Here is a 47,181-nt window from a genome sequence, read left to right on the forward strand (position 1 = left end):
CCGCCAAAACACCAGCAGAACCGGCATCAAAGAGGGGGGTTTTTCGCTTCCCCGCGAACCGGGGCAACTCGAAAAACAATACACACCTTTTCCCGGACACGCAACTTGGCCGGTTCCAGCCACTGCCTGAGGCCGCAAGTCGTGAGGATCCGCGGCGAAATCTAAGGATGCAGCAGGACAACGGCAAACCTTGACACCGGCCCTCGCCGATGTCCCGTGTCAGGATTGGGCCCAGGCGGCTGGGTAAGCCAAGGGGCGGTTGGGTAAACAGTCCCCGGAACGCAAAAATCCCCGATGAACCGAAGTCCACCGGGGATTTTTGAAAACGTGCGCGAGGGGGGATTTGAACCCCCACGCCCTTTCGGACACTGGCACCTGAAGCCAGCGCGTCTGCCGTTCCGCCACTCGCGCGTTTTCACTTGTTCACTGTTTCCCTTTCGGGTTTCAGTGGAACAGCGAGATCAAGCATATAGGACACTTTGCCAAAATGTCTAAACGACCCGCCTTGCCCTTCAAACACCACGCCAATCGACCCCTCGCCCCGGCGGTCGGCGGCGCGAAATCACACTGTTTACGCCTATCGGACACCCGGTTTGCGAAGATCATGCCGCGGTATGAAATGCATTGCCGAACTGCCTACTAATAAGGTTTTTCCAAGCCACGCCCAGTAGTATCGACTCTGTGGCGCGTTGCCCGCAGGCCGGACAACCACCGTGGCGTGCTTGTTTCACAGCAAGAACACGGGTGGCTCAAGAGCCTGGAGCAACAGCCTCAGGCCATGTGAGGGTGAACCGGTGCCATACTTGGGCACTGCGACTACGGAGAGGAGAACCGATGGGATTGTTTGACAACGTTGAGAAGGGCATTGAAAAGGCAGTTCGCGGTGCTTTTTCCCGTGGATCCAAGGTCTTGCAGCCAGTGGAAATGGCCAGCGCATTGCGGCGTGAGCTCGATGACAAGGCAATGACACTGGACGCCGGACGTACTCTCGCCCCCAACGTTTTCAACATCCAGCTGGGTGATTCAGACTTTGAACGTGCGCGCGCCTGGGGCGTGACCCTCGCCGAAGAATTGTGCGACGTGGTCATCAACCACTCCAGAAGCCAGGGCTATGTCCTGCAGGGACCGGTCCGCGTGGCCTTTAACCACCAGCCTGAGCTCCGATCTGGCCACTTCGAAATTGCCTCGGCCACGGAGAGAGAATCCGGCCAGGCGCCGGCAGGCCTCCCCGGGCAGCCACCCTCAAGGCCGCCGGCGGCTCCGGCCCATGCGCCCGCCCCCGTGTACAAACGCCAGGCCCCCGCCGCCAATCCGGCGCCGGCAGGCCAGCCTGTGCTGGACATTGACGGTCAAAGGTATTCGCTAAACGCCAGCTCCATCACCCTGGGCCGTTCATCCGAAGCGGACATCCTCATCGATGACACAGGCGTCTCTCGGAAACATCTGGAGATTCGCACGCGGGAGGGCGTCAGCACCGCCGTCGACCTTGGATCCACCAACGGCAGTTACGTCAATGGCCACCGCATACGCGGCAGCGCCGGACTGTCCGATGGAAACACCATCACCATGGGCCGCACCACCATCACGTTCCGCATCCTGCCGGCACGAAATGGCGGGCACACATGAACGATCTGAGCCTGACTGTCACCATCCTGCGCTTCGGATTTCTGATCTTGATGTGGGTCATGGTCTTCAGTGTGGTTGCCGCCATGCGCCGAGACCTGGTGATTGGCCGCAAGGCAAAGGTTGGGGCCCCCACGGCGCGCCAGGCCCGCAAACACCCTGAACTGGTGGAGGAAGCCCCGCCGGCCAAGGTACAGGCCCGCGAGCTTGTGGTCACCGAGGGCCCGTTGGCCGGAACCACGCTGGAATTGTCCGGCACCCCGATCCTTTTGGGCCGCGCACAGGAAGCCACCCTGGTCCTGGAGGACGACTACGCGTCCGGACGCCATGCCCGCCTGTTCCCGCAGGGGACCCGCTGGTTCATTGAAGACCTCGGCTCAACCAACGGCACATTCCTTGGTGGCACGCAATTGACCCGCGCCCTGCCCGTGGAGCTTGGGGTTCCGGTTCGGATCGGCAAAACGGTCATCGAATTGAGGCCGTAACCATGGCCGGAAACCCCCTGATTCTGCGCTATGCAGCCAGGTCGCATGTGGGCCTGGTCAGGGCCAAGAATGACGATTCGGCCTACGTTGGACGGTACCTGGCCGTTGTGGCGGATGGCATGGGCGGCCATGCCGGCGGCGACGTGGCCAGCGCCTCCACCGTGCTCGACCTGATCCACCTCGATCACGGCAACTACGGGAACGACGCCGGCACCCACCTCGCCGATGAAATCCAGACTGCGAATTCGCTGCTGTCCGAGCTGGTGCATGTCAACCCCAAGCTGGCGGGAATGGGCACCACCGTCACTGCCCTGCTCCTTGCGGGGGATCGCCTGGCCTACGCGCACATCGGCGACTCCCGTGCGTACCGGCTCAAGGACGGTGCCTTTGAGCAGATGAGCACGGACCACACCTTTGTGCAGCGGATGATCGATGAGGGCCGCATGACGGAGGCGGAGGCCGAGGTCCACCCGCACAAGAATGTGCTGATGCGCGTCCTGGGCGATGTGGATGCCTCCCCCGAGCTGGACCTTAAATACTTTGACGCCGAGCCTGGCGAACGCTGGCTGCTGTGCTCCGACGGGCTCAACTTCGTGCGTCACGAAGTCATTGAACAAGTCATTCGCACCACCAAGAACCTCGCGTCCGCTGCGGAAACCCTGATTGACCTCACCCTGGCTGCCGGCTCGCCGGACAATGTCACCGTGGTGGTCTTCGACGTTGCCGAATCCAGCCCGGACGACACCACCACTGCGGCGCTTGAGACAGTCGCTGCACTGCCCGTAGGTCCACTCAGCGTAGGCGGGGGTGAGGATGACGACTCCGCCGTCGAAGGTGAAGCCGGGGATTCCGACGGCGACGCCGGCTCTGAGGAGTCGGAAGGGGACGACGGCGACGCCCGGGCCGGTGCCCTCAAACACGGCGGTGAGCTGGATGTCCACATCAGCGAGGCGGCCGTCCGCCATGATTTGTCGCTGCGCCCCCATGAGTTGGTGGGCGCAGCGCTGACGGCCAATGCCGACGGCAAGATCCCGAAGCTGGCGCGCATTCCCGTCACCCAGCGCGCCGCGACCGTGCTGACCCACAAGCCCGAGGACACCGTGGGAACGGCCGCGGACGAGAATGAAGAATCCCTGCCACGGGTCCGTTACCGCTCCCTGGTGCTGGCAGTTGTTGGTTCACTTGCTGTCATAGCACTTGTTGCGGGCGGCTGGATTGCGTATTCGTGGACCCAAACCCAATATTTTGTGGGGGTGTCCCACGACAAGGTGGCCATATATCAGGGCGTTTCCCAAAACCTGGGACCAATTCCCCTCTCCCACCTCCAGCGGGAAACCACAGTGAAAGTTTCCTCGCTGCCGGAATACTCGCAGCAGCTGGTGGCCCGGACCATGCCCGCGCCTTCGCTTGACGCAGCCGAACAGATCATCAGTGACCTGCAGCTGGGCACGGGTTCCAGCACGCCGCCGTGCAACCTGGCGCCGTCCACTGCATCCCCAACCGCATCCGGCGGGCATACGCCGTTTTCCACTGTGGCACCGACCGCCAAGCCAACCGCCAAGCCAACGCCTTCCGCGTCGACAAAACCCGCATCGCCAGGGACCACCCATCCCTCCGGGGCAGCTACACATGCTGCATCGCCGACACCGACCCCAACAGCCACGTGCACCCCGGGAGGTGGACATTGAGCCAGCTCGCAACTGTTCCCAAGCCGCGCCGCAACATTGAACTGCTGCTTTTGGTCCTGGCACTCATTGTCGGCATTACGGCCAACGCCCTGGTCAACCTGAACCTTGGCAAGACGTTTGACAACGATTTCTACACCCAGTGTGTTGTGTTGACGGTGCTTTCCCTGGCCGTGCACATCTCCTTGCGCCTTCGGGCCAAATATGCCGATCCGGTCATATTGCCGGTGGTGGTTGCCTTGAACGGCATAGGTCTGGCAGTCATCCACCGGCTTGACATCACCTCCGGCGACACGGCCGGGCAGCGCCAATGGCTGTGGACGGGCTTGGCCGTTGCGGCAGCAGTGGCGGTGATCTGGGTGGTCAAGGACCACCGCATCCTGCGCCGCTACACGTACATTTCCCTGGCCCTTTCCGTCATCTTGCTGCTCATGCCCCTGGTGCCGGGCCTTTCAGCCGGCGATGTCAACGGTGCCACCGTCTGGATCAAACTGGGGCCGTTCACCTTTCAACCGGGTGAAATCGCCAAGATCACCCTTGCCATATTCTTTGCCGGGTACCTGTCTTCGAACCGAGACCTGATCCTGCTGGCCGGGCGGAAGATCGGCCCGCTGCAACTGCCGCGTGTCAAGGACCTGGCGCCCATGATCGTGGCCTGGCTTGCCAGCGTGGGCGTGCTGGTATTCCAGCATGACCTCGGCACCTCGGTGCTGTTTTTTGGCCTGTTCATGGTCATGATCTATGTGGCCACCAGCCGCATCAGCTGGATCTTCATCGGTCTGGTGCTGATCGCCGTCGGCGGCTTTGCGGCGTACCAGATCTTCCCGCATGTGGCGCGGCGGATCGACGTTTGGGTCCACGCCTTCGACCCCCAATACATTGGTGCCGCCGGCGGCAGCTACCAGGTGGTCCAGGGCCTGTTCGGCATGGCCAACGGTGGCCTGATTGGGACAGGCTTTGGTCAGGGTTCACCCCAGACCGTGCCGCTGGCCAACAGCGACATGATCATCGCCAGCATCGGCGAGGAACTGGGCCTGGTGGGGTTGTTCGCCGTCGTTTGCCTCTATGCGCTGTTGGTCGCCAGGGGGTTCCGCGCAGCCCTGGGCACCCGCGATGCGTTCGGAAAGCTGCTTGCCGTGGGCCTCGCCTTCGCCGTGGCGCTGCAATGCTTCGTGATCATTGGCGGGGTCACCCGGCTCATCCCCTTAACCGGTTTGACCACCCCCTTCCTGGCGGCGGGAGGGTCCTCGCTGCTGGCAAACTGGATCATTGTGGCCCTGATCCTGAAAATTTCAGATGCCGCCCGGAGACCCATCAACGTTTCCGCCGATTCCCCGCAGACCCCCCACCAGGAGGTGCAAACACCGTGAACCAAGCAATCCGCAATTCCTGGATCGTGGCCATCGCCTTGTTTGTGCTGCTTTTTGGCTCCATTTCCTATGTCCAGTTCTTTGCCGCCGATTCACTCAACAGCAATCCGAGCAACAACCGCCAATTGCTGGCGACCTTCTGCAACAACCGCGGCCCCATCCTGGTGGGAGGGCATCCCATTGCCGAATCCGTTGCCACGAATTCTGATTGCAAGTACCAGCGCAAATACAACGACCCCTACCTTTATGCCGGGCTCACCGGTTTCTTCAGCCTGAGCAACGGCCAGTACGGCATAGAGGCAGCCATGAAGGAACAGTTGGCCGGCACCAGCACCGACGCATTGTTTGAACGGATCTCCCAGGCGTTTACGGGCGCCACGCCGCAAGGCCGTTCCGTGGAACTGACCATCGACGCGAACCTCCAAAAGCTGGCGTACAGCATGATCCCGGACGGCGTCCCCGGATCGATTGTGGTCATGAATCCCAAGACCGGGGCGATCCTGGCCATGGTCTCCAAGCCGTCATACGACACCAACCTCATGGCCAGCCATGACAAGGAAACCGTGGCGAAGGCCTACGACAACCTGGTCGGCCAGCCCAACACCAACTTGTTTGGTTCCCCTGCCTTCAAGCAGCTGTACGCACCCGGCTCCGTGTTCAAGCTGATTGACACGGCGGCCGCCCTGGAGTCCGGCAAGTACAACAAGGACAGCGTGCTGCCCAACCCGGCGGAACTGGCGTTCCCGGGCATCAACTACACGCTGCCGAACTACCGGTACGGCCAATGCGACTCACAAAGCAAGGCGACGTTCACCTTTGCGCTGGAAAATTCGTGCAACACCCCGTTTGCCAGCATTGCCCTCAACCTGGGCCAGGACGCCATCACCAAGGAGGCGGAGAAGTTCGGCTTCAATGACTCCTCGGTGAAGATCCCCATCGGGGTGGAGACCAGCCGCTTCCCGGGCAGCAGCGGGACGCTGGACCAACCCGGCCTGGCCCAAAGTGCCATCGGCCAGCGTGACGTACAGGCGACCCCACTTGAAATTGCCATGATGACGGCGGCCATTGCCAACGGCGGCAAGCAGATGCAGCCCAACCTTGTCCAGACTGTCCGCACCCCCGACCTGCAGACGGTGCAGAGCTTGACTCCCCAGGTCCTGCGCCAGTCCACCACCCCCGAAGTTGCCAAGCAAATCACCGACTGGATGGTCAGTGTGGTGGACAACGGCATCGCTTCCGGGGCTGCCGTGCCGGGTGTGAAGGTGGCGGGGAAGACGGGAACCGCGGAGGTTGCCAACAATTTGAACAACGCATGGTTCACCGGTTTCGCACCGGCCGACGATCCGCAGGTGGTGGTCACCATAGTGATGCCCAATGTGGACGTCGTCACCGGAGCACAATTAACAAGTCCAAACGCAAGCAAACTCTTCAAGGCGGTGTTGAAAAAGTGAGGCCTACATCAGGAATCACCTTAGGCGGCAGATTCCAACTCACCTCACGCATTGCCATCGGCGGCATGGGAGAAGTCTGGAAGGCCCAGGACCTGGTCCTGGGCCGAATAGTGGCCATTAAGATCCTCAAAGACGAATACACTGGGGACCCGGGTTTCCGGGCCCGCTTCCGTGCGGAGGCCAAGCACACGGCACTGCTAAACCACGTGGGCATCGCCAACGTCTTTGACTACGGCGAAGAGGACGGTTCCGCCTACCTCGTCATGGAACTTGTTCCCGGCGAGCCCCTGTCCGCGCTGATCGAACGCGAACATGTGCTCTCCGCCGACTGGACACTGTCAATGATCGCCCAAACAGCCCGGGCCCTGGCCGTGGCTCACGCCCAGGGCCTGGTGCACCGTGACGTGAAGCCAGGCAACCTGCTCATCACCCCGGAAAACCGCGTAAAGATCACGGACTTCGGCATTGCGCGCCTTGCCGACCAGGTGCCGCTGACGCAGACGGGCCAGGTCATGGGCACCGCCCAGTACCTGGCGCCGGAACAGGCCACCGGGCAGGTGGCTACGGGGTCCAGCGACATATATTCCCTGGGCGTTATAGGTTATGAGTGCATCACCGGCCACCGCCCCTTCTCGGGCGAATCCCAGATTGCCATTGCCCTGGCCCAGGTCAATGACGCCCCGCCGCCACTGCCGGACACGCTTCCCACCCCGGTGCGCGCCCTGCTGATGTCCATGCTGGCCAAGGACCCGGGCAACCGCCCCGCGAATGCCTTGAAGCTGGCCGAAGCTGCGGAGGCCATCCGCACCGGGGACATCAAGGCGGCCCACGCCGCGGTCCCCGGCATGCTGCTCTTCGAGTCCACCACCGGGCCCATCACGGCCCCAGTGGACATCGATGGCACAGCGGCGACCACTGTCGTTGCGAATGTTGCCGAGCCAAGCACGACGGCGCTGCCCACCGTGGTTGCCGACGTCGCCCCTGCCGCGGCACAGCCTACCCGGGCCGAGATGCTCGGTGCCGAACGCCCCTGGGACGAGCAGGACCCCTTACTGGCGGGCTTTGACTCGGAGGAAGCTCCGCCGGAGCCGGCCAAGCGCGGCCGCAGCCCGTGGACCTGGCCCGCCGTCGCCTTGATTGCACTTCTCCTCTTTGCCGTCATTGCGCTGCTGCTGCAAAGTTGGGGGGTGTTTGGTTCCAACCCGGCCCCCGGGCCCACGGCAACCACGTCGGCGCCGACATCGGCCACTGCCACGGAAACCACCCCGTCGGCAACGCCGAGCGAATCCGCCACGCCCAGCGAGACCCCGTCAGCCACACCCACGGCGGTGACGGTGTTCGCGGACCAGTACCTTGGACAGCCATACGACGCGGTGCGCAGCGCCCTGGAAAAAATGGGCTTGAAAGTGACCCGGGCCCCGGACGCGTTCAGCCAGAAGGTTGCCGCCGGGGACGTCACCGACCTGACCCCCACTGGTCCGCTGGCACCCGGCAGCGTGGTGACGGTGACCGTCTCGAAGGGCCAGGACCTGATCACGGTGCCGTCCTCTGCAGGCGTCAGCGCCAATGCCTATGACAAGGCCCTGACCGACGCCGGACTCCAGCCCGCGCGGGTTGACGAGGCCTCCAGCTCGGTCACCCCGGGCGACGTGATCCGGACGAACCCGGTGGCGGGCACCCAAGTGGCCAGGGGCTCGATCGTGACCTACTACGTATCCACCGGACCCGCCCCGTCCGCCACCGCAACGCCCACCCCGTAAACCTTCCGCCCGCACCCCGCAGCATCACCCACCATCCACCGAACAGAAAGGACCAAGGCACCATGAGTGTTCCCCGCGTCCTGAATGGACGGTACGAAATGGGCGTGCTGCTGGGCCGCGGCGGCATGGCGGACGTCTACATGGCCAAGGACACCCTGCTGGGCCGGACCGTGGCCATCAAGCTGCTCCGTGGCGACGTGGCCCGGGACGCCCAGCTCCAGGCCCGGTTCCGCAGGGAAGCCCAGGCGGTGGCGGGGCTGAACCACCCGTCAATCGTTGCCGTGTATGACACCGGCGAGCATGTCAGCGACGACCCCCTTCGCGACGGCGCCACGCTTCCCTACATCGTCATGGAATTCGTGGACGGCAAGACGCTGCGTGAGTTGGTCCGCGAGGACGCCATCAGCATCAACCAGGCCATTGATTTCACCCAGGGGGTGCTGGCCGCCCTCGAGTACAGCCACCGCGCCGGCATAGTCCACAGGGACATCAAGCCGGCCAACGTGATGGTCACGGCGGATGAGCAGGGCACACTGCACGACGTCAAGGTCATGGACTTTGGCATTGCCCGCACCATTTCCGATTCGGCCGCAACCATGACCCAGACACAAACTGTCATGGGCACGGCACAGTACCTTTCCCCGGAGCAGGCGCGCGGGGAAACGGTGGATGCCCGCAGCGACCTCTATTCAGCCGCCTGCCTGTTCTACGAAATGCTGGCTGGCCGGCCGCCGTTCACCGGCGATTCGCCCGTTTCCGTGGCGTACCAGCACGTCCGCGAGGTGCCTCCGGCGCCGAGTTCCTTCAATCCCGAGATTTCCCCGGCCCTGGACAGCGTGCTGCTGCGGGCCCTGCAAAAGGACCGGCAGCACCGCTTTCAGGATGCCGCATCCTTTCGCCGTGCGCTAAGGGCCGCCCGCACCGGAGTCCTGTTGGCCCCCGCCGCTGCAACGTCCGCCAACACCGACCCCCTGGCCACGGTGGCGGCAGTGCCCGCGCCCGCCGCCGTCGAGCCCGTGTTGGCGCCGGACCCGGCCCCGGTAATGGACGACGGCGGCCCGGCCACCCGTGCCATGGCGAAGGTTTTGGCCGGGGGTCCGCTGACCACCTACGACGGCGGAGTCCCCGAGGAACCCCTGGGTCCGGACCGTGCCACCAAGCGCCGGCGCCGGGCCTGGACCACCATCTTGTTTGTCTTTCTGGCGATCATCCTGGCCGGGGGCGCCCTGGTGGGGTGGAACCTGCTCAACGCCAAGCCGCCTGCGCCCGTCCAGGTAAGCGTGCCACAGGTGGCTGGTTTCAGCGAGGAGGACGCCATGGCCAAGCTCAGCGCCCTGGGCCTGGAACCGCGCCACGCGGAGGAATATTCCAGCACGGTCCAGGCCCAGCTGGTTATCCGCACGGACCCTCCCGCGAATGCCCTGGTCAACGAACACTCCACGGTTGACGTGGTGGTGTCGAAGGGGCCGTCCGAGGTCACGATGCCCAAGGATGTTGCAGGCAAGACCGAGGCGGAGGTCAGGAGTGAACTGCAGGCGCTGGGCCTGGGATTCAAGCCAAACCAGTTTGTCGACAGCGGCCAGATCCAGTCCACGTTGGTGGTGGGAACCGATCCTGATCCGGGCAAGACCGTGCCGGTGGGGACCGAGGTCACCCTGAAAATTTCCAGCGGCAATGTTGCCATGCCGTCACTCTTTGACCTGACCAAGGATCCTGCCAAGGTCAGGGAGGTTGTCACCGCCGCGCTGGCGAAGGTGTCGCCGTTCCTTCAGGTGAGGTTCGAGGAGGCCGAGAACGCCGCCGTGACCCCCGGCATGGTGACCCGTCAGTCCGAGGCTGCCGGCACCGAAGTCCCGCAACGGACCACGGTGGTTGTCACGCTGGCCAAGGCCCCGCCAAGCCCGCCGGCCACACCGTCGCCCACCCCCACACCGAAGCCCACGGCCACCGCCACGGCCACGGACCAGCCGACGGCACCACCCAACGGTTAGTTATTGATGAGCGGGCTCAGTGTGGCAGCCTTCGCCGCAGCGCCCTTCAGGCCCACGGATTCCAACCAGTTGCCCACCATTTGGTAGCCCCCCTCGGTCAGCACCGATTCAGGGTGGAATTGCACCCCGCACAGGGGCGCGTTCTTGTGGGCCAGTCCCATGACCACGCCGTCGGCCGTTTCAGCCGTCACTTCCAGGACCTCCGGAATACTGGCCGGCACGGCAGCCAGTGAATGGTAGCGGGTTGCCGTGACAGGGCTGGGCAGCCCGGCAAACACCCCGTCGCCGTGGTGGTGGACCAGGCTTGTCTTGCCGTGCATGAGCTGTTCGGCGTGCGTGACCACGCCGCCGTAGGCCTCGGCAAGGGCCTGGTGGCCCAGGCACACGCCCAGCATGGGCTTGAGGCTGTCGCCGCACCACTTGATCAACTCAATGCACACTCCGGCCTCCGCAGGCGTGCCGGGGCCGGGGGAGACCAAAACCCCGTCACGCGCGGCCGCGAGCTCAATCGCCTCGGCCAGCGTGACGTCGTCGTTCCTGATGACAGTTGTTTCGGCACCCAACTGCTGCAGGTAGCCAACCAGCGTGTAAACAAAGCTGTCGTAGTTGTCGATCACCAATATGCGTGTGGTCATGGGGTTTAGTTCCCACCAATCGTTGAATCATTTATGGGGTTGAACTGGCTGAACCAGGGGAAGACAAACTGCATCAGCACCAGTACGGCGGCGGCAATAAACAGTGCGGCAGTGAGGATGCGGAACCAAAGCGGGCCCGGAAGGTGGCGGAAGATCCATCCGTACATGGCTTAGCCTTTCGACTTGTTGGCGGCGACCTGGGCGGCGATGGCTGCCGGCGGGCCGGCGCTGGCGGGCTGCCACGATTCCATGACGGCGTAGGCAATGATGCGTTCCTGCGTGCCAAACCGGGGGTTGCAACTGGTCAGGGTCATAAAACGCTGCGTGGGCTTGGCGTTCTTTTGCGTGGGAACGGGCAACAAAACATCGCCCTGCGTCGGCAGCACAATCTGGTCATTGCGGAAAACGTACGTGTAGTAGCCGTCCTTCGTCTGCACGTAGATCTTGTCGCCGGGCACCAGCGTGTCAATGGCGTCCAGGACGGCGCCGTGGGTCTGGCGGTGGCCCGCCACGGCAAAGTTCCCAATGCCACCGGGCATCGTGGAGGACTCGTAGCGGCCCAGTCCCAGGGTGTCCAGCTGTGCGCGGGCCACGCCGTCCACCAGGGGCCGGCTGTAGTCCTTTCCGAACCGGGGGATGTAGGCGACGCCAAAGACTTCACCCGGCGAGTTGATGGCCGGCATCACCACTGGCGGCCCGTAATTCTTGGGCGGAGTCCCCGGGGGCTGTGGCGCGGCTGGTGTCACCGGTCCCTGAAAGTTCCTGGCGAACTGCGACACCGCGTTTTGTTGCGTGTTGCCGGCGTCTATGTTGGTCCACCACAATTCCCACACCACAAAGAGCAGCACCACCACGCCAGCGGTGATGAGCAGTTCACCCGCGAGCTGAATGAGTGTCCGGACAAAACCTCGTCTGGTCCGGGCGGCCCGCGCCCGCTTGCGGTTGCGTGCCTGCCGGGACCGGGCTGCCTTGTTCCCAGCGAGCAGTTCATCCACGCCCAGGGGGGCATCAACGTGCCCTGGCGATCGAACCACGCTGGGATCCTCCTGAATGCGTCGGGTAGGGCGTGCAGACTGCGGGTGCACTATTTACAGCTAGAATTACGTCAACAATACCGGCAGTTCAGTACCAGCTACATTTTACCGTTCGACAGCGCGTAATGGACCGCCTGCCCTGCACCGGCTGCGCCGCTGCCCCCGTTCGAGAAGCCAAGGAGCTCCAAGTGCCCGAGTCAAAACCGCGTCGCCGTCCCGCCAAGGGCCCGTCAGAGACGCCGTCTTCCAAGGCACAAAAGCCCAACGCCGTCTGGTTCCTGCCCCTGATGGTCACCTTGATGCTGGTGGGGCTGTTCTGGATCATCGTGTACTACATCTCGAACGGCGCATACCCCCTTCCGGGGGTCAACAACTGGAACATCGGCATCGGCTTCGCCATTGCCCTGGCGGGGTTCATGATGACCACCCGGTGGCGCAGCTAGGATTCAGTCGCCGGCCCCGCCGGCCTCCCCGTAGTCCCCGGTGATGTACTCACCTTTGGGGTCCTTGTCGTCGTGCCCCGGCACATCCCCAGCCGTCCCGTAGTCCGCCTCCACGAAACGGCCCTCGGCAGCCTCCGGGTCTGCTCCTTCAGTGCCTCCGCGGCCGTAATCGCCCTCCGTGTACTGGCCTTGCGATTCGGTGGCGTGGTGTCCGGGTTCCGTACCGGCCTTCCCGTATGCCCCCTGGACGTACCGTCCGCGGTCTGTTCCACGGTCCTGGGCTTGATCTTCGGCCATTGTTCGCTCCGCCTTTCGCAGCTCGTTTTCAGCGGCCCCAGCGGCTGCTTCCCTGCCCTGCGTATCTTTCAGTCTAGGCTCGTGCCCACACTTTAGACAGGGGGGGCGACGAGCCCCTCCCTGGCAGTCCTGCCGTCCAAGTCGCCATGGAAACACAAAAGCCCTCACCGGGGGAGGGTGAGGGCTTTTGCTCCTAACTCAGTGGCAGTCAGCTGGGGGACTATGCTGCCACTCGTTCCCTAGGGCAAATTCGGCTCTAGAGAATACTTTCCCTGCGAAGGGAACACACGGAGCATGCAACTGGGACTGGGGCTGAAGGACCGGCTGGTCCAAGGAGGCCGTCACCCTCTCCAAGGTGTCTGCAAAGACAACATTCCGAACGGGGCTATTGGAGAGGATGGCCATGTCGGGGATCGCAACCCCGACCATGGTCATGGGCATGCTTCCGCAATAAGGATTGCCGCCCAAGTGGCTCGACGCCGGACGCGGCGACCACATTGAAACATTCATGAAGCACCCCCAGTAATAGTTCCGGTGCACACTTTCGTGTTCCCTAAGGCTAGGAAGCGCCGGGACACAATTCCCGAGTGGCGACCACTCTAATTTCCCGGGCCCTCCACTCAGTCAGGGACCCAGCTACGTGTTTCAGGTCAGCGCTGCAGGTGAATGGCCGCAGTGTTGGCAGCGTCATTGTTCATCAGCTCAGCCAGCTGTTCCCTGGACTGAAGGTCAAGCTTGATGAAGGTCCGGTACAGGTGGCCCTCAATGGTGCGCAGCGAAACGTTCAGCCTGGCGGCGATGGCATTGTTGGATTCGCCCCGCGCCACCAGCACGGCAACCTCGTGCTCGCGGCGGGTCATTTGCGGCCGGTCCACGCTGTTGAACACCAGGGCGGCCAGCCCTGGCATCTGCTCGCGCATCAGCACCAGCTTGCTGGCAGTCTTGCGGCTCTTGTGCACCTTGCCCCGGTCATGGAACTTCTTCTGGGCCTGGGCTGCCAGCTCCACTGCAGTGAGTTCATAACCGTATTCCATGGCCATGGCACTGGCCTTGTCCAACATGACAGGGTCCTGTGTGCGCAAGGCCTCGGCCCAGCTCTGGAAGAACGGGGCGCCCTTGGATTCCAGCTTTTTCGCCACGTCACCGAGCCGAGGGACCACGCCGGACTCGCCGACTCGGACCAACAGCGACAATACGGTCAATTCCGTCCCGGCATAGCCTGATTCCTGGCACTCGTGCAGGATGTCGTACAGGTCCTTGACGCCGCGTTCGCGCTCACCTGCCAAGCTCCGGGCAGCGGCGGCGTAGGCCAGTCCTTCGAGGGCGTAAAACTTGCTGCCGCGATAATCGAGGGCATCAAGCCGGTCCAGGGGCAGCTGTGCCCCTTCAATATCCCCATGCATGACCCGGCAGTAGGCCATGAGTCCCAGAGCGGTGTGGAGGACCAGCCAGGGATCGTAGTCGGACAGTGTTCCAACAGCGGGGATCAGCAGGGACAGTGCCTCGTCAATGTGCCCGCGGCGGCAGTGCATCATGGCCTCGCCCAAGTCGCGCAGGCCGCCCGAGGACAGCATCAGGTCGGGGTTGGTAAAGATCTGCGGTTCGAGCATTTTCGCCGCGGTGACCCAGTCGCCGTCGTAGATGAAGGCTGAAACGCTCCGGGCATACGCCAAAATGGAGATGTCTGGCCGGGGAAAGCCTTCAGGGCTTTCCAGTTCCCCAATGACCGCGAATGCCATCTCTGCTGCCGAGCCGATGCGCCCGATGGTTGAGTAGACCTCGCACAGCAGCGACTTCAGCTGCGTCTGGTCCACCCTGTTGGCCGTCATGGGGTGGTCCAGCAGCGCCAGGGTCCGTTCAAGTGCCGCCGTGCTGTTGCCAAGGGTCAAGTCGCGCATGGCCTGGAGCGTCAAAACATCAATGTCGGCACGGGTGGACGGGTTGGCCAGGCTAACCTCGCCAAATTTGTCCTCATAGCTGCGCAGAGCCGATGCGAAGTGCACCTCATAATTGTGGTCCGGAAGAAACGCGAAGTGGGCGGCCCGCAAGGCGGCAGCGCCGTCGTCGGGCGTCACTGCCATTTCCAGGCTCTTGAGGGCAAGTGTGCAAGCCTGTGCAGCCCAGCTGTGGTTCAGGTGGGCAATGGAGCGCTGCGCCAGCAACGCGCCGGCGTGGGCCGGCCCCACATGGAGGCTGCTGATCTGAAGGGCTTCCGGCAGGCGCATCATTTCATTGGCCCGCGTGGCCGCGGCCAAAATCTGTTCATCGCTCACCGCGGCTCCGCAGTCAACTGCCCACCGGGTGAAGTTGATGAGCATGTCCGAACTGGTGCCGCCGTCGGGCACGAAAACCTCGGACACTTCGGCAAGGAGACGGCGGCTGCGTCCCACGGGAATCATCCGCCGGATGGGCCCCGCCGTGGCAGGCCGGGACAGGCACATGGTCATGGTGGAACCTGGGACTATGGCCACCAGGTCCCGCTGTTGGATGTCATCGACTGACTCGGAATCGGTCACGTCCAGCAAAATGTCCAGGGGCAGCGGGCCGGCCAGGGCCAGGATCTCGATGATGCGCCGCGACTCGGGTCCAAGGTACTCCAGGTCCATCTGCAGGTAGTCCCGGGATTCGGATCCCAGCTTGTCCCCGGGGTGGTCCAGCGTCCACACGCCTTCGACCTTTCGCAGGGACCCTTCCTCCAGGGCCCCCGACACCAGCCCCTTCAGGACCAGCGGATTTCCGGCGGACCTGCTCGAGAGGTAGTGGGCGGCCGACGCGGCCACCTGGCCGTCCAGAACATCTTCAAGAAACAGCCTGACATCGCTGCTCTTGAGCGGCGCCATTTCAAATCGGGCCAGATACCCGTCCCGCCACAGCTCCCGCAGGTAGGTGCGGTGGCTTCCCGGCTGGTCCACCACGATGAGCTTGGTGTCGGTTGACATGATGACCTGCATGATGACGGCGGCACTTTGCTCATCCAGGTATTCGCCATTGTCCACCATGAGGAACACGTTTTCTGACTTTTCAAATCCGCTGCGGACTTGATCCAGCAGCCCATTGAGGACTTCGTAGTAGTCGGTGCTGCGCGCCAGGTTCATGCCAACCCTCGCGTTGACCGCCCCAAAGGGAACAGACGAAAGGGCCTTGCTTGGGGAGAGCCTTATGGTGGTTGCGCCGGAGCCGAGGGCTGCTACGACCTGGCCCAGCATCCACGTCTTGCCGGCACCGTGCTGTCCCACAACAAGGACGCCCCGCGACGAGGCATCCATCAATTGCGCAACAATGTCTCCAACGTTAGCCCGGCGAGCCACAGTACCCCATTCCCCATATGCCGCCGCAGCAGAACGAACCGCCAACAGCGAGACCAAGTGCTGCCTGGACGCGAAGTGGCGCCATGGCAGGATGACCACTTGGCCTTAGTCTATGGAATGACCCGCCGTTCGTCGACGATTCGCAGCCATTTGTCCACCAAAGGTGAAAAGGCTGTCAACGATGCCGCACTCGGCCCGGGATGGTAGGGGGGTATCCCCACGCGGCAGTTGCCGGGTCGATCCCGTGGGACAGTGCATTGGCGTTGATAACCTGCCTCATCCAATGGCCCAGCCCTGGCTCAATCCCGTCATAAAAATTGGCGAACCCCTGCTCGGTGTCAAAGCCGCGCGCGAGCGGCTGCCTGCCACGACGGATCCCACCCCGCACCGAATGCGCGTTCTTGATCCCCGGCCGACAGCAGCACGCCCGTCTCGTCTGCTTTCACTAGCCGGTCAACAGAATTGGCGTTGGGCAGGGAAGGAATCTCCAGCAGGGGAACTTCGAGGTCGCGCAGCAATTGCACCCGCCGTTTCCGCACCACCGGGACCCGCCGTGGGCATGACACCATCCTCCCAACCGGGGCTTATGGCACGTGCGCGCGAAGCCACTAGTCGGGTGTGCAACAAGTCATCAACGTTCTTTCCCTGACTGTGCGGCCAAGCATTCCTCCGTGGCAAATGTCCCGAAGGAAAGCGGACTGCGATTCCGATGGGCGGCCCTCGGGTCGTTGTGGAACATGCCTAGGATGGTGCCAAATGGCCCGGCGAGCTACCCCATCGACGGAATGGAAAGCTGAGCAGACTACAACAGCTGGCGCGTCCGCGATGCCTCATTCACTTTGGAAGGAACGGCCCCATGAACTACTTGTTTGGGGATGACCTCATGGAGCGGCCCCGCCGCGAGCTGGCCCCCGGGGCAGTCCACGTTCCGAACTGGCTGAATATGGAGCAGCAGAAATGGCTGGTCGCCCGATTCAAGGAATGGGCCAGCGGGCCGGTGCCCATCCGTTCGGCAAAAGTTGGCGGTCATGAAATGTCCGTCAAGACTGTCTGTCTGGGCTGGCACTGGCGCCCGTACCAATACACGCGCGACGCCGTCGACGTGAATGGCAACCGCGTTCTTGACTTCCCCGACTGGATGGTCCGGCTGGGCAGAAAGGCCCTCGTCGAGGCCAGCGGCAATCCACATGCCGGCGACGACTTCACCCCCGACACGGCGCTGGTGAACTACTACGACGCGACCGCCCAGATGGGAATGCACCAGGACAAGGACGAACTCTCCAAGGCCCCGGTGGTCTCCTTGTCGATTGGGGACACCTGCCAGTTCCGCTTTGGAAACGCAGACAACAGGTCCAAACCGTACGAAGACATCAGCCTTTCCTCCGGCGACCTGTTCGTCTTCGGGGGCGCCTCACGCTTCGCCTACCATGGTGTCCCTCGCATCTACCCAGGGACTGCCCCTGATGGCTGCGGGCTGGCAACCGGGCGCATCAACATCACCATGCGCGTGACCGGAATGGGCGAGCAATGAGCGACGCCGGCACCACGCACCTGCCCAGCCGCCATTGATGCTCCAGCTCCGGCAGCCCGCCGGCGACACGAAATTGAGAACACGGGCAGCCATCGCGTGAACCCACAGCACGCCGGCAATTATTGTTGTTCACACCTTGTCCCCATGGTTATCCACAGGATGTGGATCGTGATGGCATCGATCCGAAACTTATCCACGGACGTTGACAACTTATTCGAACTATCCACAGGCCGTATTCGAAAACCTCTCCGCACTCGGTTGTTCACAAAGTTATCCACAGAAGTGGATAACTTATGCCAGATTTCCCCTTAATTGCTGGACAGTGCCGCCAGAAAGTAATCCACAGTTGTGGAATTACATGTGTGTAACTTATACCCAGTGTGAACAACCATGTGGACAAGTAGCTGTTCGACGGGTTTTCACCTTCTAGAACTACAAGTCTGTAAGTTATGCCCATGTGTGGACAAGCCTGTGGACAATTAGGCAGCCGTGGGACCATGGAGGCATGGAACTCACAGAGCCGCTGGACTCCCAACGCGTATCCCCACAGGCGCCCACGCAAGCGGACATCGATGAGTTTCGCCGGCTGGGCGCCGAGCAGGCCGCAGGCGTCGCCATTGTCAGCACCGTGCTGCGCGGCCGTGACTATGCCGCCACGGTGACCGCCTACCTCTCAGTGTCCTATGACCCTCCGACACTTTTGGTGAGCCTCTATGAAGGGTCCAGGATTGCCCAGGCGGTAGTCGAGTCGGGACAGTGGGCCCTGACGCTGCTCCCTACGGAGCAAAAGCGGGCCGCCAACTGGCTGGCGAGTCCGGGCACGCCAATAGAGGGCCTGCTCAACCAGATCGAGTTCAAGCGGGGGCCGGCCACCGGCTGCGCCGTCATTGCCGGTTCCCTGGCCTACTTTGAGGTCGCCACCACGGCCGTCCATGTGGCGGCCACGCACCTGCTGGTGGTGGGGGAAGTGGTGGGCATGGGCAGCGAGGCCGGGCCGTCTCCCGAGGCCTCACCGCTGCTCCACTACGCCGGCGACTACCGCCGGCTCAAGCCCTAACCCACCACGTAAGGGGGAAAGGTGGAGACCTTGTAAAGGGCAAGCCCCACCATGACAAGCACGACGGCGGCCATGCCGCCCCACTGGACCACATTGCGCCGGGCGTTGGCCGGGGCGTAGGCAATGGCCACAGTGCACAGCGCGCCGGCGATCAGCCCGCCCAGGTGCGCCTGCCAGGCAATGTTGGGGATGAAGAACCCCAGTGCGGCATTTATGAGCAGCAGCACCACAATTTGGCGCAGGTCCCCGCCGCGCTTCTTCTGGACCACGAAGAGCGCGCCAAAGAGGCCAAATATGGCGCCAGAGGCCCCCACCACAGGAGTCAGCGGGTCCGCGAACATCAACAAAACTGCAACCGACCCGGCCAGCGCGCTGATGAGATAGACAGCCAGGAAGCGCAGCCGGCCGAAGGCAGGTTCCAGGGCGCTGCCCAAAATCCACAGGGCATACATATTAAACGCGATGTGCATGATGTTCGTGGAATGCAGGAACGCAGACGTCACCATGCGCCATGGCTGGGTTTCCGTGGTGAACGGCGCGTAGGCAAAGTTCTGGAAGATGAAGTCCTTGGGGATGGCCCAGTCCAGGACAAACATGGCCACGCAGATGGCCATCATGGTGATGGTGACCATGGGACGGCCGGTGGTCACCCCGCCGCCAAAAATGGTCCGACGCGCCCGCACGGCCTTGGCGGACTCCCGGACGCAGTCCACGCATTGGATGCCCACGGCCGCACTTCGCTGGCAGTCCGGGCACGTTGGCCGGCCACACCGCTGGCAGCTCACATAGGAGACGCGGTCGGGGTGCCGTGGGCAGACTGGTGCCCCCACAGGGGTTCCCGGTGCCGGATATGCAGAGCTCATGGTGGTGGTTCCTTGGGAAGAGGCTTAAAAGTGTGTGGCCGCCGGGGCCCGGGCAGGGCCAGCCGAAAATGGCTTGGCCTGCGCGGACCCCGGCAGCCGGGTGGGTCCAAAGGGAGGTTAAGCCCGTAGCTAGAGTTGCTCGACGGTCACCGAGTTGATGACAACGTCCTCGCGCGGCTTGTCGCCGGGACCGGTGGAAACGCCCTCAATGGCGTCAACGACTGCCTTGGAGGAGTCGTCGGCAACTTCACCAAAAATGGTGTGCTTGCCCTGGAGCCAGCTGGTGTTGACCGTGGTGATGAAGAACTGTGAACCGTTGGTGCCGCGACCGCCCTGGATGCCGGCGTTGGCCATGGCGAACTTGTACGGGTCGTTGAAGTTCAGGTCGGGGTTGATCTCGTCGTCGAACTGGAAGCCCGGTCCGCCAATACCGCGGCCCAGCGGATCGCCGCCCTGGATCATGAAGTCCTTGATGATGCGGTGGAAAATGGTCCCGTTGTACAGCGGCGCGTTCGTCTTCTCGCCGGTGCCCGGGTGGGTCCATTCGATTTCACCGGTGGCCAGGCCAACAAAGTTGGCGACCGTCTTGGGTGCGTGGTTGCCAAACAGGTTCACCACGATGTCGCCCAGGCTGGTGTTGATAGTTGCTTTTGCGGTTGGGATAGCAGTCATGGCGACATTCTGCCATGTCAAACTGGCAAAATTCCTGCCCACGGGGGACTTTCCGCGCCGGGCGAACTCAAGGAGCATGGCACGTGCGCCATGCGCGACGTAGGCTAAATGGTGAAGACCCTGACATCTGGAGGAAAAACGTGAAGACAGTAGAACGCTTGACCCACGACTTGGAAGAGTCCCTCACCACCGGCGTGGAATGGGCCACGCCCCGTGTCGAGGCTGCCCGCGACTGGGCTGCGCCGAAGATTCAAAAGGGCATCGACAATGCCTCCCCCAAAGTTCAGGAAGGCATTCGCAAGGCTGCACAGTTCACCGCCGACGGCGTAGCTTCCGTTACGCCGAAAATCCAGGACGGCCTGGGCCGGCTTGGGCCGAGGATTTCCGACGCCTTTGACGATGCCGCTCCCCGGGTCCAGGAGGCCCTGAACAGGGCAACTCCCGCGCTCACCTCCGCCAAGGACAAGATGGTTGGGGACTACATCCCGCTGTTCTCGGAAAAGTTGGGCGATGCCGCCCAGGCCGTGGGATCCGCTTTGGAAAAGACAAGCGCCTCGGAGCCGGCAAACGTGGTGGTCGCCAAGGTGGCGGGCGGCAAGCGGGCCCTGGCCAAGGCCGAAAAGGCTGCCGCTGCGGCGGCCAGGCAGGCCGCGGCTGAACTCAAGCGGAGCCAGAAGAAGGGCGGCAAGGGTTGGATCGTGCTGGGTGTCATCGCGGCGGCCACTGCCGCGGGCGTTGCCGCATGGAAGGCATCCAAGCCGGTGCCGGACCCGTGGAAGACCCCCGTCCCTGTCACCACGCCGGCCCCCGTCGCAACTGTTCCGGCGGCAGTTCCCGAGGAGCCGCAGGCAACGCCGGCCCCCGTGCCCGCGGCTGCCGTCAGCACCGAAGGACTGGACACTGTGGACGCTGCCGAATCCGCCGCTGACGCCGGCCCGGAAGATGCAGCCACGATCCCGGAGCCGGCAGCCAAGGACACCACGCCGAAGCCGAAGGCTCCCAACAAGTAGCCTGCTCCCGGCGGCAACGTTTGTGGCAAGTGGCCCTGGATCTCAGCTGATCCGGGGCCACGGCCAGTTAACCGGCCGTCGATGCCCGCTTGAGTCCTCCGCGGCCTTGGTGCAGCACCACAACGGCCAGCCCGGCAATGATCAGGGCCAGCCCCAGGTAGGTCCCGGCCGGGAGCATTTCGCCCAGGAAGATGCCGGCCAGCAAGGCGGCCCCGGGAATTTCCAACAGGATCATCATGGAGACCACCAGCGGGGAAATGGTCGCCAGCAAGTGGTTGAAGATGGTGTGCCCCATGATTTGGGCGGCAATGGTGACGGCAATAATGCCCAGCCAGGCTACCGGCGGAATGGCGATCAGTGGCTGCCCCAGGGCCAGGCACATTGCGAGCAGGACAACGGATGCGATGCCGTAGCAAATGGTCGAATACAACGGCGTTGACATGCTCTTGCGGGCCCGTGATCCGGCCAGCGTGTACACGGCGGCCAGGGCGCCGCCGGCCAGGGCCAGAAGGTCGCCCACCAGCGCATCGCCGGAGACGCCCACATCAAATCCGGTAATCACCACCACGCCTCCCAGGGCCACGCCCAGTCCCAGGACAATGAGAAATGGCGGACGCCGTCCCCGAAGCCATTGGAAAAGGGCAATCCAGGCGGCCTGCAGGCAGACCAGCGCTGTTGCGGCCGCAACACTTGTCAGCTTCACGGACGTAATGAAACAGGCAAAGTGCAGGGCCAGGGCAACGGCGGCAATGGCTGAAAACTTAAGTTCCGTGCGTCCCAGTGAGGCGATTGAGCCCCTGCCGCCCACCAGCACGGGTGCACCCATCGTGAGCGCGCCGAGGGCATTGCGCCAAAAGGCGATGGTCAGGGCGGGGGCGGCCGTTGCTGCCATGATCGGCCCGGATGCCGAAACACCCACAATGCCCAGAACCGCCAGGAATAAGATCACCTGTCAACAGTAGGGCACCCGGGCTGCTTCCCGAACAAAACAAAACACCCCGGCCTGCTGGCCGGGGTGTTTTCCATGGTGGAGGCACGGGGACTCGAACCCCGAACCCCCTGCTTGCAAAGCAGGTGCGCTACCAATTGCGCCATGCCCCCATGGGGTGGTTCAGTACCTTTGGAACTAGTTGACGGTGTCCGTCGCCTTGCTCCACGTTGCCTTGGCAACCTTGGAATCCAGCCACTTCCTGTTCAAGAAAACCGCAGCGCCCAAAGCTGCGGCTAAAACCAGCAACTTGCGCACTGCACACCATCCTTGACTGGGAACCGGCAATGGTTCCGTGGGCGCACCAGGACTTGAACCTGGGACCTCTTCGTTATCAGCGAAGCGCTCTAACCGCCTGAGCTATGCGCCCTCATCGGCCCTCAGCGGGCCGAGATAAAACTTTACCCCACACATTCCCCAACTCACAAATCGGCGGGTCCAACCGTTTATTGAACCCGCCAATTCGCGGAATTTGCAGTAAATTCGGGCCGATTTAGTCGTCCGTCAGGGTGACGCCGATGCCGCCCACCAAGGTGGCGGAGATGTTGTACAGCACCGCCGACAGCATGGAGAGGGTGGTCAGCAGCACCACGTTGACGACGGCGACAATGGTGGCGTAGGAGGCCACCTGGCCCAGGGATGCATACTTCATCAGGTCGAAGGCGGTTCCGCCCTCGGGTCCCTGAATGTCCGTCATGAGGGAGTTGACCTTGTCAAAGAGGCCAATGACGTCAAGCACCGACCACAGCACAATGGAGGCCACCACTGTAATGATGCCCAGGGCCACGGACAGCAGGAATGCCATCTTCAGCACGGACCAGGGCTCCACCTTGCTGACCAGCAGGCGGGCACGGCGTGCCTTCGCCTTGGGGGCCGGCTTGACGAGCGGCGGATGGGACGGGCGCTTGACCGCTGAGGGGCCCGAAGAGGTGCCTGGACGCTGCTGCGGCCGGGCTGGCGCGCCTACCCTCGGGGCGGTACTGGGCCGCGGATTCGGGTTGCTCGAGCTCAATCGGTACCTCCATTTGTTGCGTCAGGGTCGGTTAACGGTACTTCATTTACCTGATCGTTTGCTTGGGGTCCACCATTTGCCTCGGCGCCGTCGTCGTCCGTGGCTTCCTCAAGGTCGTCCTGGTCCAGGCCGCGTTCGCTGTTCCGGGCCACTTCGATGATGCGGTCATGCTTGTCCGGCTTGGCGAAGATGACCCCCATCGTGTCGCGCCCCTTGGCGGGCACTTCGGAGACATTGGAGCGGACAATCTTGCCGCCGCTCATGACCACCAGCACCTCGTCGTCTTCCTGCACGATCAAGGCGCCAACCAGGTCGCCACGGTCCTCCACGAGCTTCGCGACCTTGATGCCCAGCCCGCCGCGGCCCTGCAGCCGGTATTCGTCGACGGCGGTGCGCTTGGCGTAGCCGCCTTCCGTCACAATGAACACATAGGAGTCATCGGTCACCACGGCTGCGGCAAGCAGTTCGTCCCGGTCGCGGAACTTCATGCCCGTCACCCCGGAGGTGGCGCGTCCCATGGGGCGCAGGGCCTCGTCGGTGGCGGTAAACCGGATGGACTGGCCCTTCCGGGACACCAGAATGAGGTCATCGGTGTCTGAAACCAGCTGTGCGGAGACCAGTTCGTCGTCGTCGCGCAGGTTGATGGCGATGACGCCGGCCGAACGGTTGGTGTCGTAGTCCTCAAGCCGGGTCTTCTTCACCAGGCCGTTGCGCGTTGCCAGGACCAGGTAGGGCGACTGCTGGTAGTCATGGAGTTCCATGACCTGGGCAATCTTTTCATCCGGCTGGAACGCGAGGAGGTTTGCCACATGCTGGCCCTTGGCGTCCCGGCCGGCCTCGGCCAGCTCATAGGCCTTGGCCCGGTAAACGCGCCCCAGGTTGGTGAAGAACAGCAGCCAGTGGTGTGTGGTGGTGACGAAGAAATGCTCGACGACGTCGTCCCCGCGCAGCTGGGCGCCCTTGACGCCCTTGCCTCCGCGGTGCTGTGTGCGGTAGTTGTCGCTGCGGGTGCGCTTGACGTAGCCGCCGCGGGTGATGGTCACCACCATTTCCTCTTCGGGAATGAGGTCTTCCATGCTCATGTTGGGGTCGTAGCCCATCATGATTTCGGTGCGCCGTTCGTCGCCATAGCGGGCGGTGATGTCGGCCAGTTCGTCGCTGACGATGCCGCGCTGCACTTCCGGATCCGCCAGGATCCGGTTGAATTCGGTGATCATGGTTTCGAGCTGGTCCGCCCGGTCCTGGATCTTCTGGTGTTCCAGGGCGGCCAGCTTGCGCAGCTGCATGTCAAGGATGGCCTTGGCCTGGATTTCGTCAATCTCCAGCAGGGACATCAGGCCGTCGCGGGCTTCCTCCGAGGTGGAGGAGCGCCGGATCAGCGCAATGACCTCGTCCAGGGCGTTGAGCGCCTTGAGCAGTGCCCGCTGGATGTGCGCCTCTTCCTCGGCCTTGCGAAGGCGGAAGCGGGTGCGGCGGACAATGACGTCCATCTGGTGGGTGACCCAGTGGCGGATGAAGGCATCGAGCGGCAGCGTGCGCGGCACGCCGTCGACGATGGCCAGCATGTTGGCGCTGAAGTTTTCCTGCAGCTGCGTGTGCTTGTAGAGGTTGTTCAGGACAACCTTGGCCACGGCGTCGCGCTTGAGGACGACGACGAGGCGCTGGCCCGTGCGGCCCGAGGTTTCGTCGCGCAGGTCGGCGATGCCGGCGATCTTGCCGTCCTTGACGAGTTCGGCGATCTTGATGGCCAGGTTGTCCGGGTTGGCCTGGTAGGGCAGTTCGGTGACCACCAGGCAGGTGCGTCCCTGGATTTCCTCCACGTTGACCACGGCGCGCATGGTGATCGAGCCGCGGCCGGTCCGGTAGGCGTCCTCAATGCCCTTGCGCCCCAGGATCTGTGCTCCTGTGGGGAAGTCGGGTCCCTTGATGCGCTGGATCAGCGCCTCAAGCAGTTCCTCGCGGGTGACGGTGGGGTTGGCCAGGAACCACTGGACACCCTCGGAAACCTCGCGCAGGTTGTGCGGGGGAATGTTGGTGGCCATGCCCACGGCGATCCCGGAGGACCCGTTGACCAAAAGGTTCGGGAACCGGGACGGCAGAATGGTCGGTTCCTGGTTCTTGCCGTCATAGTTGTCCTGGAAGTCGACAGTTTCCTCGTCAATGTCCCGGACCATTTCCATGGCCAGGGGGGCCATCTTGGTTTCCGTGTAACGGGGCGCGGCCGCGCCGTCATTGCCGGGGGAACCAAAGTTCCCCTGTCCCAGGGCCAAAGGGTAGCGCATGGTCCAGTCCTGAATGAGGCGGACCAGGGCGTCGTAAATGGCGGAGTCACCGTGCGGGTGGTACTGGCCCATGACCTCGCCCACCACGCGGGCACACTTGTTGAAGGAGCGCTCCGGGCGGTAGCCGCCGTCAAACATGGCATACAGCACGCGGCGGTGCACAGGCTTGAGCCCGTCACGGACGTCGGGGAGTGCACGCCCCACGATGACGGCCATGGCATAGTCCAGGTAGGAACGCTTCATTTCCTCCTGCAGGTCAATTTGTTCGATCTTGTCATGGCCAACTACCACGTCGCCTTCGAGGACCACTTCGCCGGCCTGTTCGCTGCCCGGATTCTCAGGTGTTTCGTCACTCATAGTCTTTTATATTCCAATCCCAAAATATGTCTGATTCGTTATATGAAGTCGGGGTGAACCCGGTCCTAAATATCGAGGAAGCGGACATCCTTGGCGTTTTGTTGAATAAAGTTTCGGCGGGATTCAACGTCCTCACCCATGAGGATGGAGAAGATCTGGTCAGCCTCGGCGGCGTCTTCCATGGTGACCTGCAGCAATGTCCTGTGGGCCGGGTCCATGGTGGTGTCCCAGAGTTCGGAATAGTCCATCTCGCCCAGGCCCTTGTAGCGCTGGATGCCGTTGTCCTTGGGAATGCGCCGTCCGGCAGCTGCACCGGCGGCCAGGGCGGCGTCGCGTTCCTTGTCGCTGTACACGTAGTCGTGCGGGGCGTTGGACCACTTGATGCGGTACAGCGGCGGCTGGGCCAGGTAGACGTAGCCGCTCTCGATCAGCGGCCGCATGTAGCGGAACAGCAGTGTCAGCAGCAAGGTGGTGATGTGCTGGCCATCCACGTCGGCATCGGCCATCAGCACAATCTTGTGGTACCTGGCCTTGTCCACGTCAAAGTCCTCGCCAATGCCGGCACCAAATGCCGTGATCATGGCCTGCACTTCGGCGTTGCCCAGGGCGCGGTCCAAGCGCGCCCGCTCCACGTTCAGGATCTTGCCGCGCAGCGGCAGGATGGCCTGGGTGGTTGGGTTGCGGCCGCGGACGGCCGAGCCGCCTGCGGAGTCACCCTCCACAATGTAAATCTCGGACAGGGCCGGGTCCTTGGACTGGCAGTCCTTGAGCTTTCCGGGCATGCCACCGGATTCCAGCAGTCCCTTGCGGCGGGTGTTTTCCCGCGCCTTGCGTGCAGCCAGGCGGGCCTGTGAAGCCTGGATGGACTTGCGGATCACGTCCCGGGCGGGGCCGGGGTTGCGTTCTAGCCAATCTCCCAGGCCGTCCGTGACCACACGCTGGACGAATCCCTTGACCTCCGAGTTGCCCAGCTTCGTTTTGGTCTGTCCTTCAAATTGCGGTTCCGAGAGCTTGACCGAAATGACTGCCGTGAGGCCCTCGCGGATGTCATCGCCCGTGAGGTTGTCATCCTTGTCCTTGATGATGTTCTTCTCCCGCGCGTAGCGGTTGATCAGCGACGTCATCGCGGCACGGAAGCCCTCTTCGTGGGTGCCGCCCTCGTGGGTGTTGATCGTGTTGGCGTAGGTGTGGACGCTTTCGGAGAAGGACGTGGTCCACTGCAGGGCCAGTTCCACTGCCATGTGCCGGGTGGTGTCCTCGGTTTCAAAGGCAATGACGTCCTCGTGGACGGGCTCGTACTTCTTGGAGGAGTTCAGGTACTTGACGTAGTCCAGCAGGCCGTCCAGGTACTGGTACACAACCACGCGCTTGCCGGTGGCAATGTCCTTGCCCTCCGGAATCGCATCCAGGTCGGGGTCCTCGTCGTGGTTCTCCGGCACGCGCTCGTCGCTGAGCGTGATCTTCAGGCCCTTGTTCAGGAAGGCCATCTGCTGGAAGCGGGCACGGAGCGTTTCAAAGTCGAACTCCACGGATTCAAAGATTTCCGGGTCCGGGTAAAACGTCTGGATGGTGCCGGTTTCCGTGGTGGCCTCGCCCTTGACCAGGGTTCCCTGCGGCTTGCCGCCATCGGCGAAACTCATGCGCCACACGAAGCCCTTGCGTCGGATCTCGGTGTCGACGCGCCGGGACAGTGCATTCACCACGGAGATGCCCACCCCGTGCAGGCCGCCGGAAACCGCATAGCCGCTGCCGCCGAACTTGCCGCCGGCGTGCAGGATGGTCATGACCACTTCAACCGTGGGCTTGCCCTCGGTGGGGTGGATGTCCACGGGAATGCCGCGGCCGTTGTCCACCACGCGCACGCCGCCGTCGGAGGTCAGGGTGATTTCAATGTGGTCGCAGTAGCCGGCCAGTGCCTCGTCAACGGAGTTGTCCACCACCTCATAGACCAGGTGGTGCAGGCCGCGCAGGCCCGTGGAACCGATGTACATGCCGGGACGCTTGCGGACCGCTTCCAGTCCTTCCAGGACCGTGATGTCGCTGGCATCGTAGTGGGGGGCCTCGACCGGCGGGGCCGCGGTTTCGACAACCACGCCTTCCCCTGCGGGGCCACCCTGCTCCGGATTCATCGCGTTCCCCGGGTTCTCCGGATTGTTCGTTGTCACAGGCGCGTTCGACCCCTTTATAGTTAGCCCGATTGCCGCCAGCGGTAATGCCGCGGGCACCCCTAAGATCAGGCACCCGGCTCATCCCGTGAAGGCACGTAAATACCGCTCCCGGTGAAGCCTCAAAAAGCATCTCAACGCCGCAGGGAGACGGTCCTGCCTCTAATTCTACCTTGCGGCTGGGGCAAACCCTGCCCAAACGTGCCTTCAGAGGCGAGAAAAGTGCCCTAGCGTGCCACAATTGCTCCACCGCTGAGGGGATGTACGCCCGCGGGGGTTCCAGTCGCCCAGCAGGGCGTTTGACACTTTTCGCGGGGCCGCGTGGCACCCTACCCGTAGGTGTCGCGCGGGCCGCGCCCCTTGACGCTGCGGAAACCCTTGCGCCAGCTCGGTGCCGCGGGCCCCAGGACCATTATTTTGCCCACGACGCCGGCCCCCAGTTCGGCGTCAAACTTCGCCAGCAGCGATGAGGAGAGCAGGCGCAGTTGCGTGGCCCAGCTGGTGGAGTCGCAGCGCACATGCAAGGTGGTGGCTTCAAAGCTTTCCGGCCGGCAGTGCGCTGCAATGTCCGCGCCGACCAGGGTGTCCCACTGCGCCATCACCGACCCCACGGCCAGCGGCGAGGTCCAGCCGCGGTCCGAAACAAGGCGGCTGACCACCTTTCCCAGCCCCTGGGGGTCGCGGCCGCCGTCCACCAGGTCCAGAAATGGCTGGCGTTTGCCCCTGGGCACTGCCTTTTCGCCCAGGCGGCTGCGCGGAATGCGCAGTTCACCGCGGCTCTTGGCAATGGTTCGCATCCGGTTCAGGGCTGCCTGCGCCGCATCCACTTCCGTGACATGGTCGGTCGCGGCAGCGGCCACCCGGCTCTTCCGGCCGGTGGCGTCGTGCCGCGCACCCGGGGTGGGGGCTTTCTCAGAGCCCACGTGCCTGCACCCCGCCGGGAATGACCTGCACATGCGCTGCGGCCAGTTCGTCCGGAATGTCCCCTCCCACGGCCGCCGTCACCAGGACCTGCTCGGCACCGGCCACCATCAGGGCCAGCTTGCTGCGCCGTTCGGCGTCCAGTTCGGCAAAAACGTCGTCCAAAATCAGGATGGGCTGGTTGCCGGCGATGGGGGAGTCCGCGCCCAGCACATGGAACGACGCCAGGCGCAGGGCCAGCGCCACGGACCACGATTCCCCATGCGAGGCGTATCCGCGGGCGGGCGAGTCCCCCAACAGCAATTCAAGGTCGTCCCGGTGGGGTCCCACCAGGGTCATGCCGCGGTCCAGTTCCCGGGGCCGGGCGGCGGACAGGGCCGCGATGTACCTTTTGGCCAGCTCGTCCTCGGTGCAGTTGGCCAGTTCGCCGTCTTCGGGAGGGGACGCCGGCTGGCCGGAAGTGTCGGCGCTGTCGCCGTCGTGCATGTCCTGTATCCCTGCCGGGGTGTCCAGACTGCTTCGGTAAATGGCCTGCAGCGTCTTGGTGCCATCCGTCAATTGTGCGTAGGCCTCGGCCATGTAAGGACGCAACCGTTCCACCAGGTCCAGGCGGGCGGCCAGCAATTTGGCCGCGGCCGCAGCCAGGTGTGCATCCCACACGTCCAGGGTGGCCAGCTGCCCTTCATTGACGCCGGACCGCGAAAAGTGGGCGGCCCGGGCAGACTTGAGCAAGGCGTTGCGCTGCTTGAGCACCCTGTCATATTCCATGCGCGTTGCGGCATGTTTCGGGGCCAGCACCACCAACAGCTCGTCCAGGAAACGGCGCCGGTTGGCGGGATCGCCCTTCACCAGCGCCAGGTCCTCTGGAGCAAAAAGGACGCTCCGGCAGATCCCCAGGATGTCACGGGCACGGACGGGGTTGGCCCGGTTGATCCTGGCCCGGTTGGCCCGGGAGGCGTTGATCTCCACCTCGACCATGACTTTTTGTTCGCCCCGTACCAGCTGGGCCCGGATCAGTGACCGTTCCGTGCCGATTCGCAGCAGGGGCAGATCGGAACTGACCCGGTGGGAGGCCAGCGAGGAGAGGTAGCCGATTGACTCGACGAGGTTGGTTTTGCCTAGTCCGTTGGAACCGACCAGCACTGTCACCCCGGGAGAGAGCGACAGTTCCACCTGCTCGTAGCTGCGGAAGTCGGTGAGCGAAAGATGTTCAAGAAACACGGCAGTGCCCGGCTCTTTTCCGGCTAGGACCCTGCAGGCTTGGTGGCATGCCCACCGAACTGGTGGCGCAGCGCGGAAACCATCTTCATGGCCGGGGAATTGTCCTCACGGGAAGAAAAACGGGCAAACAGTGCTGCGGTAATGGCAGGGGCGGGCACTGCATTCGCGATGGCTTCCTCCACTGTCCAGCGGCCCTCCCCCGAATCCTCAACGTAGTCGTCAATGGACTCCAGGCCCGGATCTTCGTCGAGGGCCTTGACCATCAGGTCCAACAGCCATGAGCGGACCACTGTCCCTTTTTGCCAGGCGCGGAAGGTGCCCGGCAGGTCCTGGATGATTTCCTTCTTTGCCAGCAGTTCATAGCCTTCGGCGTAGGCCTGCATGAGCCCGTATTCAATGCCGTTGTGGACCATCTTCGCGTAGTGGCCGGCACCGATGTCGCCGACGTGGACAAAGCTGTCGGCTCGATCTCCTGCGGGCCGGAGTGCGTCCAGGATGGGCATGGCCCACGCCACGTTTTCGGCCGAACCGCCGGCCATCAGGCCGTAACCGTTCTTCAAGCCCCACACACCGCCCGAGACACCCACGTCCATGAAGCCGATCTTCTTCTCAGCCAGCAGGGCGCCGTGGCGCTGGTCCTCGGTGAAGCGGGAATTGCCCCCGTCAACCAGCAGGTCACCGGCCTCCATGTGCTGGGAGAGTTCAGTGATGACCGAGTCTGTGATGTCGCCTGAGGGAACCATGACCCAGATCAGGCGCGGGGCGGGTACAGCAGCAACAAGTTCTGCCAGCGAGGGAACGTCCGTGACGTCGGGATTTCTGTCGTATCCGGTGACTTCGATGTCCGCCTCGCGCAACCGGGCACGCATGTTGAAGCCCATTTTTCCAAGTCCGACAAGTCCGATGTGCACGGTAACTCCCTTTTCTTGATTTGTTTTGTGGCGGTGGTGGAAGCTTGATTTCCTTGACGCGGGGCTACTGGGAAGGCAGCCTGACCGGCATCACCAGGTATCGGTAGTCGTCCCGGTTGTCGCCGTCGACGTCGTCCTGCGCCGTCAGCATGGCCGGCTTGGGTGCGGAAGTGAAGGAAAAACGGACGTATTTGCTGTCGAAGGCATTAAGACCTTCGCTGAGGTAATGCGGGTTGAAGGCGACGGTGATTTCCTCGCCCACCAGGGTTGCTTCCAGGTTTTCGGAGGCCTGGGCATCTTCGCCGGTGCCGGCGTCAAGGGTGAGCTGTCCATCGGTGAAGATCAGGCGGACGGGAGTGTTGCGTTCAGCCACCAGGCTCACACGCCGGACAGCCTCGGCCAGGGCGTGGGTCTCAACCGTTGCGTGGATGGGCGTGTTGTCCGGGAAGAGGGACCGGATTTTGGGGTAGTCACCATCCACCAGCAGCGAGGTGGTTCGGCGCCCGCCGCTCTCAAAGCCGATCAGTTCACTGTTGTCCGACAGGGCAATGTTGATGTTCCCGGACCCGCCGAGGGTCTTGGCAACTTCACTCAGGGTCTTTGCCTTGACCAGCGCTCCGGTCGAGATGTTGGGGGAGGTGGGGTTCCACCGGATTTCGCGCAGGGCCAGACGGTAGCGGTCTGTGGCGAGCAGGGTGATCAGGTCACCCTCAATCTCCATTTTGACGCCCGTCAGGATGGGCAGTGTGTCGTCTCTGCTGGCGGCGATGATCACCTGGGAGACGGCCTGGGCAAAGGCCTCGCCGTCAACTGTTCCGCTGAGCTCGGGGAGGGCGGGCAATTCAGGATAGTCGCTGACCGGCATGGTGGCCAGGTGAAAACGGCTGCTGCGGCAGGTCAGCGTCACCTTGGAACCATCGGTTTCAACCTCGACGGGAGCCGAGGGCAGGCTCCGGCAAATGTCTGCGAGCAGGCGCCCTGACACCAAAATGGTGCCCTCCTCCGCGATGTCTGCGGGGATTTCCAGGCGTGCTGAAATTTCGTAGTCAAAACTGGCCAGGCTCAGCGTTCCGGCTTCGGCCTTGAGCAGCAGGCCGGAGAGGACCGGTACCGGGGGCCTGGGGGACAAGGATCGTGCGGCCCAGCTGACTGCTTCGGTCAGAACATCCCGTTCGACTCGGAACTTCACGGAAGGGTGCCGCCTTTCATTGTGCGAAAAGTGTGTGGTGCCGCAGGGAAACAGGAGCCCCCAGGGGGACTGTTGGGCTTTCGTTTGGAATTACATGCTTGCAGACAGCTTAGCCCTTTGGCCAGCGGGAAATGACATTCCTGTTTGGCCGGGAGGGCCCGGTTGGCAGGGGAATGAAAATGTTGTTTGAAACGAATAATTCTTGGGATTCGTAGTGTTAATAAGTCCTGTGGATACTGTGGATAACCCGGCTGGTACGCGTGATCCCGCCAATCTGCCCTGTGCACAAGGTGTGAGGCTGCTCCGCCTTGGCCTGTGGGCACCGGTGGAGAACTTTCCGCGCCATTTCGGCCATCCACAGGGGAGCCCAGAGTTATCCGCAGGCCGGCCCCGCTTGTGCACTTAACTGTCCACAGACTTATCCACAGCTGTTAATTATTGGATTTTTTTCGCCGCTGCGCGGCTCAGCCCTCACGCTGCTGCTGCTTGATCTTGTTGGTCAGCTCGGTCACCTGGTTGTAAATGGCGCGCCGTTCCGCCATAAGTTCGCGGATCTTCCGGTCGGCATGGATCACCGTGGTGTGGTCGCGGCCGCCGAATTCCTGGCCAATTTTCGGCAGCGACATGTCCGTCAGCTCACGGCACAGGTACATCGCAATTTGGCGGGCCGTTACCAGCGTCCTGGTCCGTGACTTGCTGCACAGCTCCTCCAGGGAGATGTTGAAGTACGCGGCGGTCTGGCCAAGAATCGCGGTGGAAGTGATTTCCTGGGCGCCGTCGTCGGTGATGAGGTCCTTGAGCACCATCTCGGCCAGGCCCACATCCACCGGCTGGCGGTTCAGGCTGGCGAAGGCCGTGACACGGATCAAGGCCCCTTCGAGCTCGCGAATGTTGGTGGAGATCTTGGAGGCAATGTATTCCAGGGCGTCGTCCGGGGCAGAGAGGCCTTCACCGATGGCCTTTTTGCGCAGGATGGCAATGCGGGTCTCCAGTTCCGGAGGCTGGACGTCCGTCAGCAGGCCCCACTCAAAACGTGAACGCATGCGTTCTTCAAATCCCTGCAGGCGCTTGGGCGGCAGGTCGGAGGTGATGACAACCTGCTTGTTGTGGTTGTGCAGGGCGTTGAAGGTGTGGAAGAACTCCTCCTGCGTGGCGTCCTTGTTCGCCAGGAACTGGATGTCGTCAATGAGCAGGATGTCAACGTTGCGGTACAGCTGCTTGAAGCTGGCACCTTCGTCGTCCCGAATGGAGTTGATGAAGTCGTTGGTGAATTCCTCGGAATTGACGTACCGAACCCGAATCCCCGTGTACAACCGCCGGGCATAGTGGCCAATGGCATGCAGGAGGTGCGTCTTCCCGAGCCCCGAGTCGCCGTAAATAAACAGCGGGTTGTAGGCCTTCGCCGGCGCCTCCGCGACAGCAACGGCCGCGGCATGGGCGAAGCGGTTGGAAGCACCGATCACGAACGAATCAAAAACGTACTTCGGGTTCAGCCGGCCAAATTCCTGGGAGGTGCTCGGCAGCATGGGTGAAGGCTTGGAGGCGTTCTCGTGCCTGTCCACCGGATCATGGCGCTCCGGGCGGGGCTGGGCAGGCGGTGCCGGTTCCTCTTCCTTCGTGGGAGGGACCAGATCCGCGTTGACACTGAAAGCGCAGCTGATTTCCTCTGGAAAAACCTGCCGCAGCGCGTCCACCAGCGCTGTGTTGAGTTGCGTCTGCAGTACCTCGCGGGTCAATTCGTTGGGTACGGCCACCAGCAGCGTGTTGCCAATGAGCCCTTGGGGCTGGGTGAGGACAACGAAGCCCCGCTGCCGCGGCGAAACCCGTTCGTCTTGTTCCAGGATGCGGATGACCCGGCGCCAGGAACTACCGACGTCATTGATTTCCTCAGTGCTCATCGACTGTTCCACCTTTACTGCCGTCAGGGCCTGCCCGATCCGGCATCTCGTTATTGCACGTTCCCCACACGTGACTTCCGTTACATTCCGTGGTGCGCGTCCGCCAGGGGGGACTGCAACGCAATCCGTCATCCACAGAGTTATTCACAACCAGTGGATAACTTGCCACGGGCCAAGCCTAAGGGATGAAAAGCCTAGAAGATAGCGAGGAAAACTGCTTGTGGATAAATGTCACACCAGCAGGCCCCGGGGCCATGCTGTCGACAGTTTGTCCACCGGTTATCCACGGATCTGTGCACAGGGGCGGCTTCGGTGCGCCTCACATGCACACTCGCCGGGGGAGCTGGCGGCAGGCGGGAAAGCCGCCGCGGTTTGACTGGTGGGGGCGCCATGACCTAACGTTGTGAAGTCCCATGTGTCTGCTTTGCGCACCAGCGCGTGTTCCTTGTTCTTAAGGAGCGAAGAGCCGGCATCCATATACTTAGCGTCGGCCTGTTCTTCCCCTTAACTTAGTTTGGGCAAGGCGCATCTTTAGATTGTCTTGGAGTAACTACCGTGAGCAAGCGGACTTTTCAGCCGAACAACCGCCGTCGTGCCAAGAAGCACGGCTTCCGTCTTCGCATGCGTACCCGCGCCGGCCGTGCCATTCTGGCCGCACGCCGTGGCAAGGGTCGCGTCGAGCTGTCGGCCTAACCAATAACTGCTTGACGTTTCGTCGGGCCTTACAGAAGTAGCGGTTGATCGCAGGGTGCTGGCCACCAGACACAGAATGCGGACTTCCGCGCTCTTCTCACATACTGTACGTTCCGGCGTCCGCAATGGACGCCGGAACTTGGTGTTATATGTGGCGTCCAGTACTCCGGATGAACCGACCCGAATCGGGTTTATCGTCTCGAAGGCCGTTGGGAACGCTGTGGCCCGCAATCTCGTTAAAAGGAGACTGCGGGAAATAGCCGTGGAAACTATTCACCGCCACCCATGTGGAATCCAGGTTGTCGTGCGGGCCCTGCCCGCTTCAGCTTCCGCCACGTGGGATGAACTTGGTGATGACTATCTGCGGGCCTTTTCCGCCGCTGCTTCCCGCCTGGCCTCCAAGCCGGGGGAAAGTGCGGGCCGGCGCAACAATGCACCGGCAGCGGTTGAGGCCAAACGAGTCGAAGGAGATGATGTCCGTGACCCAAGTTGACCTTTGGCGTCGCGCACAACGAGCCCTGGCCGTCGTCGGACGCGCAGTGTGGCATCTTCCCCGCAACATTCTCATTGTTGCCCTCAAACTGTACCGGCGACTCATCTCCCCCCTTTATGGGCAGGTGTGCCGGTTTTTTCCGTCTTGTTCGGCGTATGCCCTTGAGGCCGTCACCGTCCACGGTGCAGTCAGGGGCAGCTGGTTCGCGGTCCGCCGCATTGTGCGGTGCCATCCTTGGAACGCGGGCGGCATCGATCCGGTGCCGTCACCGGCCCACGTCCACTGGGATGATCCCGCCAAGGTCCCCTTCATTGTCCAACTGAACCACCCGGATTTTTTCCTGGCAGCTCAGGCGGAGACACAAAGCCGCCCCGCGGCTTGAGGAGAATAGAAAAGAAATATGGATTTCCTCCAGACGATTCTGACGCCCTTCGAATGGCTCGTGTCAATGATCATGGTGCTCTTCCATGACGGGCTGACCTTCATCGGGCTGCCGGCTGCTTCAGGAATCTCCTGGACGCTTTCCATCATTGGCCTGGTATTGGTGATCCGCGGTGCCTTGATTCCCGTGTTCGTCAAGCAAATCAAGGCCCAGCGCGGCATGCAGGCACTTCAGCCGGACATGAAGAAGCTGCAGGCCAAATACAAGGGCAAGACCGACCAGCTTTCCCGCCAGGCAATGGCGCAGGAACAGATGGCCCTGTACAAGGAACACGGCACCAACCCGTTCTCCGCCTGCCTGCCCATGCTGATCCAGATGCCGTTCTTCTTCTCCCTGTTCCGGGTACTGTCCGGCATCTCCAAGGCCAACGCCAACGGCCAGGGCATTGGCGGCATGAGCCCGGCCCAGGTGGCGCAGTTCGACCACGCCACCATCTTCGGCGCGCCGCTGTCGGCGGCATTTCTTCCGCAGCTCCAGGGCGGGGACCTCAAGGTCTCCGTGGTGGTTCTCTCGCTCATCATGATCATTGCCATGATTGCTTCGCAGTTCATCACGCAGAAGCAGATCATGACCAAGAACATGTCAGAGGAGGCCATGCAGGGCCCCTTCATGAAGCAGCAGAAAATGATGCTGTATGTGCTTCCGCTGGTCTTCGGCATCGGCGGCGTGAACTTCCCCATCGGTGTCCTCATCTACTGGACCACCACCAACATCTGGACCATGGCCCAGCAGTTCTTCGTGATCCGCCGCATGCCCACGCCGGGATCTCCCGCGTACAAGGAATACCAGAAGCGCCGCGAAGCCAAAGGCCTGCCGCTGCTGGGTGCCTCGAAGAAGAAAATTGTCGAGGAAGAGATCGAAGAGGTTCCCGAGCCCAAGGGCCAGCGCAGCCAGCCGCAACGCAAGAACAGGAAGAAGAGATAATGCCTGCTGAAACGGAAAATGCCGTCGAGGAAACAATCCACCACGACGTGGAAACCGGTGCCAGCCGCCTCGAGGAAGAGGGCGACATCGCCGCGGACTACCTCGAGGAGCTCCTGGACATTGCCGACATCGACGGCGACATCGACATTGAGGTTCGGAACGGACGCACCTACATCTCCATCGTCTCCGACGAGGAAATTGAGGCCCTGAAGAGCCTGGTGGGTCACGACGGCGAAGTCCTGGACGCATTGCAGGAACTGACCCGGCTGAGCGTGCTTTCGGCCACGGGCAACCGATCGCGCCTGGTGCTGGATATTTCCGGCTACCGGGAACGACGCAATGCGGAACTGGCCCAAATTGCCAAGGATGCGGCAGAAGCCATCAAGGGCGGGACCACCTCCGTGGCCTTGGCCCCGATGGGAGCCTACGAACGCAAAATTGTCCATGATGCCATCGCCGAACTCGGCCTGGAGTCCGAGTCCGAGGGTGAGGGCAGCGGCCGCCACATTGTCGTCACGGCCGCGCAGTAACACCGAATTTTATTCATGCTAACGGGTCCCGTTCACCTGCCAGTGGGCAGGTGGGCGGGACCACTTGTGAGGGGACTGCCGCAGTGGAAGAGATGACAGCCGAAGAAGGCGTTGCCGCAGGGCGGATCTTTGGGGACCGGCTGGAGCTGGCCAGGCGTTATGTGGGGCACCTGGCAACATCGGGCATCGAGCGCGGCCTCATTGGGCCGCGCGAGGTGCCACGCCTGTGGAACCGGCATGTCCTGAACTGTGCCGTGGTGGCGGAGCTGATTGACCACGGCGCCAAGGTGGCCGATGTGGGCAGCGGCGCCGGTTTGCCAGGACTCTGCCTGGCCATTGCGCGGCCCGACCTGTACCTGACGCTGATTGAACCGCTGGAACGCAGGGTCACCTGGCTGGAGGAAGTGGTCATGGACCTCGGCCTGGACAATGTCGAGATCATCCGTTCCAGGGCTGAAGCGGCGGTGGGGAAGGTTGAGTGCAGCGTGGTTACCGCACGGGCCGTCTCGGCACTGAACACCTTGCTCCCCTTGACCATTCCGTTGCTGGGCGGGCACGGCGAATTGCTTGCCATCAAGGGGCGCAGCGCTGCGGAGGAAATTGACAAGGCAGCCAAGGTCATCAAGAAGTTGGGCGGAGTTCAAACGGACGTGCTCGTTGCCGGTGCCGAAATTTTGGCCGAACCAACCACCGTGGTGCGGGTCAAGGTGGCACGGCGCTGATCCGCCAAGCACTAGCCGGGAACCGATAGGCTAGAGACTGGCAAGCACAGCCAAAGGAAAGTGAGTGTGTCAGCGTGACCAGCAGCGAAGCAGCTTCGCAACGGATCCCACCGTTTATGTCGTTGGGTTCAGCACGATCTGACGCAACCGTGGGGCACGGGGTGTCCTTAGGAACTCGCAATGAGAATCAATCAAAATCAGTTGACTATTCCGACGCTCCCAATGTTTCACGTGAAACAGGCCCGCAGCGGGAATCGGCCATGGACGGCGGCTTCGATAAGGACAGTCCCATTGCCAGTCAGCTGCTCAGCGAAACCAAGCGGCGTGAGCGGTTGTTGGGGCGAAAGTTGCCCAAACCCTCGCGGACCCGAATCCTGACGGTGGCCAATCAAAAGGGCGGAGTGGGAAAAACCACGACGACGGTCAACATCGCCGCCGCTCTGGCGTCAGCGGGGCTGCATGTCCTGGTCATCGACATTGACCCGCAAGGAAATGCGTCCACCGCGCTGGGAGTGCCCCACCACGCCGAAATTGACAGCATCTACGATGTGCTGATTAATGACTTCGACATGTCCGACGTCGTGCAGGAATGCCCGGACATCAATAATCTGTACTGCGCTCCGGCAACCATTCACCTGGCCGGCGCCGAAATAGAACTTGTGTCCCTCGTGGCGAGGGAACAACGGCTGCGACGAGCGATAGACGAGTATGTCAAATATCGTGCATCGAATGGTGAGGAGCGCCTCGACTTCATCTTCATTGACTGCCCACCCAGTCTTGGATTGCTGACAGTCAACGCCTTCTGTGCGGCCAACGAAGTCATGATTCCCATCCAGTGCGAGTATTACGCGTTGGAGGGATTGAGCCAGCTGCTCAAAAACATCGAAATGATCCAAAAGCACCTCAATTCTGATCTCTCCGTCTCGACGATCCTGTTGACCATGTATGACGGGAGAACGAACCTGGCCGCACACGTGGCGGCCGATGTGCGCGAACATTTTCCCCAACAGGTCCTTAAGGCTCTCATCCCGCGATCGGTGCGAATCTCAGAAGCCCCAAGCTACCAGCAGACGGTGATGACCTACGATCCGTCGTCCACCGGCGCGTTGTCCTATCTGGAAGCCGCTGCGGAACTCGCTGAACGCTAGACTTCAGATGTGGGAAAGCCCTGGTGCACCCACACTATTCATGACGCAACTCATCCGGCCCCGCACTATGGAGGGCTCGTTCAATGGAGGACAACTCAATGACGGACAAGCGTAGAGGCCTTGGTCGCGGCTTAGGAGCCTTGATTCCCAACTCGTCCTCGGACGACGAGACGTCAACGTCGATGCCGACGCGCCCCGTCGATCTCTTCTTCCCCGAACCCAAGGGACGCAAGACTGCCCCGAGTGGCAGGAGGACGGCGCCAGCGCCGGTACCCGAACTGGTTGAGGTGCCCGGGGCCCGGTTCATGGAACTCCCTGTTGGCCAGATTCATCCGAACCGCAAGCAGCCCCGGTCCGTGTTTGACGAGGATGACATGGCGGAATTGGTGCATTCCGTCAAGGAAATTGGCGTTTTGCAGCCAATTGTTGTCAGGGAGTCGCAGGAAAAGGGTGACCAGCCCTACGAGCTCGTCATGGGTGAACGCCGTTGGCGTGCTTCGCAGGCCGCGGGGCTGGAGACCATCCCCGTCATTGTCCGGGAAACCAGCGATGACAACCTGCTCCGCGATGCATTGCTGGAGAACCTGCATCGCAGCCAGCTGAACCCGCTCGAAGAGGCAGCGGCCTATCAGCAGCTGCTGGAGGACTTTGGCACTACACACGAGCAATTGGCGGATCGCATTGGCCGGTCCCGCCCGCAGGTTTCCAATACCTTGCGCCTGCTGAAACTGCCGCCTGTGGTGCAGCGCCGAGTCGCTGCCGGCGTGCTTTCGGCCGGACATGCGCGCGCCTTGCTGTCATTGCCGGGGGCGGATGCCATGGAACAGTTGGCGCAGAAGATTGTTGCCGAAGGAATGTCGGTTCGTGCCACGGAAGAGGCCGTCCAGCTCTACCAGGTTCCCATGGACAACCACCAGCCGCGGATTACCAAGCCCAGCCCCCGGCATGAGCGCCTCGACTTCCTTGCAAGTTCCCTTGCCGACCGACTCGATACAAATGTCAAGATTTCCCTCGGGGCACGCAAGGGTAAGGTCAGCATTGAGTTTGCCTCGGTGGAGGACCTCAACCGAATCATGGACGTCCTGTCGCCCGGCTCCAACTAAACTTAATTCTCAGCAATGGCAGTGTTTCACGTGAAACACTGCCATTGCCGTCATCGGCGGCTTGTCCAGGATCGATCCTAAGCGCCAAAACTGGGACTGCATACAATCGCTAGAGGCCGGGGTTTTCCGACTTCTCGGCCGCAACTTGCCTTCTTGACGGCGTGCCGGTTGTTTCACGTGAAACGCCCGCGCAGGGACGGTAGGGTGAATGAATCAGCCTGAACTCCTGGGGGTAGCATGCTCATCACCATTAGCTATAGTGGTCCCGAACCCGGTGACCTGGGATACCTTCTCCACAAGCACCCTGGCAGGGTGCAGAGCTACGACTTGAGTGTCGGCAGGGCTCATGTCTTTTATCCGGAATTCTCGGACGAGAGGTGCACGGCCGCCCTCATGCTCGAGTTGGATGCACTGGAGCTGGTAAGCAACCGACACATCCGCCTGGACGCCCGGAAGAGTTTGGACCACTACGTTAACGACAGGCCGTATGTGTCGTCCTCCATCATGTCCATGGCCATGGGGAAGGTGTTTAGGACTGCCATGACCGGCCGGTGCGACTCGCGCCCGGACTTGGCCGCCGGCGCCATCCCGCTGGAGATTACGCTCTCCGCCGTGCCCGTCCACGGCGAGGTGGGCTTGCCGGCGAGACTCTTTGAACCCTTGGGATGGAAGGTCACCGAGCATCGGCTGCCCCTTGACCCGGCTTTTCCGGAGTGGGGAGATTCCAACTACGTGAACCTCACACTCTCAGGGTGCCTGCGCCTTCGTGATGCCCTGCGGCAGACTTATGTCCTGTTGCCCGTGATGGACGACTCCAAACACTACTGGGTGGCCGATGACGAGGTGGGCAAATTGCTGCGTGCCGGTGAGGGGTGGCTCTCCACCCATCCTGCAAGGGGGTTCATATCCAACAGGTACCTGGCCCATCAACGCAGCATGACCACGTAGGCCAACCTGCTGATGGAAAACGTCCAGGACGCGACGCAGGATAAAGCTGCAGAAGCGGACCAGACTAGTCGGCCTCTCAAAGTACTACGTACCGAGGCAGTCATGGGTGCCCTGCACGAAGAGCGGGCTCGCAGCGTGGTGGACATGGGCTGCGGTGAGGGGGCCCTGCTCAAAATACTTTTCGCCGACCACACCATCAGCAGGATTGTCGGGACAGACGTCTCCGCTCGAATGCTCGACAGGGCGGAAGAACGGCTGCGCCTGCGCGAACTCAGTGAACGGCAACAGGAACGGCTCCAGTTGCTGCAATCGTCGGCCACCTATCTGGACGACAGGCTGCGGGGCTACGACGCCATGGTCCTCATGGAGGTCATAGAGCACATTGACCTTGAAAGGCTGCCTGCGCTGGCGGTTGCCGTCTTTGGCCACGCCAAGCCGAAGACGGTGGTGGTGACCACTCCCAACGCAGAATACAACCAGCTCTACCCGGGCCTGGCGTGCGGATCCTTCCGGCATCCCGACCACCGCTTTGAATGGAGCAGGTCCGACTTTCAACAATGGGCATCCGAACAGGCTGCCCAATGGAACTACACGGTGGAACACCGGGGCGTCGGTGAACACGATGACAAATGTGGGACTCCCACTCAGCTGGCACTATTCAGGAGGGCATGACCGTGAGTGAACTCGCAATCCCCGAGCTGTGCCTGGTGGTCCTGGTTGGCGCCAGCGGTTCCGGCAAGTCCACCTTTGCCGCCAAGAACTTTGGCCGCTTTGAGACACTCAGCAGTGACACCTTCCGGGGCATGGTCTCCAACGACGAGAACAGCCAGGAAGCGAGCAAGGCAGCCTTTGAGGCCCTCAACTTTGTGGCCGGCAAACGCCTGGAGGCCGGGTTGCTAACGGTCGTGGACGCAACCAGTGTGCAGACGGATGCACGCCGCCAGCTGGTCTCACTTGCCAGGGCCCACGATGTGCTGCCTGTTGCAATTGTCCTTGACGTCCCCCTGGCCGTCAGCCTGGCCCACAATGCCTTGCGGACAGACCGGAGTCTTGAACCCCGCGTCATCAAACGGCAGCAGGACCTGCTACGCAGGTCAGCGAGAAATCTCGGCCGGGAAGGTTTCCGAAGGATCCACACCCTCGGGAGCATGGCCGAAGTGGATGCGGCAAGCATCCGACGCGAACCTTTGCTCAACGACTTCCGACACGACTCCGGGCCCTTTGATGTCATTGGCGACGTGCATGGCTGCCTCGGTGAACTGCGCACCCTGCTGGGACGGCTCGGCTATCAATTGGAGCACGACAGCCAGGGACGGGCCATTGACGCGGTGCATCCCGAGGGACGCAAGGCTGTCTTTCTCGGAGACCTTGTTGACAGGGGCCCTGAAAGCCCAGGCGTCCTTCGACTGGTCATGGGCATGGTGGCCCGCGGGAATGCGAGGGCCGTGCCCGGCAACCATGAGGACAAGCTAGTGAAGGCGCTTGACGGGAGGAAGGTGCAAGTCAGCCACGGGCTTGCTCAGACCTTGTCCCAGCTGGCTGCAGAACCACCAGTGTTTCAGGACGAGGTGAGGGAGTTCTGCAGGGGACTTGTCTCCCACCTGGTTCTTGACGGGGGACAGTTGGTGGTGGCCCACGCAGGCATGGTGGAGGCATACCAGGGCCGGGCGTCGGCGAGGGTCCGGCAGTTCGCCCTGTACGGCGATACAACGGGCGAAACCGATGAGTATGGACTTCCGGTCCGGTACGCCTGGGCGGAGGACTACAGGGGCCCTGCAACGGTCCTGTACGGCCATACCCCCACTGTGGACGCCGTGTGGGTCAACGGCACCATGTGTCTGGACACGGGGTGCGTGTTTGGCGGGAAGCTCAGTGCCTTGAGATACCCCGAGCGGGAAGTGGTGGAGGTGGCAGCGGAAAGGATGTGGTTTCAGCCCGTGAAGCCATTGGCGCCACCCCTTGTGGGCTCTCATCCACGGCCCTCGGGGACAGAGGGCAGTGTCAGCGCCGGTGACCGCGTGCCAGGGGCGCTGAAGATTAGCGACGTATTGGGCAAACAGCTTGTCAGCACCCGGACCCACGGGCGGATTGGCATTAGGGGGAGCAGGCGGCCGGAGCGCTGGAGGTCATGAGCCGCTGGGCCACTGACCCGCGCTGGATGCCCTACCTTCCACCGACCATGAGCCCTGTTGACACCTCTTCCCTGGCGGACCACTTGGAGCATCCTGCCGAAGCCTTTGAGTCTTATCGCAGGGATGGGGTGGCAACCGTCATCTGCGAAGAAAAGCACATGGGTTCCCGGGCGGTGGTCCTGCTGACGCGCAACCCTGGCAGGTTCGGGGCCCCGCGGGGGTGGCGTGGCACCGCCTACACTAGGACCGGCAGGCCGTTCTTTGATGAAACCCTGCGTGTCAGTTTCCTGGACCGGCTCGACGCGGCAACCGAATCTGCCGGGTTGTGGAAGGAACTGGGCACGGACTGGCTGCTCCTGGACGCCGAGTTGCTGCCGTGGTCCTTCAAGGCAGGCGCGATGATCCGCGAGCAGTACGCGGCCGTGGGTGCCAGTGCCACGGGGGCCCTGGCCGATGCGACACGCGCCCTTGAAATGGCGGCGGGGCACGGTGCCGACACCGGCGAGTTGCTCCAGCGCACCCGGGAGCGATTGCAGAACGCGGCCGCCTACGTGGCGGCATACCAAAACTACAGTGCCCCGTCAGACGGTCTTGACGGGATCCAGCTGGCACCCTTCCAACTGCTGGCCTCGGAAGGCGCGAGCCATTCCGGACGGCCCCACGGCTGGCACCTGGAACTGGCCGACAGGCTTGGGGACGCTGATCAGGTCATGATCCGCAGGACCCGAAGTCTGGTGGTGGATACCGGGGATCTGGAGTCCTGCGCTGGGGGGACGGCCTGGTGGGAGGCGCTGACGGCGTCGGGCGGGGAAGGCATGGTGGTCAAGCCGCAGGCGAATCTTGCAGTGACCGGAAAGCGTCTGGTGCAGCCGGGCATCCAGGTCCGGGGCAGGGAGTACCTGCGCATCATCTACGGACCGGACTACACCCTTCCCCGCAACATGGCCAGGCTCAAGGAACGCAGCCTGGCCCACAAGCGTTCCATGGCGCTCCGGGAGTACGCCCTGGGGATTGAAGCCGTCGAAAGGATGGTCGCGGGGGAGCCTCTGTGGAAGGTGCACCAGGCAGTCTTTGGCGTACTGGCCATGGAGTCCGAGGCTGTTGACCCCAGGCTCTGACAGGCCGGGTGCTGGCGAGAGGAGATGAGCTGATGCGTGCTTGAATTTTGCACGCTTGGTGTTGGCAAAGCGGACCGGCGGGTGCGTGGTGGGTTTGGGACATTGCCGTCAATGAGGAATTCCGCGGGCGAGGATACGGACGCGACCACTGGCGCCGCCCCGTGACCTTGTTTCACGTGAAACAAGGTTGGCGGCTGGCGGAAAGCCAAACAGGGACGAAACTCGGCCAAGTGTGCCGGAAGCCCAAAAATCGGCGAAAAAGGCTGCGACCTGGCCGGATTGCAAAAATCGCGAACCAGCTTTTTGCACTTAGAATCGATCTGGGAGAACTGCCTAAACAGCTGTGGGCCGGACCAAAGTCCGACCCACAGTGCCAACCACCCAACAGTGGGTGGAACAGGAATTACTGCAGCACGCCTGCAAATTCCTTTTCAAAGTACTGCTTCGGACGGGCACCGATCACAGTGCCCGTGACCTCGCCGCCCTGGAAAAGGTAAACCGCGGGAATTGAGGTGATGCCGTACTTGGCGGAGATGGCCGGGTTGGCATCCACGTCCACCTTGATGACCTCGACCTTGTCCGAGTACTCCACGGAGATCTCGTCCAGGATCGGCCCCAGCTTGCGGCACGGACCGCACCATTCGGCCCAGAAGTCGACAATGACAGGCTTGTCGGCATTGAGGACGTCTTCGGTGAAGCTGGCGTCGGTGGCACTCTTTGCATTGCTCATGGCATTTAACTTTCTGTTAGGAATCCAGCTCGGCCAGGTAGTGCTCCACGTCCAGGGCAGCGACGCAGCCGGAACCGGAGGCAGTGATGGCTTGGCGGTAGGTGGGGTCAATGACATCACCGGCAGCAAAAACTCCCGGGATGGACGTTTTCGACGTGCGGCCGTCAACGGCGATGGTTCCGGCAGCGGTCAGCTGGAGGGAATCCTTCACGAGGTCCACACGGGGATCGTTGCCTATGGCAACGAAGACCCCTGTGACGGCCAGCTTGCTCTTTTCGCCGGTGACCAGGTTGTTCAGCGTGACGCCTGTGACCTTGGCATCGCCCTCAACGCTGGCAACCTCGGAGTTCCAGACGAACTTGATCTTTGGGTGGTTCAGCGCCCGCTCCTGCATGATCTTGGAGGCGCGGAGTGTGTCGCGGCGGTGCACCACAGTCACGGACTCGGCAAACTTCGTCAGGAAAATGGCTTCTTCCATGGCGGAGTCGCCACCGCCGATGACGGCTATCTCTTGCCCCTTGAAGAAAAATCCGTCGCACGTGGCACAGGAACTAACACCGTGGCCGACGAGGCGCTTCTCGCCGTCAACGCCGAGTTCGCGGTATGCGGACCCCGTGGAGATGATGATGGAGCGTGCCTTGAATTCCTGGCCGTCAGCCAGGGTTACCGTCTTGACGGCACCGTCCAGCGAAAGCGAGGCGACGTCGTCGTACATCACCTCGGTGCCGAAACGCTCTGCCTGCTTGCCGAAATTTTCCATCAGGTCCGGGCCCATGATGCCGTCGGGGAAGCCGGGAAAGTTCTCCACGTCGGTGGTGTTCATCAGCTCGCCGCCCGCGGTGACGGAGCCGGCAATCATCAAGGGCTTGAGGTCGGCGCGGGCCGTGTAGATGGCCGCCGTGTAACCTGCGGGGCCGGAGCCTACGATAATGACGTCGCGGACATCTCCGGCGGGGGTGGCTTGCGTGGTCACGGGTGGGTGTTCCTCTTCCTTCATTGCCTGGAACGCACACGTGGCTCGGTCCAAGGGCGTTCGATCATTGACAACTAAAAGGTGCGCAGAAATATTCCGTTGGGACGGGCGCAAGCTGCCCTGCTCCCGCCCCCAACAGGCTACTTGATGCTGATCTCGGCAATCTTCAATCCGTAAGGGTACGTCACGAAAGGCTGCAGCCTCGGCAACTGGGTAAAGCTGATGATCACGTACTTGGCCTTCACCCCGGCGGCTGCCTTGAGCGTGAAATCAGGCGCCGTAAAGGAGCCGCTGCCGATCTTGACAGCACCGTCCAGGGACGGCTTGCTGTTGGTCAGGATGTTGAACTGGCCCCCGGAGCCGGCAATCTGGTTGATGGTCACCGAACCCACCGTGGCCTCCTGCTGAAGCTCAATGGCCAGGTCAATGCTGTTCGTGAAGTGCGCAAATGTGTCATCGGAGTACTCAACCGTGGGCCAGTAGGTGCCCTTGTTTCCGTCGATGGCATCTTTGAGCCGGGGAATGAACATGTCGCCATAGTGCTGGACGCCCGGCGCGTAGGTGGTGATGTCCGTCATGTCCTTGATGGCAGGCGGAACCACAACGGGTGCCGGGGCGGCGGAGGTGGCCTGCGCCGTGGAGGAGGACTGGCCGGTGGCCGTGTTCGTGTTGCCGCCATTGGCCACCGGGGTGCCATTGAAGAGGGAACCGATGTGGGACACGGCAAAGAACAGCGCCGCCACGACCAGTACGGTGACAACGATCCCCGTCAGCCAGCGGCCGCTGGTGCGGGGGGCGTTGGAATCGTCCTCCTCCAGTTCGTCCCCATAGTCGCCCGAATCATAGTTGTCGCTGGCGGCACGGAGTTCGGCCGGAAACGTCCCGGCCTTGGCGCCCTGGCCGGCGTCGGCGTTGCGGCCCTCATTGATGAAGCCATAGTCGTCCTCGTCCCAGAGCGAAACCTTGGGCTGGGCCGGGGCAGGAGCGGGGGCGGGAGCCGGTGTGGCGGCCTGGGCAATAGGTGCCGCCGCGGTGGGTGCGGGCGCCTTCTTGGCCCAAGGTGACG

The 47,181-nt window shown here is 62.6% G+C and carries 43 protein-coding genes, 3 tRNA genes and 1 pseudogene; 23 read left to right on the forward strand and 24 right to left on the reverse strand.

Annotation, left to right across the window (positions count from 1 at the left end; translation table 11 throughout):
* Positions 1 to 328: 328 nt before the first annotated feature.
* Positions 329 to 411: transfer RNA gene (locus tag LPN03_RS10300), tRNA-Leu, on the reverse strand.
* Positions 412 to 834: 423 nt separating this feature from the next.
* Here LPN03_RS10300 and LPN03_RS10305 point away from each other — a divergent pair.
* The 7 genes from LPN03_RS10305 to pknB all read left to right on the forward strand — a co-directional run bounded on the left by LPN03_RS10305 (position 835) and on the right by pknB (position 10,365).
* Positions 835 to 1,626 carry an FhaA domain-containing protein gene (locus LPN03_RS10305; RefSeq protein WP_262454177.1) on the forward strand — a complete coding sequence of 264 codons (792 nt, stop codon included), beginning with the start codon at positions 835 to 837 and terminating at the stop codon, positions 1,624 to 1,626.
* The gene (locus tag LPN03_RS10310) at positions 1,623 to 2,108 is read left to right on the forward strand and encodes an FHA domain-containing protein (RefSeq protein ID WP_262454178.1); all 486 of its coding nucleotides are present in this window, start codon (positions 1,623 to 1,625) and stop codon (positions 2,106 to 2,108) included. Before LPN03_RS10305 ends, LPN03_RS10310 begins: the two co-directional genes overlap by 4 nt.
* 2 nt (positions 2,109 to 2,110) lie before the next feature.
* Complete coding sequence (locus LPN03_RS10315) at positions 2,111 to 3,796, forward strand: PP2C family protein-serine/threonine phosphatase (protein ID WP_262454179.1); 1,686 nt, start codon at positions 2,111 to 2,113, stop codon at positions 3,794 to 3,796.
* The gene (locus LPN03_RS10320) at positions 3,793 to 5,163 is read left to right on the forward strand and encodes an FtsW/RodA/SpoVE family cell cycle protein (protein ID WP_165182764.1); all 1,371 of its coding nucleotides are present in this window, start codon (positions 3,793 to 3,795) and stop codon (positions 5,161 to 5,163) included. Before LPN03_RS10315 ends, LPN03_RS10320 begins: the two co-directional genes overlap by 4 nt.
* Positions 5,160 to 6,614, forward strand: coding sequence for a peptidoglycan D,D-transpeptidase FtsI family protein (locus LPN03_RS10325; RefSeq protein ID WP_165182763.1), 1,455 nt, complete (start codon positions 5,160 to 5,162; stop codon positions 6,612 to 6,614). The genes LPN03_RS10320 and LPN03_RS10325 overlap by 4 nt, the downstream gene beginning before the upstream one ends.
* Positions 6,611 to 8,374: a protein kinase domain-containing protein gene (locus tag LPN03_RS10330; protein WP_262454180.1), complete on the forward strand. Its 1,764-nt coding sequence runs from the start codon at positions 6,611 to 6,613 to the stop codon at positions 8,372 to 8,374. Before LPN03_RS10325 ends, LPN03_RS10330 begins: the two co-directional genes overlap by 4 nt.
* A 62-nt stretch (positions 8,375 to 8,436) precedes the next feature.
* Entirely contained in the window at positions 8,437 to 10,365 is a 1,929-nt protein-coding gene (gene pknB / locus LPN03_RS10335) for a Stk1 family PASTA domain-containing Ser/Thr kinase (RefSeq protein WP_262454181.1), read from the forward strand.
* Here pknB and LPN03_RS10340 read toward each other — a convergent pair.
* The 3 genes from LPN03_RS10340 to LPN03_RS10350 are packed head-to-tail and all read right to left on the reverse strand — an operon-like array spanning position 10,362 to position 12,001.
* Entirely contained in the window at positions 10,362 to 11,000 is a 639-nt protein-coding gene (locus LPN03_RS10340) for an anthranilate synthase component II (protein WP_262454182.1), read from the reverse strand. The two genes, pknB and LPN03_RS10340, sit on opposite strands and share 4 nt — an antisense overlap.
* Before the next feature lie 5 nt (positions 11,001 to 11,005).
* Positions 11,006 to 11,167: a hypothetical protein gene (locus tag LPN03_RS10345; RefSeq protein WP_165182759.1), complete on the reverse strand. Its 162-nt coding sequence runs from the start codon at positions 11,165 to 11,167 to the stop codon at positions 11,006 to 11,008.
* A gap of 3 nt (positions 11,168 to 11,170) precedes the next feature.
* A complete protein-coding gene (locus LPN03_RS10350; protein ID WP_410468581.1) occupies positions 11,171 to 12,001 on the reverse strand; it encodes a class E sortase in 831 nt (276 codons plus the stop codon).
* A 221-nt stretch (positions 12,002 to 12,222) separates the two neighbouring features.
* Between LPN03_RS10350 and LPN03_RS10355 the strand changes: the two genes are divergently transcribed.
* Complete coding sequence (locus LPN03_RS10355) at positions 12,223 to 12,477, forward strand: cell division protein CrgA (RefSeq protein ID WP_165182758.1); 255 nt, start codon at positions 12,223 to 12,225, stop codon at positions 12,475 to 12,477.
* A gap of 3 nt (positions 12,478 to 12,480) precedes the next feature.
* On the opposite strand, the gene LPN03_RS10360 is transcribed toward LPN03_RS10355, so the two are convergent.
* The 3 genes from LPN03_RS10360 to LPN03_RS10370 form a co-directional block, all read right to left on the reverse strand.
* On the reverse strand, positions 12,481 to 12,774 hold the full coding sequence (locus LPN03_RS10360) for a hypothetical protein (RefSeq protein ID WP_165182757.1): 294 nt from the start codon (positions 12,772 to 12,774) through the stop codon (positions 12,481 to 12,483).
* A gap of 650 nt (positions 12,775 to 13,424) precedes the next feature.
* Entirely contained in the window at positions 13,425 to 16,040 is a 2,616-nt protein-coding gene (locus LPN03_RS10365) for a response regulator transcription factor (protein WP_262454184.1), read from the reverse strand.
* A 380-nt stretch (positions 16,041 to 16,420) separates the two neighbouring features.
* Positions 16,421 to 16,606, reverse strand: coding sequence for a hypothetical protein (locus LPN03_RS10370; RefSeq protein WP_262454185.1), 186 nt, complete (start codon positions 16,604 to 16,606; stop codon positions 16,421 to 16,423).
* Between the two features lie 332 nt (positions 16,607 to 16,938).
* On the opposite strand from LPN03_RS10370, the gene LPN03_RS10375 reads away from it, so the two are divergent.
* Together LPN03_RS10375 and LPN03_RS10380 are read left to right on the forward strand one after the other, a co-directional pair.
* A complete protein-coding gene (locus LPN03_RS10375; RefSeq protein WP_262454186.1) occupies positions 16,939 to 17,613 on the forward strand; it encodes an alpha-ketoglutarate-dependent dioxygenase AlkB family protein in 675 nt (224 codons plus the stop codon).
* A 505-nt stretch (positions 17,614 to 18,118) separates the two neighbouring features.
* On the forward strand, positions 18,119 to 18,670 hold the full coding sequence (locus LPN03_RS10380) for a flavin reductase family protein (RefSeq protein ID WP_262454187.1): 552 nt from the start codon (positions 18,119 to 18,121) through the stop codon (positions 18,668 to 18,670).
* Here the strand turns inward: LPN03_RS10380 and LPN03_RS10385 are convergent.
* Both LPN03_RS10385 and LPN03_RS10390 read right to left on the reverse strand, forming a co-directional pair.
* Complete coding sequence (locus LPN03_RS10385; RefSeq protein ID WP_316255773.1) at positions 18,667 to 19,398, reverse strand: rhomboid family intramembrane serine protease; 732 nt, start codon at positions 19,396 to 19,398, stop codon at positions 18,667 to 18,669. The genes LPN03_RS10380 and LPN03_RS10385 overlap by 4 nt on opposite strands.
* Positions 19,399 to 19,662: 264 nt before the next feature.
* Positions 19,663 to 20,205, reverse strand: coding sequence for a peptidylprolyl isomerase (locus LPN03_RS10390; RefSeq protein ID WP_165182752.1), 543 nt, complete (start codon positions 20,203 to 20,205; stop codon positions 19,663 to 19,665).
* A 140-nt stretch (positions 20,206 to 20,345) separates the two neighbouring features.
* Between LPN03_RS10390 and LPN03_RS10395 the strand changes: the two genes are divergently transcribed.
* Positions 20,346 to 21,215, forward strand: coding sequence for a hypothetical protein (locus tag LPN03_RS10395; protein WP_262454190.1), 870 nt, complete (start codon positions 20,346 to 20,348; stop codon positions 21,213 to 21,215).
* Positions 21,216 to 21,282: 67 nt separating this feature from the next.
* On the opposite strand, the gene LPN03_RS10400 is transcribed toward LPN03_RS10395, so the two are convergent.
* The 12 genes from LPN03_RS10400 to dnaA form a co-directional block, all read right to left on the reverse strand.
* Positions 21,283 to 22,164 carry a DMT family transporter gene (locus LPN03_RS10400; RefSeq protein ID WP_262454191.1) on the reverse strand — a complete coding sequence of 294 codons (882 nt, stop codon included), beginning with the start codon at positions 22,162 to 22,164 and terminating at the stop codon, positions 21,283 to 21,285.
* A 76-nt stretch (positions 22,165 to 22,240) separates the two neighbouring features.
* Positions 22,241 to 22,316 (reverse strand) — tRNA-Ala (locus tag LPN03_RS10405).
* Between the two features lie 25 nt (positions 22,317 to 22,341).
* Positions 22,342 to 22,461: a DLW-39 family protein gene (locus LPN03_RS10410; protein WP_262454192.1), complete on the reverse strand. Its 120-nt coding sequence runs from the start codon at positions 22,459 to 22,461 to the stop codon at positions 22,342 to 22,344.
* A 38-nt stretch (positions 22,462 to 22,499) separates the two neighbouring features.
* A tRNA-Ile gene (locus tag LPN03_RS10415) sits at positions 22,500 to 22,573 on the reverse strand.
* 123 nt (positions 22,574 to 22,696) lie between these two features.
* Complete coding sequence (locus LPN03_RS10420) at positions 22,697 to 23,215, reverse strand: DUF3566 domain-containing protein (protein WP_165182749.1); 519 nt, start codon at positions 23,213 to 23,215, stop codon at positions 22,697 to 22,699.
* Complete coding sequence (gene gyrA, locus LPN03_RS10425) at positions 23,212 to 25,854, reverse strand: DNA gyrase subunit A (RefSeq protein WP_262454193.1); 2,643 nt, start codon at positions 25,852 to 25,854, stop codon at positions 23,212 to 23,214. The genes LPN03_RS10420 and gyrA overlap by 4 nt, the downstream gene beginning before the upstream one ends.
* A gap of 65 nt (positions 25,855 to 25,919) precedes the next feature.
* The gene (gyrB, locus tag LPN03_RS10430; protein WP_262454201.1) at positions 25,920 to 27,983 is read right to left on the reverse strand and encodes a DNA topoisomerase (ATP-hydrolyzing) subunit B; all 2,064 of its coding nucleotides are present in this window, start codon (positions 27,981 to 27,983) and stop codon (positions 25,920 to 25,922) included.
* 365 nt (positions 27,984 to 28,348) lie between these two features.
* Positions 28,349 to 28,942, reverse strand: a complete 594-nt coding sequence (locus LPN03_RS10435; protein ID WP_410468578.1) for a DUF721 domain-containing protein — start codon at positions 28,940 to 28,942, stop codon at positions 28,349 to 28,351.
* The gene (gene recF, locus LPN03_RS10440; RefSeq protein ID WP_262454194.1) at positions 28,932 to 30,161 is read right to left on the reverse strand and encodes a DNA replication/repair protein RecF; all 1,230 of its coding nucleotides are present in this window, start codon (positions 30,159 to 30,161) and stop codon (positions 28,932 to 28,934) included. Before recF ends, LPN03_RS10435 begins: the two co-directional genes overlap by 11 nt.
* A gap of 23 nt (positions 30,162 to 30,184) precedes the next feature.
* The gene (gnd, locus tag LPN03_RS10445; protein WP_165182745.1) at positions 30,185 to 31,072 is read right to left on the reverse strand and encodes a phosphogluconate dehydrogenase (NAD(+)-dependent, decarboxylating); all 888 of its coding nucleotides are present in this window, start codon (positions 31,070 to 31,072) and stop codon (positions 30,185 to 30,187) included.
* A gap of 64 nt (positions 31,073 to 31,136) precedes the next feature.
* Complete coding sequence (gene dnaN / locus LPN03_RS10450; protein WP_165182744.1) at positions 31,137 to 32,261, reverse strand: DNA polymerase III subunit beta; 1,125 nt, start codon at positions 32,259 to 32,261, stop codon at positions 31,137 to 31,139.
* Between the two features lie 464 nt (positions 32,262 to 32,725).
* Positions 32,726 to 34,159, reverse strand: coding sequence for a chromosomal replication initiator protein DnaA (gene dnaA / locus LPN03_RS10455; protein ID WP_165182743.1), 1,434 nt, complete (start codon positions 34,157 to 34,159; stop codon positions 32,726 to 32,728).
* A 555-nt stretch (positions 34,160 to 34,714) separates the two neighbouring features.
* Here dnaA and rpmH point away from each other — a divergent pair.
* The 12 genes from rpmH (at position 34,715) to LPN03_RS20810 (ending at position 44,412) form a co-directional block, all read left to right on the forward strand.
* Positions 34,715 to 34,852: a 50S ribosomal protein L34 gene (gene rpmH, locus LPN03_RS10460; RefSeq protein WP_011776797.1), complete on the forward strand. Its 138-nt coding sequence runs from the start codon at positions 34,715 to 34,717 to the stop codon at positions 34,850 to 34,852.
* A gap of 55 nt (positions 34,853 to 34,907) precedes the next feature.
* The gene (gene rnpA, locus LPN03_RS10465) at positions 34,908 to 35,345 is read left to right on the forward strand and encodes a ribonuclease P protein component (protein WP_262454196.1); all 438 of its coding nucleotides are present in this window, start codon (positions 34,908 to 34,910) and stop codon (positions 35,343 to 35,345) included.
* Positions 35,326 to 35,727: a membrane protein insertion efficiency factor YidD gene (gene yidD, locus LPN03_RS10470; RefSeq protein WP_205678282.1), complete on the forward strand. Its 402-nt coding sequence runs from the start codon at positions 35,326 to 35,328 to the stop codon at positions 35,725 to 35,727. Before rnpA ends, yidD begins: the two co-directional genes overlap by 20 nt.
* Before the next feature lie 18 nt (positions 35,728 to 35,745).
* Complete coding sequence (gene yidC, locus LPN03_RS10475; protein ID WP_165182740.1) at positions 35,746 to 36,711, forward strand: membrane protein insertase YidC; 966 nt, start codon at positions 35,746 to 35,748, stop codon at positions 36,709 to 36,711.
* Positions 36,711 to 37,241 carry a protein jag gene (locus LPN03_RS10480; protein WP_262454198.1) on the forward strand — a complete coding sequence of 177 codons (531 nt, stop codon included), beginning with the start codon at positions 36,711 to 36,713 and terminating at the stop codon, positions 37,239 to 37,241. The genes yidC and LPN03_RS10480 overlap by 1 nt, the downstream gene beginning before the upstream one ends.
* A gap of 92 nt (positions 37,242 to 37,333) precedes the next feature.
* A complete protein-coding gene (gene rsmG, locus LPN03_RS10485) occupies positions 37,334 to 37,963 on the forward strand; it encodes a 16S rRNA (guanine(527)-N(7))-methyltransferase RsmG (RefSeq protein WP_410468579.1) in 630 nt (209 codons plus the stop codon).
* 260 nt (positions 37,964 to 38,223) lie between these two features.
* Positions 38,224 to 39,111, forward strand: a complete 888-nt coding sequence (locus tag LPN03_RS10490) for a ParA family protein (RefSeq protein ID WP_262454203.1) — start codon at positions 38,224 to 38,226, stop codon at positions 39,109 to 39,111.
* A 98-nt stretch (positions 39,112 to 39,209) separates the two neighbouring features.
* Positions 39,210 to 40,214 (forward strand): ParB/RepB/Spo0J family partition protein, encoded by a 1,005-nt coding sequence (locus LPN03_RS10495; protein ID WP_262454204.1) that lies wholly within the window; start codon positions 39,210 to 39,212, stop codon positions 40,212 to 40,214.
* Positions 40,215 to 40,451: 237 nt separating this feature from the next.
* Positions 40,452 to 41,162 (forward strand): hypothetical protein, encoded by a 711-nt coding sequence (locus LPN03_RS20795; protein ID WP_316255775.1) that lies wholly within the window; start codon positions 40,452 to 40,454, stop codon positions 41,160 to 41,162.
* Positions 41,163 to 41,264: 102 nt separating this feature from the next.
* Positions 41,265 to 41,834 (forward strand): methyltransferase, encoded by a 570-nt coding sequence (locus tag LPN03_RS20800; RefSeq protein WP_316255776.1) that lies wholly within the window; start codon positions 41,265 to 41,267, stop codon positions 41,832 to 41,834.
* Positions 41,835 to 41,836: 2 nt separating this feature from the next.
* Positions 41,837 to 43,294: an AAA family ATPase gene (locus LPN03_RS20805; RefSeq protein WP_316255777.1), complete on the forward strand. Its 1,458-nt coding sequence runs from the start codon at positions 41,837 to 41,839 to the stop codon at positions 43,292 to 43,294.
* On the forward strand, positions 43,291 to 44,412 hold the full coding sequence (locus tag LPN03_RS20810) for a hypothetical protein (RefSeq protein WP_316255778.1): 1,122 nt from the start codon (positions 43,291 to 43,293) through the stop codon (positions 44,410 to 44,412). Before LPN03_RS20805 ends, LPN03_RS20810 begins: the two co-directional genes overlap by 4 nt.
* 403 nt (positions 44,413 to 44,815) lie before the next feature.
* Here the strand turns inward: LPN03_RS20810 and trxA are convergent, their stop codons facing one another.
* From trxA to LPN03_RS10520, 3 genes and pseudogenes are all read right to left on the reverse strand, one after another.
* Complete coding sequence (gene trxA, locus LPN03_RS10510) at positions 44,816 to 45,142, reverse strand: thioredoxin (protein ID WP_165182735.1); 327 nt, start codon at positions 45,140 to 45,142, stop codon at positions 44,816 to 44,818.
* 16 nt (positions 45,143 to 45,158) lie between these two features.
* A complete protein-coding gene (gene trxB / locus LPN03_RS10515; RefSeq protein ID WP_410468580.1) occupies positions 45,159 to 46,139 on the reverse strand; it encodes a thioredoxin-disulfide reductase in 981 nt (326 codons plus the stop codon).
* Between the two features lie 116 nt (positions 46,140 to 46,255).
* Positions 46,256 to 47,181 (reverse strand): annotated as a pseudogene (locus tag LPN03_RS10520) (hypothetical protein); the annotation flags it as partial.

The sequence above is a fragment of the Arthrobacter sp. A2-55 genome (assembly GCF_025548615.1).
Lineage (GTDB): Bacteria > Actinomycetota > Actinomycetes > Actinomycetales > Micrococcaceae > Specibacter > Specibacter silviterrae.

Bases quoted from the DNA above. Each gene is read 5' to 3' on its own strand.
- LPN03_RS10365 (WP_262454184.1), bottom strand. From the start codon at position 16,040: ATGGATGCCTCGTCGCGGGGCGTCCTTGTTGTGGGACAGCACGGTGCC.
- trxB (WP_410468580.1), bottom strand. From the start codon at position 46,139: ATGAAGGAAGAGGAACACCCACCCGTGACCACGCAAGCCACCCCCGCC.
- LPN03_RS10480 (WP_262454198.1), top strand. From the start codon at position 36,711: ATGCCTGCTGAAACGGAAAATGCCGTCGAGGAAACAATCCACCACGAC.
- gyrA (WP_262454193.1), bottom strand. From the start codon at position 25,854: ATGAGTGACGAAACACCTGAGAATCCGGGCAGCGAACAGGCCGGCGAA.
- LPN03_RS20810 (WP_316255778.1), top strand. From the start codon at position 43,291: ATGAGCCGCTGGGCCACTGACCCGCGCTGGATGCCCTACCTTCCACCG.
- LPN03_RS10380 (WP_262454187.1), top strand. From the start codon at position 18,119: ATGGAACTCACAGAGCCGCTGGACTCCCAACGCGTATCCCCACAGGCG.
- LPN03_RS20800 (WP_316255776.1), top strand. From the start codon at position 41,265: ATGGGTGCCCTGCACGAAGAGCGGGCTCGCAGCGTGGTGGACATGGGC.
- LPN03_RS10340 (WP_262454182.1), bottom strand. From the start codon at position 11,000: ATGACCACACGCATATTGGTGATCGACAACTACGACAGCTTTGTTTAC.
- LPN03_RS10375 (WP_262454186.1), top strand. From the start codon at position 16,939: ATGAACTACTTGTTTGGGGATGACCTCATGGAGCGGCCCCGCCGCGAG.
- LPN03_RS10305 (WP_262454177.1), top strand. From the start codon at position 835: ATGGGATTGTTTGACAACGTTGAGAAGGGCATTGAAAAGGCAGTTCGC.
- LPN03_RS20795 (WP_316255775.1), top strand. From the start codon at position 40,452: ATGCTCATCACCATTAGCTATAGTGGTCCCGAACCCGGTGACCTGGGA.
- yidD (WP_205678282.1), top strand. From the start codon at position 35,326: ATGTCCGTGACCCAAGTTGACCTTTGGCGTCGCGCACAACGAGCCCTG.
- gyrB (WP_262454201.1), bottom strand. From the start codon at position 27,983: ATGAATCCGGAGCAGGGTGGCCCCGCAGGGGAAGGCGTGGTTGTCGAA.
- yidC (WP_165182740.1), top strand. From the start codon at position 35,746: ATGGATTTCCTCCAGACGATTCTGACGCCCTTCGAATGGCTCGTGTCA.
- LPN03_RS10390 (WP_165182752.1), bottom strand. From the start codon at position 20,205: ATGACTGCTATCCCAACCGCAAAAGCAACTATCAACACCAGCCTGGGC.
- LPN03_RS10315 (WP_262454179.1), top strand. From the start codon at position 2,111: ATGGCCGGAAACCCCCTGATTCTGCGCTATGCAGCCAGGTCGCATGTG.
- trxA (WP_165182735.1), bottom strand. From the start codon at position 45,142: ATGAGCAATGCAAAGAGTGCCACCGACGCCAGCTTCACCGAAGACGTC.
- LPN03_RS10490 (WP_262454203.1), top strand. From the start codon at position 38,224: ATGGACGGCGGCTTCGATAAGGACAGTCCCATTGCCAGTCAGCTGCTC.
- dnaA (WP_165182743.1), bottom strand. From the start codon at position 34,159: ATGAGCACTGAGGAAATCAATGACGTCGGTAGTTCCTGGCGCCGGGTC.
- LPN03_RS10495 (WP_262454204.1), top strand. From the start codon at position 39,210: ATGACGGACAAGCGTAGAGGCCTTGGTCGCGGCTTAGGAGCCTTGATT.
- pknB (WP_262454181.1), top strand. From the start codon at position 8,437: ATGAGTGTTCCCCGCGTCCTGAATGGACGGTACGAAATGGGCGTGCTG.
- LPN03_RS10345 (WP_165182759.1), bottom strand. From the start codon at position 11,167: ATGTACGGATGGATCTTCCGCCACCTTCCGGGCCCGCTTTGGTTCCGC.
- LPN03_RS10310 (WP_262454178.1), top strand. From the start codon at position 1,623: ATGAACGATCTGAGCCTGACTGTCACCATCCTGCGCTTCGGATTTCTG.
- rsmG (WP_410468579.1), top strand. From the start codon at position 37,334: ATGACAGCCGAAGAAGGCGTTGCCGCAGGGCGGATCTTTGGGGACCGG.
- LPN03_RS10360 (WP_165182757.1), bottom strand. From the start codon at position 12,774: ATGGCCGAAGATCAAGCCCAGGACCGTGGAACAGACCGCGGACGGTAC.